The following is a 57,671-nucleotide window of genomic DNA, read 5'->3' as shown; positions in this document are numbered from 1 at the left end:
TAAAGCGGTCCAGTTCCACTTTGCTTTCTGATTCTGTCGGCTCCACCATCAGTGTTCCGGCAACCGGGAACGACATGGTCGGCGCGTGAAAACCGAAATCGATCAGGCGTTTAGCGATATCCATTTCACTGATACCGGTCGCCTCTTTTAGCGGACGAATATCCAGAATACACTCATGTGCCACACGGCCATCGTGACCGGTATACAACACCGGATAGGCGGCTTTCAGGCGGGTAGCGATGTAGTTGGCATTCAAAATAGCCACCTGACTGGCTTGCTTCAAGCCATCAGCGCCCATCATGCGAATATACATCCAACTGATAGGTAAAATTGATGCACTACCAAATGGCGCGGCTGAAACGGCACCTTGCTGAGTGGTCATACCGTCGATTTGCACCACACTGTGACCGGGCACAAAAGGTGCCAAATGGGCTTTGACGCCAATTGGCCCCATGCCTGGTCCGCCACCGCCATGTGGGATACAGAAAGTTTTGTGCAAGTTAAGATGCGATACATCAGCCCCGATATAACCCGGCGTAGTGATGCCAACCTGCGCATTCATGTTCGCGCCATCCAGATAAACTTGCCCGCCAAACTGATGAACGATTTGGCAAACTTCACGGATGGTTTCTTCATACACGCCGTGGGTTGACGGGTAGGTCACCATAATGCAAGACAACTCATCACCCGCGTCTTCTGCCTTTTGGCGCAAGTCATGTAAATCGATATTGCCTTGCTTATCACAGGCTACCACCACCACCGACATACCGGCCATTTGTGCTGACGCGGGGTTAGTGCCGTGGGCTGAGCTTGGTATTAAGCAGATATGGCGACTCGCCTGATTGCGACTTTCGTGGTAACGGCGGATAGCCAGCAAACCGGCATACTCTCCCTGCGCACCTGAGTTTGGTTGCATACACACTGCGTCATAACCCGTCAGTTGCACCAACCATTGTGACAGTTGACCAATCATCTGCTGATAACCGGCCGCTTGCTCCGGCGGGCAGAATGGGTGTAACTCAGCGAATTCCGGCCAGGTAATCGGGATCATCTCGGCGGCAGCGTTCAACTTCATGGTACAAGAACCCAACGGGATCATCGCCTGATTCAGCGCCAAATCTTTGCGCTCTAAACGATGCATATAACGCATCATTTCGGTTTCGCTGTGGTAACGATTGAATACCGGATGGGTCAGAATCGGCTCTTGGCGCAGCATCGTAGCCTGTATCGACTGGCTGCTCTGGCTGACTTTTGCGTCAAGCTGGTCAATATCCAGGCCGTGGCTATCACCGGCTAACAGGGCAAAAAGGGCCTGAATATCTTCGCGGGAGGTGGTTTCATCCAGCGTGATACCCACAGCGCCATGAATGTCAGTGCGCAGGTTAATACCAAAACTCAATGCACGAGCCAATACCGTAGCTTTGTCTTTGACTTCAACTGTCAGGGTATCGAACCAGTGCTGGAAACGGAGACTCAGGCCTACTTGTTGCAAACCCGCAGCCAGGATATCGGTCATCCGGTGAATACGGCCAGCGATACGCTGCAAGCCCTGCGGGCCATGATAAACCGCATACAGGCTGGCAATATTGGCCAGTAGCACCTGTGAGGTACAGATGTTGGAGTTAGCTTTCTCGCGGCGAATATGTTGCTCACGGGTCTGCATCGCCATACGCAACGCAGTATTACCGGCAGCGTCGCGTGATACCCCAATAATGCGGCCCGGCATCGAGCGTTTAAATTCGTCACGGCAGGCAAAGAATGCAGCATGTGGGCCGCCATACCCCATCGGCACACCAAAGCGCTGAGCGGAGCCAAATACCACATCGGCACCTTGTGTCCCCGGCGCAGTCAACAGCACCAGCGCCATAATATCGGCAGCCACGCTGGTAATGATTTTACGTTTTTTCAGTTCAGACAGCAGCGCGCTGTAGTCATGCAGTTCACCAGTGGTGCCTACTTGTTGCAGCAACACACCAAAAACACCATCCAGCTCCAGCACTTTTGCAGCGCGGTCGACAATCACTTCAAAACCAAAAGTTTCAGCGCGAGTTCGCACCACATCCAGCGTTTGTGGATGAACATCATCAGCCACAAAGAAGCGATTAGCGTCCTTCAGCTTACTGGCTCGCTTGGCTAATGCCATCGATTCTGCCGCAGCAGTAGCCTCATCCAGCAAAGAGGCAGAAGCCAGATCCAACCCCGTCAGGTCTTGTGTCAATTGCTGGAAATTCAACAGCGCTTCAAGGCGGCCCTGAGAAACTTCTGGCTGATAAGGTGTGTAAGCGGTGTACCAGCCTGGGTTCTCCAGCATATTACGCAGGATAACCGGCGGGGTCAGTACCGGGCTGTAGCCCATGCCGATGTAGGATTTATAGCGCTGATTCTGGCTGGCAATCCCTTTAAGTTCCGCCAGCGCCTGGTGTTCAGTGGCGGCATCACCCACTTGTGGTGGGCTTGGCAATTGGATATCTGCCGGAACAATCTGCTGGATCAATGTACTTAACGAGTTGGCACCAATGGCGGCCAACATCTGTTGCTGTTGTTCAGCAGAGGAGCCGATATGGCGCTGAATAAAAGCATCGTTATGTTCAAGCTGGCTGAGATTCTGAGTCATTTGCTACACATTCCTGAATAGGGCATGGGACGGGAGATATTTGAGATTAACCGCGCCTTGGAGAGGTATTAGAAATACTCACAAAGCCGAACTAAGGGGAAACACGTCGTTCGGGTCGTAGTGGCGTAAGCCACCGGAACGCCCGTAGACGTGGTCAACCCTTAGCTCATTGCACTTCACTCACCTCAGGCTTTTTTTCATTTATTCTTCAATGGTCGCCAAATACGCCTCGGCATCTAACAAACCTGCCAGCTCACCTTCATCAGAGGCTTTGATGCTGAACAGCCAACCATCGGTATAAGGTGCGCTGTTGACCAGTTCTGGTGAGCTTTCCAGCTCAGTATTAACCGCAACAATTTCGCCGCTGATCGGGGCATAAATGTCGGAAGCCGCTTTAACTGATTCGGCAACAGCACAATCACTACCAGCTGAAACTTCACTGCCCACTTCAGGCAAATCAACAAACACCATGTCGCCCAGTAGCTCTTGCGCATGCTCAGTGATACCGATGCTATAGATGCCATCGCCATCGGCACGAACCCACTCATGAGATGACGCATATTTTAACTCTGCTGGTACATTGCTCATTGCTGCTCCTTAAAAAGAGATAGAGCCAAAAGTTTAGGCTCTTATAATTCGGAAGACTTACAGCGCGACCGGCTTACCCGCCCGCACAAAACCGGGTTTTGTGACCCGCACTGGCATTTCACGGTTGCGGATTTGAACCACCGCACTCTCACCAATTCCCGCAGGCACACGGGCCAGCGCAATGCTGAAACCCAATGTAGGCGAGAATGAACCACTGGTTATCACACCGACATGTGAGTTACCCAGCGCATCAGAAAAATGCACGGGCAACTCATTACGTAATACGCCTTTTTCGGTCATGATCAAGCCGACCAGTTGCTCAGTTCCGTCCGCACGTTGCTTTTCCAGTGCTTCGCGGCCGATAAACTGACGGTCTTCTGGCAACCAGGCTACCGTCCAGCCCATATTGGCGGCTAACGGAGAAACACCTTCATCCATTTCCTGACCGTAAAGGTTCATACCCGCTTCCAGACGCAAAGTATCACGCGCACCAAGACCCGCAGGCTTCACCCCAGCGGCGAGCAATTGCTGCCAAAATTCAACAACTTGCTCTTTTGGCAGTGCGATTTCATACCCTGATTCACCGGTATAACCGGTAGTCGCGATAAAGAAATCACCCGTTTGAATACCAAAGAATGGTTTCATGCCCGCGATCGCCTGCTGCTGCTCAGGAGTCAGTAAAGTAGCCACTTTCTGTTGAGCCGTTGGGCCTTGTACCGCCACCAGGGCAAGATCGTCACGCACCGTCACTTCAACCTGGTAAGGTTCAGCATGCTGGATTATCCAGGCCAGATCTTTGTCACGGGTAGCGGAGTTAACCACTAAGCGGAAATAGTCTTCTTGCAGGAAATAGACAATCAAGTCATCGATAACACCGCCGGACGCATTCAGCATCCCGGTGTAAAGGGCTTTGCCCGGTTGGGTTAGTTTAGCAACGTCGTTGGCTAACAGGTAACGCAGGAACTCACGGGTACGGGCACCGTGCAGATCAACGATAGTCATATGAGAGACATCGAACATACCGGCATCTTGACGCACGATATGGTGCTCGTCGATTTGGGAACCATAATGCAATGGCATCATCCAGCCATGAAAATCTACCATGCGCGCACCGCACGCTACGTGCTGATCATACAGCGGGGTCTGCTTAGCCATCTACTCTCCCTCAATATACCCTTCGCACTTGAAGCCGTAGGGGCGTTGGCTACGTTCATTCACCCGAATCACTTACTGGTGTAAGCTCATCGGGAATTCATTCGCTTGCCGCCTACCTACAACTCCAATTGCTTTGGCTATAACATGTCATGAGTGTTTTATACCGGCTTCATCCCCCCTAATAAACAGGCATGAATACCGTTACGCAAACGATACCTTTTGCCCAACGTTATCACCGAACTCATCAGGTAACCATAAGCTAAAATAGGCAATAGCACGCCCTAAGAGGACAAAAGGCAGGGGTATTGTGCAGAGTTTTCCACTGAAAAAATGCGCACAGAGGCACATTATTAACAATTAATCAGTAAAAATTGCGATGTTATATAACCAAATAACCAAAACCCTGTCAGTTTCAACTTTTCAGGCTTTGGTTATCAGTGAGAAAAACTAATGCGAAAATAGGGCTGAAATTAGATTATTTCAACTGAGGGAGGTTTAGTGACTCACAAGACTACTCATCTAGCCAATCGGGTAAATCATGTAATCCCATGGCCTGCCGCACTAACGGTGGTTTTACCCCCGGCAAGTTATCAGCCAGCGTTAAGCCAATATCACGCAAGAGCTTTTTGGCAGGGTTACTGCCCGCAAACAGGGAGCGGAAACCCTGCATACTGGCAAGCATCACCGCAGCACTGTGCTTGCGGCGACGTTCATAACGCCGCAGATAGAGATGCTGACCGATATCTTTGCCTTGGCGCTGTAAACGGCGCAGCTCAGAGACTAACTCAGCGGCATCCATAAAGCCCAGATTGACGCCCTGCCCGGCCAACGGATGCACAGTATGGGCAGCATCCCCCACCAGCGCCAACCGGTGTGCCGCGAAGCTACGTGCATAGCGCCCCATCAGCGGGAAGGTCTGGCGCTCACTCTCAAGCTGGCATTGCCCCAAACGCATATCAAACGCCATGCCCAGTTCGCGGTTGAATTGCTCGGCAGGTAGCGCAGCTAACTCGGCAGCACGCTCAGGAGGAAGTGACCAGACTATCGAACTCAAGTGTGGGGAGCTAAACGGCAGGAAAGCCAGAATACCATCACCATGAAATACCTGACGCGCCGTTGCCTGATGTGCTTCTTCCGTGCGGATGGTCGCTACCAGCGCATGGTGGGCATAGTCCCAAAAAGTCAGTGGGATATCCGCATGCTGGCGCAACCATGAGTTAGCGCCATCGGCCCCAACCACCAGCCGCGCACTGAGCATACGGTCATCAGTTAGCGTGATAAAAGCTTCGCTTTCACCCCATGCCACCTGTTTGAGGCTGGCCGGTGCCAACAGCGTAACCTCAGCTAATTGGCTGGCACGCTGCCATAGCGCCTGCTGAATCACTCGGTTCTCAATGATATGACCGAGATGGCTGAAGCCATATTCATCAGCATGAAACGCTATTTTGCCAAAACTGTCTTGGTCCCACACTTCCATGCCGCCATAGGGGCTGGCCCGTAGCGCCAAAATGCTGTCCCATACCCCTATTTTTTTCAATAAGCGCTCACTGGCAGCATTGATCGCCGAGACACGTAGCGCCAACTCATCAGTCAGCGGTGCAGTGAGAGGTTCTGGTGCGGGCTGATGCTCCAGAATAGCGATGCGCAAGCCACTGCCCTGTAAGCCACAGGCCAGCGCCAGACCGACCATTCCGCCACCGGCGATTACCACGTCATATGATTGCATGCCAATATATTCCCATTAAATACTAACGCTCTACCCATCCCAATGTCTGCCGGGCGAAAGTATCACGTATTGCAGGCATCAGCTCCATTGACATCAGAGCAAGGTTACGCCCAACCACCAGTGGCCCATAGCGATTGGCAAACAGACGAATTAAACCATCAGTGACACCAATAGTCGCCTGTTGATCCCCTTGTCGCCGCTGCTGATATTGGCTGAGAACCGCATACTCACCGGGGTCGCCCTCCGCCTGCGCGATAGTTTCAGCCAGCGACATCACATCACGCAGCCCTAGATTGAAACCCTGCCCGGCAATGGGATGCAGTGTTTGCGCCGCATTACCCACTAACGCCAGACGGTGACTGATATGGCGCGAAGCCGTCAATAATTGCAGCGGGTAGCTGTAGCGCTTACCCGCATGGAGAATTTTACCCAACCGCCAACCAAAAACTTGCTGCAATTGCGCCACAAAACGGGCGTCATCCCAACTATCGACCTGCTGCTTTTCGTGTTTAGCGTGACACCAGACCAGCGAGCTACGCCCTTCAGACATCGGTAATAATGCCAGCGGCCCATTGCGGGTAAAACGCTCAAAAGCCCGACCTGCCGGTAGTTCGGAAGTCGTAATATTGGCAATCACGGCGATCTGTTGATAGTCCTGCTGCTGCCACTGAATATTACAAGCCCGCGCCAGTGCCGAATGAGATCCGTCGGCTGCCACTAGCAGCTTTGCACTCAGTTGTTGGCCGTTATCCAGCGTCACACCGGCTGATGCAACAGTACGAACCACATCTACCACTTTAGCCGGGCAATGCAGCGTCACTCCCGGCGCTTTCTGCAATAAGGCAAACAGCCTTTTACCGGCATCATGTAGCTCAATAACATTACCCAGTGCCGCAACACCATAATCAGCGGCGCGTAAGTTAACAAAACCCGAATGACCGCTATCACTAACATGAACATGTTCAATGGCGGTGGCACAATCAACCAGATGCGCCCAGATACCAATGCGCTCCAGTTGTTGGCAGGTGCCTTGTGCCAAGGCAATCGCTCTGGCATCAAAACCCGGATGCTGCCTGCTATCAGGAAGTTGTGCTTCAACCAAAGCAACCGGTACCCGCCCTTTGGTGAGGGATGAAATAGCCAGCGCCAGAGTTGCTCCGGCCATACCACCACCAACAATGATTACGCTCATCAGTTATCTCGCTGCCGCCATCAGGGCTTCAATGGCATCGGGATCTTTCACCACACCGGCGGTCAGATTTTCATTGCCGTCAGCAGTAATCACGATGTCATCTTCGATACGAATACCAATACCACGGTATTCTGGCGGTACATCAGCATCTGGGGCGATATAGAGACCCGGCTCAATGGTCAGCACCATTCCCGGTTCCAAAATGCGGCCACGGTCACTATTGGTATAATCACCGACATCATGCACATCCAATCCTAACCAGTGGCTTAAACCATGCATAAAGAAGGGGCGATGCGCTTTTTCAGCGATCAATTGCTCGATATCACCTTTTAGAATGCCCAAACCAACCAGACCCGTAATCATAATGCGCGCCACCTCCTCGGTGACTTCGCGGATACTGGTACCCGGGCGGAACAATTCTATTGATTTATTAATCGAGGCCAGAACGATGTCATAAATCTCACGTTGTGCTGGCGTGAATTTGCCGTTAACCGGGAAGGTGCGGGTGATATCACCGGCATAGCCACGGTATTCACAACCTGCATCAATCAGCACTAACTCACCATCCTGCAATTCACTCTCATTTTCGGTGTAATGCAAAATGCAGCCATTCTCACCACCGCCAACGATAGTGTTATATGCCGGGTAACGCGCGCCATGGCGGGTGAACTCATGCAGAATCTCCCCTTCCAACTGATACTCAAACATACCTGGGCGACATTTTTCCATCGCGCGAGTATGGGCTAGCGCACTGATTTCACCGGCGCGGCGCATCACAGTAATTTCTTCAACTGACTTAAACAGGCGCATTTCATGCAACCATGGACGCCAGTCAGTTAGCGTGGCCGGTGCACGTAAATTTTTACGAAAACCGTTACGTAATCTTTCCAGCGCGGCAAAAACAATTTTATCTGCATAAGCATATTGCCCCTGCGCGTGATAAATCACATCAAGGCGATTGAGCAACAAATAGAGCTGTTCGTCGATTTCATCGAAGGATAATGCGCGGTCAACACCTAACTTGAGGGGGGCCGCATCTTGCCCTAAACGGCGGCCAAACCAGATCTCGGCGGTTAAGTCCCGCACCCGGTTAAACAACACGCTGTGGTTATGGGTCTCATCGCTTTTTACCAGAATCAACACCGCCTCCGGTTCATTGAACCCCGTCAGGTAGCTAAAATCGCTATTCTGACGATAAGGGTATTCGGAATCCGCACTGCGCGTAGCCTCCGGTGCGGCGAAAAACAGTGCTGCACTGCCCGGGGCCATCTTCGCCAACAGCGCCTGACGGCGGTTCTGGTATTCTTGCTGAATCATCACACCCTCCTGGAACATCCGATTTAATCGACTTAATTCAACATATTACACCATATCATTTAATGTAGTGTTGGCTTACGCATCTCTGGTGCAGTCGGCTTCTGTTGAGTAAATTCGATATGGCACAAAATAGCCGCCACACGCACATACTCAATAACTTCTTCTAATGATTGAGCCAGCTCTTCTTGATCTTCATCTTCGTCGTAGCCTAATTGGGCAATATTACGTAAATCATCAATGGCTTCACCCACTTCATCTTTCACCTGCGCCAATTTCGGTTGCAACATACCCAAACCTAACAGGAAATGGTTGACCCAACCTGATAATGCGTCAGCACGGTCAAAAACCGAGATATCGTCCCCTTCAGGGATAAGCAACTGGAACATAAAACCTTCGTTCTCCAGCGCTTCTTGTGTTGCTTCATGTAACTGTTGTAACGGCAATCCCAACGCTTGTGAAAAGGCAACGCCCTCATTGGTCAGGTCATGTACCAGCGTGCGCCAGCCATTGTCTTTACTGCCACCACAGAGCATGCCGCTGATCAGGCCATGCATTTCTGCGGGGGTTAATGCTACCGCTTGCTGGCTTAACGCCAAGGCAAGTGATTGGTAAGTTGGTAATGTATTCTCTATAGACATGCGTATTGGTCATCGTTGGCAGGATAAGTTCGTGTTATGCTACCACCAAGAAAGGTCGCTATACCAGAAAACGCAACGCGCTAGACCCTAATACCCAACGGGTATTAGGGGTTGAATCTTGGTATCGAGATATATATAGTGACGCCCGCTTTGCAACTACGAGCATTTTGCCTCTGGTTTACAAGGTTGGCGCGAAAATTAGTCAGGAAGGTGGCATGTCTGCACAACCGGTAGATATTCAAATTTTTGGTCGCTCGTTAAGAGTCAATTGTCCGCCAGAACAACAAGACGCGTTGAACATGGCAGCAGAAGATCTTAACCAACGGTTGCAAGATCTCAAAGTTCGCACTAGAGTCACAAATACTGAGCAGTTAGTTTTTATCGCAGCATTGAATGTCTGTCACGAATTAGCTCAGGAAAGGTTGAAAACCCGTGACTATGCATCCAATATGGAGCAACGTATTCGGATGTTACAACAGACCATTGAACAGGCGTTGCTTGAACAAGGTCGCATCTCTGAACGTCAGGATGCACAGTTTGAATAAATCTCTGTTGAATGATAGATTCAGCAGTGAGTAAAAAATTTCTCTGAGGTGTTTGCCAGCGGGCCAGTCCCCTGAGCCGATATTTAATACCAACAGAATGTAGTGACTCCGTAACTGGTGCGCATGCTCGGTCCGCCGAGAAGCCTTAAGGTTGCGACGCTGCGTTCACCTTGAACCATGGGTTCAAGGGTTACAGCCTGCGGCGGCATCTCGGAGATCCCCTCTTTATCGATTAACCAGCATTTGGGGTTATCACGTTCGTTTTACATTGGCTGTCTACTGGCATCAGCAATATATCTTCCGAATCAATAAAATGTCTTTTTAATCAAAAAATTATCCTTTAAATTAACAACATATTTTTGAATAAATAATATGCCTTTGACTGCGCAATATGCCCTTGAGCGACAAAAGATTCGTAGTGAGATTCGTGAACGTCGGCGTCTGTTGACTGCGGAACAACAGCATCAGTCAGCGCATCTGGCGGCAAAGCATATCGCTGAGCATGACAGAATCCGTCAGGCTAACACCATTGCCGTGTTCCTCTCCTTCGATGGTGAACTCAATACCCGCCCCATTATTGAGCTGCTATGGCAGCAACAAAAACAGGTTTATCTGCCGGTTTTGCACCCTTTCAGCCCCGGTAATTTATTATTTCTGCGTTATCGCCCTGATAGCACGCTTATCCGTAATCGCCTGAAAATCCTTGAACCACAATTAGATGTGCGAGAAGTTCTGCCACTAAACCAATTGGATATAGTAATAACCCCGTTAGTGGCGTTTGATAGCCTCGGGCAACGTTTAGGTATGGGTGGTGGCTTTTATGACCGTACGCTGCAACACTGGCAGCAAGGGCGCCCTTATCCTATTGGCCTGGCCCATGATTGCCAATGGGTAGAGCACTTGCCCTGTGAGCTTTGGGATGTACCATTGCCAGAGATAGTGACACCAACAAAAGTGTGGCAGTGGTAAGAGATAATCCTGCAAAATAAAAAAACACCCGATATTTTATAGATAGCGGGTGTTTAGTCATTCAATACAAATAGTTATTAGTAAAGCAAACGAGCACGGATAGTTCCCGGGATCGCCTTCATCGCCTGCAATGCTTTTTCTGCATTTTCCGCATCATCAGTCTCAACATCAATGACGACATAACCGATTTCAGCACTGGTTTGCAGATACTGTGCCGCAATGTTGACATTCTGTTCGGCAAAGATTTTGTTAATGCTGGTCAGGATGCCTGGGCGGTTCTCATGGATATGCAACAGACGGCGAGTATTATCGCCGTGAGCAGGCAGAGAAACCTCAGGGAAGTTGACCGCAGACAGCGTTGAGCCGTTGTCGGAATACTTCGCCAGCTTACCTGCCACTTCATCACCGATATTTTCCTGCGCTTCCTGAGTGGAACCACCAATATGTGGTGTTAGCAACACATTATCAAACTCGCACAAGGGTGAATTGAACGGGTCCTTATTAGTTGCAGGCTCTTCAGGGAATACGTCGATTGCCGCGCCTGCCAAATGATTGCTGGCCAACGCATCACATAAGGCCGGGATATCGACCACGGTACCGCGTGAGGCGTTAATCAGCATCGCACCCGGCTTCATCAGAGCCAACTGTTCAGGGCCAATCATGTTTTTAGTGGAGTGGTTTTCCGGCACATGCAGGCTAATCACATCACTCATATTCAGTAGATCAGACAGGTGACGCACCTGCTGTGCATTCCCTAACGACAGTTTATTTTCGATATCGTAGAAAAATACTTTCATCCCGACACTCTCTGCCAGAATCCCGAGTTGGGTACCGATATGACCATAACCGATAATGCCCAGCTTCTTGCCACGGGCTTCATAGGAACCCACCGCCAGCTTGTTCCACTCACCACGGTGAGCTTTGGCGTTAGCCGATGGAATGCCTCGGAACATCAGCAGTAACTCGCCCAGTACCATTTCAGCTACCGAACGGGTATTGGAGAAAGGTGCATTGAATACCGGCACACCGCGTTTGGTAGCCGCTTTTAAATCAACCTGATTGGTACCGATACAGAAACAACCTACCGCGACTAATTTTTCTGCTGCCGCAAAAACTTCTTCAGACAGATGCGTACGCGATCGAATGCCGATGAAGTGAGCATCTTTGATCGATGCTTTCAGTGATTCGGTGTCTAAGGCACCTTTATGATATTCAATATTGCTATATCCGGCAGCACGCAGATTATCAACCGTGCTCTGGTGCACCCCTTCCACTAACAGAAACTTAATTCTGTCTTTCTCCAGTGATACTTTTGCCATGTCCCCGACCCTATTTTCAGACTTCAGATGTGGCTGCCGCTATCGAATGAATCCGGTCAGCACCCTGTCAACATAACAAATATTACGCGGGCAGCAATACAAACGATTGCCTGCCGGCTAGCATAACAATCAGTGTCAATGTTCATTTATGGAATAAAAAACTGGCGTGAAGAGGGTTAATGGCAGGTTAATAAAACGAAATGAAGAAATGTGATATATATCACCAAATTTAGCGATTTTAAGAAAAGATATTTAAAGGCAAAAAAACTTTCAGGATGAAGTAGCGAACCTCATCCTGAGAGCGAGTTAACCGATCACTTTAATTTTATGGTCTTAACGCCGTCGGCGGTGCCAATCAGTGCCACATCAGCCCCCCGATTAGCAAATAGGCCGACCGTAACGACACCGGCAATACCATTGATTTTATTTTCTAACGCAATGGCATCCAAAATACTCAGATTGTGGACATCCAAAATAACGTTGCCGTTATCAGTCAGGACGTTCTGACGATACTCCGGTAAGCCACCCAGCTTAACCAGTTCACGAGCCACATAAGAGCGGGCCATTGGGATAACTTCAACCGGCAGCGGGAACTTACCCAGTATAGCAACCTGCTTGGACGCATCCGCGATGCAGATAAACTGACGAGCAATAGCAGCAATGATTTTCTCGCGGGTCAGCGCAGCACCACCGCCTTTGATCATCTGCATCTGGTCGTTAATTTCATCAGCGCCATCAACATAGATATCCAATACATCCACTTCATTACAATCGAATACGTGGATGCCGTAACTTTTCAGTTTGGCAGTAGAGGCATCAGAGCTGGAAACCGCCCCCTCTATCTGGCCTTTGATGGAGCCAAGTGCGTCAATAAAATGTGCTGCGGTCGAGCCAGTGCCGACCCCAACGATGGTACCAGGTTTTACATAATCTAATGCTGCCCAGCCCACTGCTTTTTTAAGTTCATCCTGAGTCATGGTAAGTTCACGCCTTGATGTGAAAGAAAACCTGAGGTCATTATAGAGCATCCGCAGTGGTGATTGTGTGAATAAAGCCAACTCGCGTGGTAGTTAATTCTAGCCGGATCACAGTTATGCCGGTTTATTTGTGGCTGACACCTTGGCATCCTGTCATAACAAACTGGCTAAAATGTGGCATAGTGCTGTATCGACTTAATATTTGGAGAGATGACTCCGATGAAACGCCCAGACTACCGTACGCTACAAGCGCTGGACGCGGTGATCCGTGAACGCGGTTTTGAACGCGCTGCACAAAAACTTTGCATCACCCAATCGGCGGTATCTCAACGCATCAAGCAGTTGGAGAATCTGTTTGGACAACCGCTGCTGGTGCGCACCGTGCCACCACGGCCTACCGAACAAGGGCAGAAACTGCTCGCGTTACTGCATCAGGTTGAGTTACTGGAAGAAGAGTGGCTGGGCAATGATAATGGCGGAGATACACCACTGTTATTGTCGCTGGCAGTGAACGCCGACAGTTTGGCGACCTGGTTGCTACCGGCATTGAAACCGGTGCTGGCTGATTCCCCTATCCGGCTGAATTTACAAGTCGAGGATGAGACTCGAACTCAGGAACGGTTACGTCGCGGCGAGGTTGTGGGTGCTGTCAGTATCCAACCTCAACCGCTCCCCAGTTGTCTGGTTGATCAACTCGGTGCGTTGGATTACCTGTTTGTCGCCTCCAAACCTTTCGCTGAGCGTTATTTCCCTAATGGCGTAACCCGCTCGGCATTGTTGAAAGCGCCAGCGGTGGCGTTTGACCATCTGGATGATATGCATCAGGCGTTTTTACAGCAGAACTTTGATTTATCACCGGGCAGCGTGCCCTGCCATATTGTTAACTCTTCCGAAGCTTTTGTGCAGTTAGCGCGACAAGGAACCACCTGTTGTATGATCCCGCATCTGCAAATCGAGAAAGAGCTAGCTTCAGGCGAATTAATCAATCTGACGCCAGGATTACTGCAACGACGAATGCTGTTCTGGCACCGGTTTGCACCGGAAAGCAGAACCATGAGAAAGGTGACTGACGCCCTGTTGTCTTATGGGCGTCAGGTATTACGGCAGGATTGATTTATTTAGCGGTACTGGTCGCAGTTTGGAGTTCAAACACGACATCAACCTGATCATCAAAATGGATGGTCTGCTGTTCGTAAGTTTGTGCGGCATCGGTGGCTGGTGCCGCTTCAGCGCTTTTAAACATGCGTGCTACCGGCATAGGCTGGTAGTTAGCGACGTGGTAACGAATGCTGTAGACCGGCCCAAGTTTAACTTTGAATCCATCAGCCAATGATCCTGCCTGGCTGATAGCATTTTCAATGGCTTTTTTACGCGCCTGCTCACGGTATGTGTCCGGGTTTGCTACCCCGAGTTCCACCGCACGGATCTCGTTTAGACCAGACTTCAGCGCACCATCTAGCAGCTCATTCAACTTATCCAGTTGGCGTAATGTTACCTGAACCTGGCGCACGGCACGGTATCCCTTCAAGACCGCTTCACCGCTTTTCTGGTAATCGTATTCAGGTTGAGTACGAATATTGGCAGCATTGATATCTTTCTTTTCAATGCCACTTTTACGTAAGAAATCAAAATATTGCGCGACCCTGGTATCCGCCTGTTTTTTGGCATCTGCCGCATCTTTGGCAGATACACTGACTTCAATAGCGATAGTGGCAATATCCGGTGTCGCATCAACACTGGCGGTACCGGAGGTGACAACATGCGGCCCTTCTGGCACTTCGGCTGCCTGAACTTGTAGCGCCAAAGGTAACGTCCCTAATCCCATCATTGCGGCCAAAGCCAATGTCTTCAACTTCACAGTGCCTCCTAAGATATACATGGCAAATTATTTATGACAACTCAGTCGACCTCAGCTAGATAACCAGTGAATTCAATCAGCGACAAATACATTTGCAGTTAATTACACTCACTCGAATCTCATTGGCGGCGTGATTAATTTGCTGTCGGTAACCGGATTAACACATCAACCGTAGCATATCTTATGAATCATGGGATTCGGATTAATGATAAAAACTCACAGATTTAGTGCTTGTTGCGCTAGCTGAAAAGCAATAAACCACATTACCCCTCCGACCAACAGATTAATCACCCGCTGCGACGTTGGGCGGTTAAGCCACGGTGATAACCACGCAGCCAATAGCGCGAGGGCAAAAAACCAGGCAATAGAGGCACTCACGGCTCCCAAAGCGAACCAAGGCCGGGAGTCGGGTAATAACTGGCTGCCAAGGCTACCGAGCACCACAAAGGTATCGAGATAGACATGCGGATTGAGCCAGGTTACCGCCAGTAGGGTTATAACTATTGGCCAACGCCCTTGCGCGCCGGTTGCGGCTGCAGATGAGGAGCCCCCCCCACGCCAGGCTGCCATCAATGCGCCCCAACCGTACCACAGCAGGAAAGCCACGCCGCCCCATGTGACCAGTGCCAGTAACAATGGCGAACGACTCAGCAAGGCACTGCCGCCAAAGATCCCCGCACAAATCAAGATAATGTCACTCAGCGCACAAAGTGAGGCACTCATCAAATGGTGCTGACGCTTAATCCCCTGGTTCATCACAAAGGCATTTTGTGGCCCGAGGGGTAAAATCATCGCAGCACTGAGGGCGAAGCCCTGTAAATAGACAGCTAACATACTGTTACCTTTAAATAATACTCAAAACGGGCCGAGAGAATTGGAGAGGAACTAGCAGCATATTACGGGGAGAGCGGCATCAGAGGAAATTGATATTTCTTATCAATAATAAGTAAAACTAATAATGGCTAAGCAAGAGGGAAAACAAGGATGGAAAAAGGAAAAAACGGGCCGATAACGACCCGATTTGACATGGCTATAGCCAAATTGTAAACAACACTACAGCTTCAGGTACGCAGACTAATCTGCCTCAGTTTTTGCTACCTGATGCAAATGCACGTCCATCTGCGGGTAAGGAATGCCAATTTTGTTAGCATCCAACGCACGCTTAAAGTTTTCCATCAGATCCCAATACACATCCATCGCATCGCCATTGGTAGTCCAGACGCGCACCGTGAAGTTAAGGGAAGAGGCAGCCATCTCATTCAAACGCACGGTAACCCCTTTGTCATGCATGATACGTTTATCTGCGGCAATGATGTCACCCAGCACTTTCTTTACCACATCAATATCAGCATCATAGGCAACACCGATGACCATATCGGTACGGCGATTCGGTTCACGGCTGGTATTGATGATGTTATTAGCAATAATTTTGCCGTTGGGTACCACGATGATTTTGTCGTCGACCGTCCGTAGGGTCGTTGAGAAAATTTGCACCTGAACCACAGTACCGGCTACACCGCCCAGATCGACATATTCACCTGCCTTAAATGGACGGAAGGCCACCAGCAGCACTCCGGCGGCAAAGTTTGATAGCGAGCCTTGTAGCGCCAAACCAACAGCTAAACCCGCGGCACCGATAACGGCAATCACCGATGCAGTCTGCACACCCAAACGTCCCAGCACCGCAACGATAGTGAAAGCCAGAATGCTGTAACGCGCCATTGCTGCCAGGAAGTCTGCGACGGTGACATCAATGCCACGTAACTTCATGACCCGACCAAGCATCCGTGACGCAATTTTGGCGATGATTGAACCGACGGTTAAGATAAGTAATGCTGCGACCAGATTAACCGCGTATTGAATCAGCAAATCTTGGTTATTCACCAACCAGGTACTCGCTTCATTGATACCATCAACTACGTTTAATTCTTCCATTTGAATCATCCTACAAAAAGCTCCCTGCGGGAGAGATTACGCAAAAAATCACCGCAAAATGCTGACGGCTACAACTGACAGCCTGTTTAGGGTAACTAACAATGAGCCTGTTGCCAATTTTGGCAGAGAAATTTACGCTGAAATATCAGACTACTCAGTCAATCAAGGCGGCGGAAATGAGGTTAGATTCGTTTTTTGCAAAGAAAAAAGGCCCCAAGGGGCCTTTTAAGTCGGTCAAAGCAGTATCGAATTACAGAACGTCTTTGGCGTTCAGTTCTTCAAAGGCTTTTTCCAGACGAGCAACCATAGTCACCTGTGCAGCACGCAGCCACGCACGTGGGTCGTAGAATTTCTTGTTCGGCTTGTCAGCACCTTCTGGGTTACCCAGCTGGCCTTGCAGATAAGCTTCGTTCTTTTTGTAGTAGCCCAGAATACCTTCCCACGTTGCCCATTGGGTATCGGTGTCGATATTCATTTTAACTACGCCATAGCTAACCGCTTCTTTGATTTCAGCAGCAGTAGAACCTGAACCACCGTGGAATACGAAGTTCAAGCTGTTGTGCGGCAGATTGTGTTTCTTGGAAACATAATCCTGAGAATCACGCAGAATAGTTGGGGTCAGTTTCACGTTACCTGGCTTGTAAACACCGTGTACGTTACCGAAAGAGGCAGCGATGGTGAAACGTGGGCTGATAGCGTTCAGTTTTTCGTAAGCGTAATCAACATCTTGTGGCTGAGTATACAGAGAAGATGCGTCCATATGGCTGTTGTCCACGCCATCTTCTTCACCACCGGTGCAACCCAGTTCGATTTCCAGCGTCATACCCAGTTTCGCCATGCGAGTCAGGTATTTGCTACAAATTTCGATATTTTCTTCCAGGGACTCTTCAGACAGGTCGATCATGTGAGAAGAGAACAGTGGTTTGCCGGTAGCCGCAAAGTGTTTCTCACCTGCGTCCAACAAGCCGTCTAACCATGGCAGCAATTTCTTGGCGCAATGGTCGGTGTGCAGAATAACAGGAACACCATAGTGTTCAGCCATCTGATGGACATGATGTGCACCAGAGATAGCGCCCAGGATTGCAGCACCCTGACCTTCTGCTTTAACGCCTTTACCTGCGATAAATGCTGCACCACCGTTAGAGAACTGAACGATAACTGGCGCACGCACTTTGGCTGCTGTTTCCAGCACTGCGTTAATAGAGTCGGTGCCGACACAGTTAACTGCTGGCAGAGCAAAGTTGTTCTCTTTGGCTACTGCGAACACTTTCTGAACGTCATCACCTGTGATGACACCTGGTTTTACGAAATCAAAAATTTTAGACATGTACGTTGTCCTGTTTCGTCGACTGAAGATAGCAGCTATCCGGTGAGGATAGGCCCTAAATGTAAATCGCCTATACCCGTCATACTTCAAACTGCATGTGCGTTGGCTGCCATCATTCACTCAAGTCATTGAGTTATCTCAACTCCTTGAGTTCATTTCGTTGCCGCCTTCCTGCAACTCGAATTATTTAGGGTATAAAGCCCGCGAGCTTCATTAGCTAAAAGCGAAACGGGCGGCTTTCGCCCCCCGTTATCTAAATTACTGCTTAGCGCGCTCTTCCAGCATCACCACCGCTGGCAGTTTTTTCCCTTCTACGAACTCAAGGAATGCACCACCGCCGGTAGAAATGTAAGAGATTTGGTCAGCAATACCGAACAGATCGATTGCTGCCAGAGTGTCACCACCGCCCGCGATAGAGAATGCGTCACTCTCTGCGATGGCACGAGCGACTATCTCGGTCCCTTTACGGAAATTAGGGAACTCGAATACACCAACCGGGCCATTCCACAGAATGGTTTTGGCATTTTTCAGGATCTCAGCCAGACGTTGTGCAGACTCGTCGCCCAGATCAAGAATTTGTTCGTCATCTTTGATTTGGTTAGCTGGTTTCAGTGTCGCAACAGCAGTTTCAGAGAATTCGGTTGCAACACGCACATCGGTAGGAACCGGGATATCACAGGTTTCCAGCAGGCGCTTGGCTTCTGGAATCAGGTCTGCTTCGTACAGAGATTTACCCACATTGTTGCCTTGAGCTGCAACGAAGGTATTGGCGATACCACCACCAACAATCAGTTGATCGGCGATTTTAGACAGTGCGCCAAGCACGGTCAGTTTGGTTGATACTTTAGAACCACCCACAATGGCAACCATTGGGCGTGCTGGGTTACCCAGCGCTTTACCCAGTGCTTCCAGTTCTGCTGACAACAGCGGGCCGGCACAGGCGATAGGGGCAAATTTACCCACACCGTGAGTAGAAGCTTGTGCACGGTGAGCAGTACCAAACGCATCCATCACATAGACGTCACACAGTGCCGCATATTTCTTAGACAGCGTTTCGTCGTCTTTCTTCTCGCCTTTGTTAAAGCGAACGTTTTCCAGCACAACCAACTCGCCTGCTGCAATTTCAACGCCGTCCAGATAGTCTTTCGCCAGACGTACCGGAGAAGACAGTTTGTCTTTCAGGTAGTTAACTACTGGCAGCAAGGAGAACTCTTCGTTGTACTCGCCTTCGGTCGGGCGACCCAAGTGAGAGGTAACCATTACTTTAGCGCCTTGCTTCAGTGCCGCTTCAATCGTCGGCAGAGATGCACGGATACGCGCATCAGAAGTCACTTTGCCATCTTTTATCGGAACATTGAGGTCCGCACGGATCAGCACGCGTTTGCCAGCCAGATCCAGATCGGTCATCTTAATTACAGACATGGTGAATCCTCTTGTTGATTCTCTTTAAAGTTGCATAAGCTGCACATCAACGCTGATATAACCGCAGTAAAACTGCGGAAAAACAAGACGTTAGCATGCCATACTAGAAACCACTTCGGGCCATCGCCAATGTCGTATCCAACATTCTATTGGCGAAACCCCATTCGTTATCGCACCATACCAAGGTCTTAATCAGGTGCTGCCCACTGACCCGAGTCTGCGTGCAATCGACAATTGCACTGTGCGGATCATGGTTAAAATCGGTCGACACCAAGGGTAATTCCGTATAGTCAACTATACCACGAAATGAACCTCTTGCTGCCTTTTGAAAAAGCTGGTTAACCTCAGCGACACCAACCGGGTTTGTCACGCTAACGCTTAAATCGATAGCGGTTACGTTGATGGTTGGCACCCGTACCGAGATAGCTTCAAACCTGTCACAAAACTTCGGAAAAATACGGGTAATCCCTGCCGCCAGTTTAGTATCAACCGGGATAATTGACTGACTTGCTGCCCGGGTACGGCGTAAATCCTGATGATAAGCATCGATAACGGGTTGATCATTCATTGATGAATGAATGGTGGTCACAGTGCCAGACTCGATGCCATAAGCGATATCCAACAACTGAATAATAGGAATAATGCAGTTCGTGGTACAGGAAGCGTTGGAAACAATCCGGTGCTCCGCCAGTAAATCTTGATGGTTTACACCATAGACTACTGTTGCGTCTAAATCATTGCCGCCAGGATGGGCAAACAGTACCTTTTTGGCACCGGAGGCAATATGAGCCTCGCCATCGGCACGGCTGCCATACACGCCGCTACAATCTAGAACAACATCAATTCCTAACTCACCCCAAGGTAACTGCTCTATTTCTGGCTGATGTATCAGCCGGATGATATCGTCACCGACGTACAAATTGTCACATTCCTGACGAACATCCCAGGCAAACCGGCCATGGCTGGAGTCATACTTCAGTAAATGGGCCATCCCTTGTGCATTAGCCAACTCATTAATAGCAACTACTGAAATTTCTGCCCGGCGACCCGATTCATACAATGCGCGTAAAACGCTACGGCCAATACGGCCAAAGCCATTTATCGCTATGCGGATTGTCATGTTACTCCCTGTTTCTGGTTATTATCATGCAACCCCATAGCGTACTGCACCGTACCCTAAGATGTTAATCGTCTTATCACAATTCAGCCAGAATACTTCCGGCTTTTTCCTCAGCTAATTTTACTGAAACTGAAAATCAATCATGACTGAAACGCTTCAGCCAGAATAAACCAAACTAATCATAAAAGGAATATCTGCCTGATAAAGGGCACAATACATCCATCAATTGGCGAAAAAAAAGACCGCAGAAGCGGTCTTTTAACAGGTGTATTACCGGGATTGTCATCACCGTTTACACCCGGTATACCCTTTGGCTTGGAACTGCTGGAATGCTAGCGGCACCACCAAGTTTTTTGGGCATATTTCATAGTAACGCAGTCTCTTATTTCAATAGCGCCTGAGCTTTCGCTACCACGTTTTCAACAGTGAAACCAAATTCTTTAAACAGCAATTCTGCTGGTGCAGATTCACCGAAGGTGGTCATACCAACCACCGCGCCATTCAGGCCAACGTATTTGTACCAGTAATCGGCAATACCGGCTTCAACGGCAACGCGCGCGCTAACCGCTGCTGGCAATACAGATTCACGGTAAGCGGCGTCTTGTTTGTCGAATGCATCAGTTGATGGCATAGAAACAACACGCACTTTGTGGCCTGCGCCGGTCAGTTGATCTGCTGCTGCCACTGCCAGTTCAACTTCAGAACCGGTAGCAATGAAGATCAGTTCAGGCTGGCCTGCACAATCTTTCAGTACATATGCGCCTTTAGCGATATTGGCTAACTGCTCAGCAGTACGTGGCTGTTGTGCCAGATTCTGACGGGAGAAGATCAGTGCACTCGGGCCATCTTTGCGTTCCAGCGCATACTGCCATGCCACCGCAGACTCAACCTGGTCACAAGGACGCCAGGTGCTCATGTTTGGTGTTACACGCAGGCTGGCCATCTGCTCAACCGGCTGATGGGTTGGGCCATCTTCGCCCAGACCAATAGAGTCATGGGTGTATACGAATATGCTGCGGATTTTCATCAGAGCAGCCATACGCACCGCGTTACGGGCATATTCCACAAACATCAGGAAGGTTGCGCCGTAAGGAATGAAACCACCGTGCAGAGCAATACCGTTCATGATGGCAGACATACCAAATTCACGGACACCGTAGTGAATGTAGTTGCCCGCCAGATCATCGCTCAGTGATTTAGAACCAGACCAGATAGTCAGGTTACTCGGTGCCAGGTCAGCAGAGCCGCCCAAGAATTCAGGTAATACTTTACCGAAGGCTTCCAGCGCATTTTGTGATGCTTTGCGGCTGGCAATCTTGGCAGGATTAGCTTGCAATTGTTCGATGAAATTCTTGGATTCAGTCGCCCAGTTAGCAGGCAATTCACCGCTGACACGACGTTTGAATTCAGCAGCCAGTTCTGGATAAGCTTTGGCATAAGCTGCGAACTTCTCGTTCCAGGCAGCTTCTTTTGCCTGACCGGCTTCTTTAGCATCCCACGCAGCATAGATATTTTGTGGGATTTCAAATGCAGGGTATTTCCACCCCAATGCTTCACGGGTAGCAGCAACTTCATCAGCACCTAATGGTGCACCGTGTGAGTCATGCGTACCGGCTTTCTTCGGTGAGCCAAAACCGATAATGGTTTTGCACATCAGCAGTGAAGGTTTGTCGCTAACTTTGTGAGCTTCTTCGATAGCCGCTTTGATTGAATCAGCATTATGGCCATCAACACCACGAACCACATGCCAACCGTAAGCTTCGAAACGAGCCGCCGTGTCGTCAGTGAACCAGCCTTCAACGTGACCATCGATAGAGATACCGTTGTCGTCATAGAAAGCGGTCAGTTTGCCCAGCTTCATGGTGCCAGCCAGAGAGCACACCTCGTGGGAGATACCTTCCATCATGCAGCCATCACCCATAAATGCGTAGGTGTGATGATCAACAACGTCATGGCTTGGGCGGTTAAACTGTGCGGCCAGCGTGCGTTCTGCAATGGCGAAACCAACAGCATTCGCAATGCCCTGACCCAGCGGGCCAGTGGTAGTTTCTACGCCAGCGGTATAGCCATATTCAGGGTGACCAGGCGTTTTAGAGTGTAACTGACGGAAGTTTTTCAGCTCTTCCATCGGCAAATCATAGCCAGTGAGATGCAGCAAGCTATAGATCAACATGGAGCCGTGACCATTCGATAACACGAAACGGTCGCGATCAGCCCAGTGTGGGTTGGTTGGGTTATGGTTCAAATAGTCACGCCACAAAACTTCGGCGATATCTGCCATACCCATAGGGGCGCCGGGGTGGCCGGAATTCGCTTTCTGCACTGCGTCCATGCTTAGTGCGCGGATCGCGTTGGCAAGCTCTTTACGAGAGGACATGTTTTACTCCAGGTCGGATTAAAAAAAAGCGTTCAAGTTTACCATTTTCTCAGACTCAGCATTGAAACGGCAATCACTAAAACTAAATGAGCTAAAACTTCCATATTTTCAGAATAAAGCTATAGCTGTAACGATTGAGTCGCGTTACCCTCGCTGCGTTTTTAGCCACACAATGAGTGTATTAACCACTCTGTCGGCTGGCAGTGTTCGTTTTTGCAAACAAACCGATATAAACCATACGTTGCCACGAATATTTCGGGCAAGACCTATTGCCGACAGAGTAGAACAACCGTCGTCGATTCAACAGCGATTAATGCAATAGTTAATAAGAATGCAACAGTGACTGTTGGCGAATAATGATGGATAGATAACGCAACTGATACGTTATCATCACGAAGAGAACGGTCCTCTCCAATAATAAAATGGCATAACCACAGGAAGAAAGTGTTATGAAAATTCGTACCTCAATGATTGCACTGAGCCTTACAGCGCTGCTTAGCGGCTGCCAGAATATGAATACTGATGGCTTAATGCAGTCAGGCGCACAGGCATTTCAAGCGGCAACCTTGAATGATGCTGATGTAAAAATGCTCAGCGAAAAATCTTGCGCTGAAATGGATCAGAAAGCGCAGATAGCGCCAACAGACAGTACCTATGCCAAACGGTTGGTGAAAATTTCAGCCGCATTAGGCGATAACATTAATGGTACGCCAGCTAACTATAAGGTGTATGTCACAAAGGATGTGAATGCCTGGGCCATGGCAAATGGTTGTATTCGTGTCTATAGCGGCCTGATGGACATGATGACCGACAATGAAGTGGAAGGTGTACTCGGTCATGAGATGGGCCATGTGGCATTGGGGCATACCCGTAAAGCGATGCAAGTGGCCTATGGCACGACAGCCCTGCGTACCGCAGCCAGTTCCGCGGGCGGGATTGCCGGGCAGTTATCTCAGTCTCAGTTAGCAGATATTGGCGAGAAATTGGTTAACGCTCAATTTTCACAGAAACAAGAAAGCGAAGCGGATGATTACTCATTCGATTTGTTGAAAAAACGCGGTATCGATCCAAATGGTTTAGTCACTAGCTTTGAAAAATTGGCAACCATGGAAGCAGGCCGTACTAGCAGCATGTTTGACGATCATCCGTCATCACAAGCGCGGGCTGATCATATTCGCCAACGTATTGCTGCTGAGAAGTAAACCCCGTCAATTATCACTGTATAACGCCCGTGATTTTTGCGGGCGTTACTCTCTTATTACTAAATATTACCCGCCACTATCTACGTCCAGATTTACCTCAATCTGATCACCTTTAATGCGCACTGGATAGGTTGCTAAATCCCTATCGCCTGGCTCACGCAAGCACTGGCCGGTCCGCACATCAAACAATGCACCGTGTAATGGGCACTCAACGGTTTCTCCATCCATAAAGCCCTGACTTAACAATGCATTGGCATGAGGGCAAATGTCTTCCATCGCAAAATACTCACCATCAATGACATAGACGCCAATCCTTTTATCATCAATCTGCGCTGAGAAAGGAAAATCGGGCTTGACGTAATTTACCTTACAAACACTGACCCATCCCATTCAAGCACCTCTCAGATAAGCATCATAAATGACCAATATTAGTGTGGTTGATATTTGGACAATCACCAGTAACAGGGGCAAACAAAAAGGGCAAACCTGAGTTTGCCCTTAATATAGAGAGACTTCTTGCGTTGAAAAAGCAGCCGTTAGCCGTTATTCATCTTCGAGATAAGTATAACCGTACAGACCTGCTTCGAACTCTTCCATAAACTGCGCCTGCAACTCGGTATCCAGATCAGTTTCTTTCACCTGATCACGGAATTGGTTCAACAATTTCTCTGGGTTCAACTGAACATATTCCAGCATATCTGCGACGGTATCACCTTCGTCAGTCTGCTCAACTTCAACCGTGCCGTCTGGGAATACATACACATCAACCGCGGCAGTATCACCAAACAAGTTATGCATATTGCCCAGAATCTCTTGATAGGCACCAACCATAAAGAAGCCCAACAATGGCGGGTTTTCAGCATCATATGGCGGCATCGGCATGGTGGTTGCTACCCCATCGCCGTCAATATAATGGTCGATAGTACCGTCTGAGTCACAAGTAATATCCAGCAATACCGCGCGGCGTTCTGGTGGCTTATCTAACCCTTCCAGTGGCAACACTGGGAATAACTGATCGATACCCCAGGCATCCGGCATAGATTGGAACAGCGAGAAATTCACGTACAGCTTGTCGGCCATACGCTCTTGCAGCTCATCAATGATTGGCCGGTGTGCACGGTTGCTTGGGTCCAGTTGCTTCTGGATATCATTGCAGATACTCAGGTACATCTGTTCCGCCCAGGCACGTTGTGTCAGGTCCAGTATCCCATGGGCATATTGACTATGCACATCATGTAAATCCATTTGACTGTCGTGCAGCCATTCGCGCAGAGAGCGGCGGTTTTCCGGCTCTTGCATTTCCAGCCAGGTATCCCACAGGCTTATCAGCGCACGAGGTGCATCTTCTTCCGGTGGCTGTGGCTCATTAAATTCATTGCGTTCTACGCCGATCACATTGGAAACCAGCACGGTATGGTGCGCGGTGACTGCGCGGCCCGATTCCGTAATCACGGTAGGATGCGGCAGGCCATGTTCATTACAAGCATCACCAATACCCCAGATAACGTTGTTGGCATATTCATTCAGGCCATAGTTTACTGAGCAATCGGACTGAGAACGCGTCCCTTCGTAATCCACCCCCAAACCACCACCCACATCGAAGCACTGGATATTGACACCCAGCTTGTGTAATTCCACATAGAAACGTGCAGACTCACGAACCCCGGTGGAGATATCACGGATGTTGGATAGCTGAGATCCCAAATGAAAATGCAGTAATTGCAGGCTTTCGAGACTATTGGCGTCACGCAGCATATCAACCAATTGCAGCACTTGGGTGGCAGACAAACCAAATTTAGATTTCTCACCACCGCTGGCCTGCCATTTACCGGAACCTTGTGATGCCAGGCGCGCACGAACACCCAGGCGCGGAACCACATTCAAGCGTTCGGCTTCTTCCAATACCATTTTGATTTCTGACATCTTTTCGATGACCAGATAAACCTTATGGCCCAGTTTTTCGCCGATTAATGCCAGACGAATATATTCACGATCTTTATAGCCGTTACAAACGATAACCGAACGGGTCATACCTGCATGGGCCAAAACCGCCATCATTTCAGCTTTAGAGCCAGCTTCCAGCCCCAACGGCTCACCAGAATTGACTAAAGACTCAATAACCCGGCGATGCTGGTTTACTTTAATCGGGTAAACCAGGAAGTAGTCGCCTTCATAGCCAAATGAATCACGCGCACGTTTAAATGCACCGTTAATTGAGCGTAGGCGATGTTGTAAAATTTGTGGGAAACAGAATAATGCAGGCAGACGTTGCCCCTGCTCGAGCTGCATTCCTTTGACCAGTTGCGCCAGATCGACACGCGCCTCACGAACATCTGGATCAGGGCAAACGCTGATATGACCCAACTCGTTGACGTCATAATAGTTGCCACCCCAATAGGCGACGTTATACGTGCTCAGCATCTTGCTGGCATTACGGTCATTCATGGCAACCTCCTGCATAGAGCGTAAAGAAACATGTGCGCCCGCTGCTGACGGACGGCCAATCAAGTTATCATCAGACATAATTCGCCTCTATTGCGATACTGACGATAAAGTCAGCCACTATCGCAGCTACAACCAGCAAGGACAACCCACGTGGACGCCGAATCGGCAGAATATTACGCTGCAAAGCGCTATCCACAAGTGGTTTATCACTCAGCTATTCATTACCCAAAAGGGTAAAACACGTTTAAATGGAAAATACGTTCGACTGTAAATACGTATTGAGATTTTGTGAATCGGATTAGCCGCAAAGTGGTCAGGCTAGCCGAATTCAGTGCTTCAGGCGGCTGTTAACCTGCCCGCGAATCCTGAGACGCACCCATGTGGGTGTAACATCGCCTTGATGGAGTACAAGAAAGGAAGGTTGCAAAGGGGGATTGAACGTCAGAACGACGTAGCTGTTGATGTGCAGCAACCAGTTGACAACGGATCATTAATCCAACCACCTCCACGCATGCCGCTCAGATTGAACGGACAAGACTTTAAATAAACCCGTCATCTTTCAAGTTACAGGGGAAATAGCTGCATATTGAAATCTATTGGGTATAGACAGATTAAGTAACAGTTTGATGACGCCGCTATTTTCATGCCCATTCACGGTTAAACACCTGAGTGCAAAACTCTGAAAATGTAACAATGAGCTAATGTCATCCTCTGCCATCTTCATCATTGCATATCAAATAAGCTGCGCGCGCAGTTTATACCTATAACGCGAGCAAAATGCAAAATGAAAATAGCGTGTATACCCTAAATAATTCGAGTTGCAGGAAGGCGGCAAGCGAGATAATCCCGATGAACTTACTGTCGCAAGTGATTCGGGTTATTGAGTGTAGCCAACGCACATGCAGCTTGAAGTATGACGGGTATAACTGTATCAAGCGGTAAATAAACACCATGACAACCAAAGCAAGAAATATCTTGATGCAAAAAGGGCTGGCATTAAGAGTAAAAGCTGACCTAAAATAGACGTCCAGATGTTAATACATCCAAACATTTTAATTGCTAGAATGCTACGTGTGCGACAAATCATGCAAGGCTTCTAAATTTATACGCCCAAAAAACTTGGCGTTGCGGGTGGGCAGCAGACGAACCAGCCCGATGAGCTTACTCAAATGAGTGGTTCGGAGGACTGCGTGCAGCTAACAACCAGGCAGCTTCAAGTACGAATGGGATCGACTGCTAAAGGCTTTGCCTAAAGAGGCGTTGTAAAACGTCAACGTATCAGAAGACCTAACCAAACGTAGGCTTCTGTTGCCTGGCACCCAACGCTATGCAGTGACTTTTCACTTGTATTCAAGGTAAAGAAAATAATGGCTAAACACTTATTTACGTCGGAATCTGTTTCTGAAGGGCATCCAGACAAAATTGCTGATCAGATTTCAGATGCGGTACTGGACGCAATTCTTGAGCAAGACCCAAAAGCGCGTGTTGCCTGCGAGACCTATGTCAAAACGGGTATGGTATTAGTTGGCGGTGAAGTTACCACTAACGCATGGGTAGATATCGAAGAGATCACCCGTAAAACCGTGCGCGAAATCGGTTATGTTAATTCTGAGATGGGTTTTGATGCTAACTCTTGCGCCGTTTTAAGTGCGATTGGGAAGCAGTCACCTGATATTAATCAGGGTGTTGACCGTTCAGACCCCTTAGAACAAGGCGCGGGTGATCAGGGCCTGATGTTCGGCTATGCCACTAACGAAACCGACGTTTTAATGCCTGCACCTATTACCTATGCACACCGTTTGGTAAAGCGTCAGGCTGAAGTGCGTAAAAATGGCACCTTGCCATGGCTGCGCCCGGATGCAAAAAGCCAGATTACCTTCCAGTATGATAACGGCAAGATTGTCGGTATTGATGCGGTTGTTCTGTCGACGCAGCATTCAGAAGATATCAGTCTGAAAGATTTACAAGAAGCGGTGATGGAAGAGATTATCAAGCCGGTTCTACCTGTTGAGTGGCTCACCGCAGCTACCAAATATCATATCAACCCGACAGGCCGTTTCGTTATCGGTGGCCCAATGGGCGACTGTGGTCTGACTGGGCGTAAAATCATTGTTGATACCTACGGCGGCATGGCTCGTCATGGGGGCGGTGCATTCTCCGGTAAAGATCCATCCAAAGTTGACCGCTCAGCAGCATATGCTGCCCGTTATGTAGCGAAAAATATTGTTGCGGCTGGCCTGGCTGACCGTTGCGAGATTCAGGTTTCATACGCCATTGGTGTGGCAGAACCTACCTCCATCATGGTGGAAACATTCGGCACGGGTAAGGTCTCTGAGGATCAATTGATTACCTTGGTACGTGAATTCTTCGAACTGCGCCCTTATGGCTTGATTCAGATGCTGGATCTGTTGCATCCGATCTATCAAGCAACCGCAGCTTATGGTCACTTTGGTCGTGAAGAATTCCCTTGGGAAAAAACCGACAAAGCCGCCTTGCTGCGTGAGGCTGCTGGCTTGAAATAAGTTTCAACCGTTAAGCGCTGAACAGCAAAAACCCCGCCTGGCGGGGTTTTTTATATCTAACGAGCACGCTCTAGTAGGCTAAATATTGCCATTCCCGCCACCATCGCGGCGACAAAGATAACCCCTTTGAACATCCCTGCGCCCAGCAATACCAGTGCCGGCCCAGGGCATATCCCCGCCAATCCCCAACCGACGCCAAACAACAGGCTACCGCCAATTAACCGCCGATCAATACGATTAGAGGTTGGCAATTGCAAGGGTTGCCCCAGCAAACTGACTTTACGTTTTTTGGCCCAGGTAAAACCGAGTAGCGCGATAGCCACTGCGGCTGCCATCACCAATGCCAATGACGGGTCCCATAAACCTCTAATGTCGAGAAAACCTAAGACCTTGGCAGGGTTGGCCATACCTGCAACTATCAGGCCCAAACCAAATATCAGCCCGGCCAACAGCGAGAAAAATAGATTCATATTCTGTTCCTAAGCAAATAGATGGCGAACCAGCCCCACAGTGATAAAGCCGGTAAACATAAAGCTCAATGTCGCCACCAGTGAACGTGGCGAGAAACGAGCTAGCCCACAGACGCCATGCCCACTGGTACATCCGGCACCATAGCGCGTCCCAATTCCTACCAGCAATCCGGCTAAAATCAGAGTGGGCAAAGCTGCATCAATTTGGATAACCGGTAACACGGTAAACAGCGAATAAACCAAAGGTGAAATAACCAAACCAATGATGAATGCCATACGCCAGCCGCGATCCCCTGCTTTTGGCGAAAGTAAGCCCCCCAAAATGCCACTAATACCAGCAATCCGGCCAGTGGCTAACAATAGAAACGTTACTGCAACGCCCAATACTGCCCCTCCGGCCAGTGCACTGTAAGGGGTAAAGTTAATCCAATCGATAGTCATATTGCCTCCTTCTCTTGTGGGCAATAAAGCTGATAGAGCAGCTCCAACAGTGCCAAAACTTTACTATCGGCGATTGAGTAAAATATCCGCTTACCGTCGCGGCGAGTGTTCACTAGCCCATCACTACGCAGCACACCAAGCTGTTGTGATAACGTTGGTTGATGAATCCCCAATGCGGCTTCTAATTCACCTACTGCTTTTTCTCCCTGGCTCAATTGACACAGTAAGAGCAAACGATCCTCATTTGACAGCACCCGTAATACATCACCAGCCGCTGCTGCCGCTTGCCTCATAAGATCCATGCTGATCATTTGATGGTTATTCATAAGCCCTTCGGATAACTAGATTTCATTATATATTTTTATATTATATGTTTTTATATAATAATCTACTCAAAATAGTCCTGCCTACTGGCTTGCATCTGCTTATCGACCGTTTTATTCTTCGGCGATATGAGTACACAACGAATCCCAATCGCGTTACAGCAAGCCGTTATGCGCTGCCTGCGCCACAAATTGCAGTTAGCGAATCAACATCTTGGCACCGCCTACTCGGAGCCGAAAATCAATTATCATCAACGCGGCACTAGCGCGGGTAGTGCCTATCTGCAATCCTTCGAGATTCGTCTTAACCCTGTATTGTTACTGGAAAATCAGCAGGACTTTATCGAGGAAGTGGTGCCGCACGAACTGGCTCACTTGCTGGTTTATCGCCAATTTGGCCGAGTTGCTCCCCATGGTAAAGAGTGGCGCTGGATGATGGAGCAGGTATTGCAAGTCCCCGCCAGCCGCACCCACCAGTTTGAAGTCGCCTCGGTGCGCAGTAAGACCTTCAATTATCAGTGCAAATGCCAGCAACATGCATTAACCATTCGTCGCCACAATAAAGTACAGCGCGGCGAGAGCGAATATCGCTGCCGCCACTGTGGTGAAAAGCTGCAATTTAACGCGCTAAAAAGCTGTTAGGAATTGGTGTTACTTGTTATAAAACAGCATGTTAATTTGCTATCCATCAGTATTATCTATAACCTGCCTGCTTTTCATCATCGGGCTGTTTTGAGATATGTTACGCAATATTCTATTCTTGCTGGTTTTATCCTCCTCGTTGCTTCCTCTGGTCAGTCACAGTCAAAGCATTAATAACTTTTCTCAGGCCAAAGCGGTCGCTGTAAAAATTAATCAGGATGCCCCCGGCAGTTTTTACTGCGGATGCAAAATTGATTGGCAAGGTAAGAAAGGTATTCCTGACCTGAAAAGTTGTGGCTATCAACCAAGAAAAAACGCCCAGCGAGCAGCAAGGATCGAGTGGGAGCATGTGGTTCCGGCTTGGCAATTTGGCCACCAGCGCCAATGCTGGCAACAAGGTGGCCGCAAAAACTGCACTAAAGATCCCATCTATCGCCAAATAGAAACTGATCTGCATAATCTGCAACCGGCTATTGGCGAAGTGAATGGTGACCGCAATAACTTCATGTATTCCCAATGGAATGGCGGCCAGGGCCAATACGGTCAATGTGATATGAAAATTGATTTTAAAAATAAACTGGCAGAGCCGCCAGCGCGTGCTCGCGGAGCAATTGCCCGCACCTATTTTTATATGCGCGATCAATATCAACTGCGACTTTCCAGCCAACAAAGCAAGCTGTTTGAGGTCTGGAACCGCCAGTACCCTGTCACCAACTGGGAATGCCAACGTGATGAGCGGATAGCGAAAGCTCAGGGTAATCATAACCCTTATGTACAACGGGCTTGCCAGCAGCAAAAAGGCTAATCTAGTATATGGGTTGATACTTCCCTGCCTCTGGTCTCCTTAGGCACTTATTTATTTCGCGTGGCACCACTCGCTGCGCGGTATGTTTTCGTTTCAGGACTTAGAGCAACCCATGCGCATACCCCGCATTTATCATCCACAGCCTTTGCAGGCGAATACCGAACTGGCGTTGAGCGATGAGGCAGCCAATCATGTAGGCCGCGTGCTCCGTATGGTTGAGGGGCAAAGCCTGCAACTATTTGATGGTAGCAATCAGGTCTTCGCTGCCGAAATTGTCCGCTCAGATAAAAAAAATCTGCGGGTTCGGCTTGGTGAAGGGCAATTGGAAGACCGTGAATCACCACTGAGCTTACATTTGGGTCAGGTGATCTCCCGGGGCGAGAAAATGGAATTTACCGTGCAGAAATCGATTGAGCTGGGTGTCAATGTGATTACTCCGCTGTTTTCTGAACGTTGTGGGGTTAAGCTCGATGGCGAGCGTTTAGTGAAGAAACTCCAGCAGTGGCAGAAAATTGCTATCGCTGCCTGCGAGCAGTGTGGCCGCAATAGGATCCCGGAAATCCGCAACGCCATGCAACTATCAGACTGGTGTGCTGAGCAGGATGATAGCCTGAAACTGAATCTGCATCCGCGCGCCAGCAACAGCATCAATACCCTTCCCCCTACACTCAACAACGTGCGTTTGTTGATTGGCCCGGAGGGCGGCCTCTCTGCCGATGAAATTGCCATGACCTCGCGCCTTGGATTTACTGATATCCTGCTAGGTCCACGAGTTCTACGTACCGAAACTACAGCTCTTACCGCAATCACTGCTTTACAGGTGCGGTTTGGTGATCTGGGATAAAATTCGTTCCCATTAGGAGAGAAGAATGATCAAGCTCGGCATCGTAATGGACCCAATCTCGTCCATTAATATCAAGAAAGACTCCAGCTTCGCCATGCTGTTGGAAGCACAGCGCCGCGGTTGGGAACTGCATTACATGGAGATGGGTGACCTGTACTTACAGGGTGGTGAAGGCCGAGCCAGTACCCGTCTACTCAGCGTAAAACAGGATAAAGAGAGTTGGTTCAGTTTCGGCGCTGAACAGGATATTCCCCTGCACGACCTTGATGTCATCCTGATGCGCAAAGATCCGCCGTTTGATACTGAATTCATCTACGCCACCTATATTCTGGAGCGCGCAGAAGATAAGGGCACACTGGTAGTGAACAAGCCGCAGAGCCTGCGTGACTGTAATGAGAAGCTGTTTACCGCCTGGTTCCCTGAATTAACGCCGGATACTCTGGTCAGCCGCAATAAAGACCGCATTCGTAAATTCCATCAAAAACACGGTGATATCATTCTGAAACCGCTGGATGGTATGGGGGGGACCTCAATCTTCCGTGTGAAACAAGATGACCCTAACTTGTCGGTGATTATTGAAACTCTGACCGAATTGGGCAACCGATTCTGCATGGCACAGAACTTCCTGCCAGCCATCAAAGAAGGCGATAAACGGGTCTTGGTGGTTGACGGCGAGCCGGTGCCTTACTGCCTGGCACGTATCCCGGCGCAAGGTGAAACTCGGGGTAATCTGGCAGCTGGCGGCCGAGGCGAAGCCCGTCCACTCAGTGAGAGCGACTGGGCGATTGCCCGCGCTGTCGCGCCGGTACTGAAGCAAAAAGGCTTAATTTTCGTCGGGTTAGATATTATCGGCGATCGCCTGACTGAAATTAACGTCACCAGTCCGACCTGCATCCGTGAAATTGAAGCTGCCTTCCCGGATGTGTCCATTACCAAAATGCTGATGGATGCAATCGAAGCGCGGTTAGCTAATAAATAAACCAGATACCCTCCCCAAAGTCATGGGTGTTGCAGGCAGGCGGCAAGAGAGTAACAAATCGGTCAGGAACCGATTTGAACAGCATTTATGCTAGCCCGCAGGGTGAGCCTCAAGGATGAGGCTCATTAATCCCGATGAGCTTACGCAGTCAAGTGATTCGGGTGCGTGAACGCAGCCAACACCCCTGCGGCTTCAAGGACGAAGGATCCCCCCCAAAGTCATTGGAGTTGCAGGTAGGCTGCAAGAGAGTAAATCCCGATGAGCTTACTCAAGTAAGTGATTCGGGTGCGTGAACGCAGCCAACACCCCTGCGGCTTCAAGGACGAAGGATCCCCCCAAAGTCATTGGAGTTGCAGGTAGGCGGCAAGAGAGTAAATCCCGATGAGCTTACTCAAGTAAGTGATTCGGGTGCGTGAACGCAGCCAACACCCCTGCGGCTTCAAGGACGAAGGGGATCCGTGACTTTATTGGCATTTATCCGCATACTGACAAAAGTTCACCCCTTAACTCAGCGAATCCCCTATATAACATAATGAATTTACAGCATCATTTTCTTATCGCTATGCCTTCACTCCAAGACCCCCTATTTATGCGCTCGGTTATTTACATCTGCGAGCATAACCAAGAGGGCGCAATGGGCTTAGTGATAAACAAACCTATGGAACAGTTCACGGTAGAAACTGTGCTGGAAAAACTGAAAATCAGCCCTTCACCGCGAGACCCGGCGATACGTCTGGATAAACCGGTATTAACCGGTGGGCCACTGGCAGAGGATCGGGGGTTTATCCTGCATTCACCACGGGAGGGATTCGGCTCCAGTATTCCTATCTCAGCCGATACGATGATAACCACCTCCAAAGATGTATTGGAGACCCTAGGGACGCCAGAACAACCTAAAAATCTACTGGTGGCATTGGGTTATGCAGGCTGGCAAAAGGGGCAACTAGAGCAGGAATTGCTGGATAACACCTGGTTGACGATTGAGGCTGATACCAACATTCTGTTCCACACGCCAATTGCAGAACGTTGGCAAGCTGCGGCCAACAAGTTGGGTATCAATATCTTTAATATTGCTCCGCAAGCAGGACACGCCTAATGGCTAATCGCACGATTGTTGCCTTTGATTTTGGGACTAAAAGTATCGGCGTAGCTATTGGCCAAGAAGTGACCGGCACTGCCCGCGCACTAACGTCATTTAAAGCGCAGGATGGCACGCCAGACTGGCAGAAAGTCGAAAAACTGCTGAAAGAGTGGCAACCTGATTTAGTCGTTGTCGGACTGCCGCTGAATATGGATGGCACCGAGCAACCCCTAACTACCCGCGCGCGCAGGTTTGCCAACCGCTTACATGGCCGCTTTGGTGTACAAATAGCCTTACAGGATGAACGCCTCAGCACCGTAGAAGCCCGCGCCAACTTATTTGACAGTGGCGGCTACCGTGCTTTGGATAAAGGCAGTGTCGATGCTGCATCTGCGGTCATTATTCTGGAAAGTTGGTTTGATGAACAGGCTGGCTGAATAGGTTTTTATTCAGCTTCAGATACGGTTACCCAGATTATGTTTCCACCGTCTGGTTTGGCAATCCCCCGCATATCGTGACACCTGTACCCACAGGATTGTATACTGAACCTATGCCAATCAGCGGCTCAAATATTGCACACCCCATGCGGGTGTTTTTTACATTTATTGAGGTTTTCTCATGACAAAAGTGACTGTTGCTGCGACCCAAATGGCTTGCTCTTGGGACCTACCTAAGAACATTGAAAATGCCGAGAAACTGGTACGTCAAGCGCATGCCAAAGGTGCACAGATCATCCTGATTCAGGAGCTGTTTGCCGCACCTTATTTCTGTATTGATCAAAGCCCGGAACACTATGCACTGGCCCAAGAGCTGGATAGTAGCCCGTTAATTAAGCACTTCGCCAAGTTGGCAGCCGAGCTGGAAGTAGTGTTACCGCTGAGCTTCTTTGAGAAAGCCAACAATGCTTATTATAACTCGCTGGTTATGATTGATGCTGATGGCTCGGTGTTAGATGTATACCGTAAGACCCATATTCCTAACGGCCCGGCTTATCAGGAAAAACAATTCTTTATTCCGGGCGATACCGGTTTTAAAGTCTGGCAAACTCGTTATGCCAAAGTAGGCGTTGGCATCTGTTGGGATCAGTGGTTCCCGGAAACGGCCCGTAGCCTGGCACTGCTTGGTGCGGAAATCATCTTCTACCCGACCGCGATTGGTTCTGAACCTGCCTATCCTGAAATCGATAGCCAACCACACTGGACCCGCGTACAGCAGGGCCACGCCGCTGCAAACCTGGTGCCCGTAATTGCATCTAACCGTATCGGTACCGAGAAAAGTAAATTTATAGCGGGCCTGGAAATGACCTTCTACGGATCTTCGTTCATTGCTGACCAGACTGGCGCTCTGCTGGCTCAGGCCAACAAAACGGATGAGGCTGTTTTGGTACATGAATTTGATTTACAAGAAATCGCTGCCCAGCGCGCTTCATGGGGCTTGTTCCGCGATCGCCGCCCAGAAATGTATCAAGCTTTAGCCACTTCTGACGGCAAGACCCGGAGATAATTTATGTCTGCACAAGATGCGATTTTACAAGCTTCAGCTTCACAAGCCCTACCCGGCACACCACAGCAGGATGGCTTCTTTATGCCTGCCGAGTGGGCAAAGCAGGATGCGGTCTGGATGCTGTGGCCATACCGTCAAGATAACTGGCGTGGCAAGGGGGCTCCCGCTCAGCAGACGTTTGCCAAAGTTGCTGAGGCCATCAGCGGTACAACCCCCGTATTTATGGGCGTGCCAGCTGAATTTATGGCTCAGGCTAAAGCAACCCTGCCTGCTAACGTAACATTGGTCGAAATGGCCAGTGATGATGCCTGGATGCGTGACACCGGCCCGACGATGGTGATTAACGGTAGCGGTGAACGCCGCGCTGTGGATTGGCAGTTCAACGCATGGGGCGGCCTTAACGGTGGCCTGTATGCCAACTGGCAACAAGATGAGAAAGTTGCCGTTCAAGTGAGTGACTTCCTGCATAACGCCTATTACAGCGCCCCACTGGTATTAGAAGGTGGTTCGATTCATACCGATGGTGAAGGCACTTTGCTAACCACCGCTGAATGTTTGCTGAATCCAAACCGCAATCCGCATCTGAATCAAGCACAGATTGAACAGTTATTGCGTGAATACCTGGGTGTTACACACTTCATCTGGTTGCAAGATGGCGTCTATAACGATGAAACTGATGGTCATATCGACAATATGTGCTGTTTTGTTCGCCCGGGTGAAGTTGCCCTACATTGGACCGACGATCAACAAGATCCACAGTACGCACGATCAGTTGCTGCTTTTGATGTGTTATCCAATGCGGTTGATGCCAAAGGCCGCAAGCTAAAAATCTGGAAACTACCGGCTCCCGGCCCACTGTATAACACCGAAGAAGAGACTTTCGATGTGCTATCCAGCGATGCGGTTCCCCGTACCGCTGGTGAACGACTGGCTGGCTCTTACGTCAACTTTTTGATCAGTAACCAACAAATCATTTACCCGTTGTTAGATTACCGTACCGATGGCGTGGCGCAAGATCTGTTGCAGCAGATGTTCCCAGACTTTGTGATTACCGGTGTTCCCGCCCGAGAGATCCTGCTCGGTGGGGGGAATATTCACTGTATTACTCAGCAGATCCCGTCAGCATAATTACCCTTCTTACTTGGAGCCGTGGCAGTGTTAGCGGCTCTCATTCACCCGAATCACTTACAGATCGTAAGCTCATCGGGGTTTATTCGTTTGCTGCCTTGCCACAACCCCAATTACTTTGGGTAACTTCTTCCTACCTGGAGCCGTGGCAGTGTTAGCGGCTCTCATTCACCCGAATCACTTACTGTTGGTTAGCGGCGCTATGTTAATTGGCTAACATTATTCTCTGCCAATATCCCCTGCCTCTCCCGCCGCACCATCCCTTGCTCAAAGGTTTGCATCCCCCATTGCGCGCCAGCTTGTATCACATTCGGGAGCTGATAGGATTTACCTTCACGAATCAAATGGCTGACGGCAGTGGTTTGTATCAGAATTTCAAAAACGGCAATGCGCCCACCGGCTGTTTTATTACATAACTTTTGTGCGATAACCGCACGTAAGCTCGCTGCCAATTGTGCCTGAATAGTGGCTTTCTCTGCCGCAGGGAAAACATCTACCAGCCGATCAATTGCCTGTGTTGCTGTACGAGTATGTAGCGTAGCCAGCACCAAATGCCCCGTTTCAGCGGCAGTCAGAGCTAAACGAATCGTATCCAGATCACGTAACTCACCCAACAAAATGATATCGGGATCCTGACGCAATGCTCCAGTTAAGGCATGACTAAAAGATTGGGTATGGCTCCCCAGCTCCCGTTGCTGGATCAAACATGAAAGACTGCTATGAACAAACTCAATCGGATCTTCAAGCGTAATGATATGACGAGCCTGATGCTGATTGATGGCACTGATCATCGCGCTTAATGTCGTGGACTTACCACTGCCTGTCGCACCAGTAACCAGAATCAACCCATTATCTTGCTCAACGAGTTGGTGAATAATCGGTGGGACATCCAACTCTTCCAGTGATGGGCATGCCGCAGAGATAATACGAAAAGCTACCGATTGCCCCTGCTGTTGCTGAAAAATATTAGCCCGTAGCCGTTGTCCACTAATTGTCGTATAAGCACAATCCACCTGCCCCATTTCCCGCAATCGGCGATACTGCGCCTCGCTTAATAAGTGCCGACTGAGCTTATTGAGCCAGTTGACACTCACCCGTGGCCAGTGAGTGAAGGTTTTCAGTACGCCATCAATACGTAATACCGGGTGATAACCGGTACAAAGGTGCAGATCCGATGCGTTATGATTTACACTAGCCGCCACCTTATTCGCGAAGTCCTGTTCATCAAAGCCATCATCGGTATGTTCGGGGCTTTCTAAGTCAATGCATTTAGCTGTGCCATCGCTAAATACAGGGTTATCCTGGTCTGTGTTTTTATCATCCAGACTGGTGAAATCCATATCAAACTCCTGGGTCCATATGAGCACAATTGAGCAGAATCTACAGGATGTCAGAGCGCGGATCGCAACAGTTGCACACAATTGCGCACGCTCTCCAGAAGAAGTGACATTGCTTGCAGTTAGTAAAACCAAACCTGTGAGCGCTATCGAAGAGGCCATCGTGGCAGGGCAATATGCTTTTGGCGAAAACTATGTGCAGGAAGGGGTAGATAAAATCCACTACTTTGCCAATAGCGCCGATCTTGAATGGCACTTTATTGGCCCGCTGCAATCCAATAAAAGCCGGTTAGTGGCAGAAAATTTTGCCTGGTGTCATACCGTTGATCGGCTGAAGATAGCGCAGCGCCTAAGCACTCAGCGCCCAGCAGCAATGCCCGCACTGAACGTACTGATTCAGGTCAATATCAGTGATGAGCAAAGTAAATCTGGGGTTGCCTTAACAGAGCTACCCGCATTAGCAGCCAGTATTAGTGAGCTGCCTAACCTGAATTTACGCGGATTGATGGCTATTCCGGCACCGGAAAGCGATTACCCGCGACAACTGGCGGTATTTGAGCAAATGCATCAGGCTTTCTTGACTTTAAAAGCCAGCTACCCTCAGATGGATACGCTTTCTATGGGCATGACAGATGATATGGCAGCCGCTATTAGTGCCGGAAGTACATTAGTGCGTATTGGTACCGCCATTTTTGGTACCCGCGCTTAACCCCCAAAGTCAGTAGCGTCAGAGCCGCTAATGTTAATTAACACCTTCGGGCTGCGGCTTTAAGTACCAAGGGCATAGGAGAAATTGATGCAACATCGCAACATAACATTCATTGGCGCTGGCAATATGGCTCGCGCAATTATTGCAGGGTTGGTTGCCGGTGGTTATCCCGCTAAAATGATCAGCGTTTGCGCACCTTCAGCTAAAAATCGTGATGCTCTGGCCGCTGAATTTGGTGTCATCAGTAGTGATGATAATAACACTCAAGCACAAAAGGCTGGGGTGATCGTCTTAGCGGTTAAACCTCAATTAATGGCCGATGTATGTCAGGCATTGCGAGATAATGTCGATTTCACCGGCAAACTAGTGCTTTCCATTGCTGCAGGTGTTCAGGTTGCACGTTTCTATGCGCTATTGGGGGATAAACTCAATTTGGTGCGTATTATGCCTAATACCCCATCTCTGGTGGGTAAAGGGATGAGCGGCCTATATGCACCAGAGCAGGTTTCACAGGACGATCGTAACTTTACCGCCTCGCTGATGAGCTCGGTAGGAAAAGTCTGTTGGGTGAATGATGAAAACGGCATCAACAACGTTATTGCCGCAGCAGGCAGTGCACCGGCCTATTTCTTCCTGTTTATGGAAGCAATGCAACAAGAAGCCGAACGGTTAGGTTTTGATAGTGAAACCGCACGCCTACTGGTGCAACAAGCCGCCTCTGGAGCGACTGCACTCGTGGAAGCTAACCCGCAATTGCCACTTTCGACACTACGTAAACAGGTGACCTCGAAAGGAGGGACGACGGCCGAGGCAATTAGGGTATTTAACGAGCAGCATTTACCAGAAACTGTTGCCAGCGCCATGCAAGCCGCTATCAAACGGGCGAAAGAAATGGAAAAGCTGTTCTAACTACGACAAAATTTACAAAATCCGACACTACCCTTATTGCTTTCTCGTTAAGATAGGGGCTTATAAAGTACGCTGATAGATTCTCTATTTGTGTATATCCAATATTAAGGATAAGGACTAAAGCAACTCATGCTAACGCTGACTTTTTTGGCCAAAACGGTCATTGACCTGTATGTGATGGTACTGCTGTTGCGTATCTGGATGCAGTGGGTTCACAGCGATTTCTACAACCCATTCTCACAATTTGTGGTGAAAATTACCCAGCCGATTATTGGTCCATTGCGTCGGATCATTCCTTCCATGGGGCCAATCGACAGCGCATCACTGCTGCTGGCATACCTGCTGATGACCATTAAGTTCCCACTGTTGCTGCTGATTGGTAGCGGTGCTATCTCACTCAACCCTTATAATCTGCTGTTTGGTGTTATTGCACTGTTTAAAGCTGCCGGTTACCTGATTTTCTGGGTAATGATTATCCGTGCATTGATGAGTTGGGTAAGCCAAGGCCGTAGTCCGATGGACTATCTGCTGTATCAGTTGACTGAGCCTTTAATGGCTCCGATTCGCCGCATCTTGCCTGCCATGGGCGGTATCGATTTTTCGGCGATGATCGTTATTCTTATCCTGTATCTGATCAACTTCTTAGGTATGGATATGTTAGGCGAGCTTTGGGTTATGCTGTGAGTGCAGTAACACCCTTGCTGGACGGGCTGGTTCTGAGGCTATATATTCAGCCCAAAGCCAGCCGTGATCAGATAGTCGGTTTACATGGCGATGAACTGAAAATCGCCATTACCGCCCCACCGGTAGATGGCCAAGCTAATACCCACTTGATCAAGTTTATCGCTAAACAATTTCGGGTAGCGAAAAGCCAGGTAGTTATCGAAAAAGGTGAACAGGGGCGGCACAAACAGATCAAAATTGTTAATCCGCAACAGATCCCGCCAGAAGTTGCGGCACTGCTCGAGTGATAGAGACTTCCGCAAGAATAACTGTCAGCTCTAATAAAATTCAGGATCCCTCCATGCAAAAAATAGTATTAGCCACCGGTAACCCCGGCAAAGTGCGTGAGTTGGCAAATTTGCTGGCCGATTTTGGTTTGGATGTGGTCGCACAAACCGAACTAGGCGTAGAATCCGCCGATGAAACTGGCTTAACTTTTATCGAAAATGCCATATTAAAAGCGCGCCATGCCGCACAAATTACCGGTTTGCCTGCTATCGCCGATGACTCGGGCCTTGCTGTTGATGCGCTAGGTGGCGCACCAGGGATTTACTCCGCACGCTTCGCGGGTACTGATGCCAGTGATCAAGATAACCTCGAAAAACTGCTAGTGGCGTTGAAAGATACCCCTGATGTACAACGTGGTGCCCAATTCCACTGCGTGCTGGTTTACATGCGCCATGCAGAAGACCCAACACCTTTAGTATTTCACGGCCAATGGCCGGGTGTGATTGCCCATCAACCTGCTGGTGCGGCTGGATTTGGTTATGATCCTATTTTCTACATCCCGGCGTTGGGTAAAACCGCCGCAGAATTAACTCGTGAAGAGAAGCATGCAGTATCACACCGTGGTCAGGCGCTGAAACTGATGTTGGATGCGCTGCGTAATGCTTAAGTTACCGCCGCTCAGTCTCTATATTCATATTCCCTGGTGTGTGCAGAAGTGCCCTTACTGTGACTTTAACTCTCATGCACTGAAAGGTGATGTTCCTCATCAGGAATATGTAGAGCACTTATTAGCGGATCTTGATGCCGACGTACCACTGGCCAGTGGTCGTGAAATTAGCACTATTTTTATTGGTGGTGGCACCCCGAGTTTACTCAGTGCCGCAGCGATGCAACAACTGCTTGATGGTGTGCGTGGCAGATTACCCCTTACAGCCGGTGCTGAAATCACCATGGAAGCAAACCCAGGCGCTGTCGAAGCTGACCGCTTCAGCGGCTATCAACGCGCCGGTATTAACCGTATCTCCATCGGCGTACAAAGCTTTAGCGCACAGAAATTAACGCGTCTTGGGCGGATTCATGGGCCAGATGAAGCTAAACGAGCCGCAGAGCTGGCAACCTCACTGAACTTACGTAGCTTTAATCTGGATTTAATGCACGGCTTGCCTGATCAAACACTGGAAGAGGCGCTGGATGATTTGCGCCAAGCTATCGCACTGGATCCGCCACATTTATCTTGGTATCAACTGACGATTGAGCCTAATACTGGTTTCAGTTCACGCCCGCCGGTTTTGCCAGATGACGATGCACTGTGGGATATTTTCCAGCAAGGACATCAATTACTTAGTGATGCCGGATATCAGCAGTATGAAACCTCGGCCTATGCCAAACCGGGCTACCAATGCCAACATAACCTCAATTACTGGCGCTTTGGTGATTATCTGGGAATTGGCTGCGGGGCGCACGGTAAAGTCACGTTTAGCGATGGCCGCATCCTACGGACGATAAAGACCAAACATCCCCGTGGCTTCATGCAGGGTAAATATCTGGATAAACAGTATGAAGTGGAAACGGCTGACCGGCCTTTTGAGTTCTTTATGAACCGTTTCCGGTTATTAGAAGCCGCACCACGGGCAGATTTCTACCACTTCACTGGTCTGGCTGAAAGCACTATTCGCCCACAGTTAGACGAGGCATTGGCCAAAGGGTATTTAATCGAAACAGAGGAGTACTGGCAAATTACCGAGAAAGGAAAATTATTCCTTAATTCACTGCTAGAACTGTTTTTGTAAATCTATGCGTAAAAAAGCAGGTTCAGGCGAAGCCTACAACCTAAACCTGCTTTAGCTAACCCACAATGGATTGAATATCAAGGGGATTTAGTTCAGCGCCTTAAGTAAATCCTTACGCTGCTGCTCCAGTGTCGTCACCCGCCCACAGACTTCATGGCCAAACTGCTGGAACTCCTGTTCCTGATTATTCCATTCGTTCTGAATAGCCTGTTGTAACCCACCCAGATTGCCCATAATGGCTTGCAACGGATTATTACCACCACTACCACTAGTCGCCTGCTTAACCCCCATCTCGTTCAAGCTATCTTGCAACACACCGCCCATACTTTGCTGCACCAACTGGCGACCATCTTTTTCTACCTGATCGATGGCCTGATGATGGAAGGTTAAACCATCGCTACGTTTCTCAATGATACGGTTCATCTGTTGCTTTAGTTGATCATTCAATGTGGTGAGTCGGTTGCGCACATTACTGCTGCTCCCCAGTTGTTGAATAATCACTTTATCCAAAGAAACTCGTGCTTTTTCAAGATGCTGTTGCGCGCCCTGATCTATCCACGGCAAATCTTTGCGCAACGCAGTCTGGTAGCGGAACGCCTGTTGGCGCTGCGCATCGGTCAGCGTCAGTGTTTTACCATTACGGGTAACATCGCCATCAGGCGAAATCTGCAAATTACCGCTGGCTCCCACTATCTGCACAGATTGCGGGCTGATAATCACATCATCCTGCGGTTTTACACTGCACTGATATTCAGCTTGCACCTGTCCGGCAGTCAGCATCAATACCGTCAGGGCTGCCGTTCGTAATGCTTTCATTTTATGTAACATAAGACTCCTGAAGCGCTGTTTTAAAAAATGGAGCGGCCAATCCGCTGTGCCAATAGCTCTAAGGCAGCAGTTCCGGCAAGAGAGTTCCCCGCATGGTCCAATTCTGGTGACCACACCGCAATACACAACTCATCCGGCACAATGGCGATAATGCCACCACCTACCCCGGATTTGCCCGGCATACCAACGCGGAAGGCAAATTCACCCGCCCCATCGTACATGCCACTGGTAATCATCAAGGCATTAATTTGCCGCGCCTGTATCGGCGTAATCAGCGGGCTATGCCTACCAATACTGCGCCCCTGATTCGCCAGATAGACAAAACAGCGAGCCAGTTCGACACAGCTCATGCGCAGGGCGCAGTAGTGGAAATAGGTCTGCAGTACCGTCAGCACATCGTTATCAAAATTATCAAAAGACTTCATCAGATATGCGATAGCCGCGTTACGATCTGAATGTTCAAACTCAGAACGAGCCACTCGAGGATCGTAGCTGATGCTATCATCGCTCACGAGCTGGCGCACCACTTCCAACATCCGCTGTTTCGGCGCACTCAAGCGGCTTTGTAACATATCGCATACCACTAGCGCCCCTGGATTAATAAAAGGATTGCGTGGTTTACCTTTCTCTAATTCTAGCTGAACCAGTGAGTTAAAGGGCTGGCCGGAGGGCTCTTTGCCTACCCGCTGCCACACCTCTTGCTCGCCGTAACGGGATAATGCCAGAGTCAGACTTAACACTTTCGAAATCGATTGGATAGAGAAGCGTTCATCAGCATCTCCGGCTTGAAAAATCTCGCCATCCAGAGTACACACAGCAATGCCCAGCTTATCTGCCGAGACCTCCGCTAATGCGGGAATATAATCAGCAACCTTCCCCTGACCAATCAGCGGGCGAACCTGCTGTAAGATATCTGCCAGTAAGGCATTATTTAAGATTGTTGCTACCTCTAAAATTTTTGCCAAAAAAATGCTCCCAATAGAACTTAGTAACAGCTTCCACTAGCCATGCCTGATAAAAACAAAGGCGCCTGCTTAGGCGCCCTTATTAATTATCTGCCGTTAAACCGGAAGATCAATCCCACCAGATATCAAATAACTCACTGGTTTCTACATTTTTCAACTTGCGAGCTTCCAGCCATTTAGTAACCAATGCACGGTGCTCATCAGTGCAATGACCGATCTCTTGCAGGCAAATCAAACCTTCCCACTGCAAGTAGCCACTACCATCAAATGCCAGACCATTGGCTTCAATGACTTCATCGATAAAAGCATCGACACTTTTATCAATTACATCAACACCAGTCCCTTCAGGGAAGGTCCACTGTACGGAAAAACCCAATTCCTGAAACTCGTCGATATGCATCTTCTTGCGTAAACGACGACTACGATTGTTAGCCATTATTCTTTCCTATTTGATTTTAATGGTATTTTTAAGCGCGTAGAGTAAAATCTTAATTTCAACCTACACTTTAATAACCATCTGATTTTCAGTAGCTTATCAATATCACGAGTTTAGCAGATACTAGCAGCATGCGCCTAGCTTACCCTCACTCACTTGAGGTTGCCACTGTCACCAAGCCTTGATTCCATTGGAATCAATTTTAATCGACCTCTAAGGCTTTATGGCAACACCACCTGTTAATATCTACCCAAGGACCTCACTCACCCCGATTTCTGCGTGCTCATCGCGTTACACACTGCAGTTCAGGATAAATTTGTCACATCCCCAATGGCGGAACACCCTTTTCACATCCACTGGTTGGTTGACGGGGGATTTCGAGCATGAAGGAACCCATATCACTCATAGAGAGCGGCATCTATTCCAAGGGACAGGTCAGTCATATTTGGAGCGATGCATCGCACTCATCAGTTTTGTGATCATAACTACTAATAAATTTTCTTTTTATGCATAATTGAGCGGTTTTAGTTAAGAACTCTCACTAAAATTAAATAGGCAATATTAAATATAGTGTTTTTGTTAAGAATTAAAAGGAGAATATCTCTATTAAAAAGAGACATATATTATTTATCCTTGCCGATAAATGCCTATAATTGATTACGTTTTAAAATAAAAAACAAGACTAATTTACATAAGACTTTCATATCATTATGAGATTATTCCTATCCAAGAAATTAAATTAATCTATTGATATATAAACCTTAATTGTTAGCTCCTCGTCCGCCGCGGGATTATTCCTACAAGAGTAGTCTTTCTCTCCTATATATATGTATAACCCCGTACGTTTACTATAAGTACCAATAATGCAACATCAGATTTAAAGCATTCACCAGTGGCAGTTCACCAACACACTTACTTTTTGGTTAAGTGAAAAATGTTGCTCGTTAATTATAACCCAAAATAAATAGAGAAAATTGAGCGTTTTATGAATCGAGTATTTAAAGTCATTTGGAATAGTGCCTTAGGTCGCTACGATGTTGCATCTGAGTTTTCTAAATCAGGAAAAAAGATTAAGTCATTTTGCTCAGGTGCAGAAACTGTCGATACAACTTTAGGTTTAACGACACCCTCTCGCCTGAACCAGATTGCCATTACCTTGATGTTTACATTAGGGACGAACTCTGCTTTTGCTGCAGATATAAGTGTTCCCGGATTTACACCTGAAGTTCAATTTGAACAGATCTCCACAGGTTCAGGTAATACCTTGTCGGGGAGCTTTGCGAACATAGCTAAAGGCCAAAACGGTTATATAAGCACGACCTTAGGGGCACTTGATCGGTCTCTGATTACATCTGGTGCGGAATTGATCGATTTCAATCGACTCATTATTGGTGCGCAAACAACAGCTATTGAATATGTTGACCCGATCACCGGCAAAAAAGTGAGTGTCAATGTTTACGATAGCAGTAAAATGCAAAGTGCCCCTGCTTCAGCGATTAATGTTACTACTTCACTTCCAGTCGGTGTTGATGGGCAATATGTCGATCGCCGATTCTTCGTGCTGCAACCTAATAGTGATATGACTGTAAATGTGGGTAGCACCGGCTCTAACTGGACATCAGACACTGCCAACTATTTTAATGCTATCTTAAAAGGTACGCAGAAGAAAACTGACACACAACAAGCAGCAACAACAACGTCAGTGTTCCATGTTGTCTCTGATAATACTTCGGTAAGTGATACGGTTCTTAACTATGATGGGAAAACTATTGTTAGCTTAGGCAATCGTAATAACAATATTTCCGATAGTTCAAGCTATGCGGCTTCATTTGTCATTGACGATTACACAGGCGAATTCACGAGTGTTATCGGTCAGCAAAACGTCACTAATTTTGCAGAATTAAAAGCCTATAATGAAGCGCTTATTCAGGCGATTAAAGATAACAAAGTAACATTGACTGACAAAGAGTATGCAGCTCAGTTGGCACTTGCTTTAAAAAATAATAATACCGCACAAAAAGTTATCTTAGATCCTAAAATCAGTGTTGATGACGCAGTTAATTATTTAGTTAATAAAGACCAGGTTGCCTTTATTCATGGCGAGGGTAAGCACTCTATTGTTAACGTAGGCACTGACGCAAATATTCAGGCATTCTACACTGATGCATCGTTAATCCGTTTAACCAACGGCGCAACATTGAACAATAATGGGACTATTGGCTCTGCTGCAGCTACCATTTCAGGTACCTATATTGTTTTCGCAACAAACAGCACGGTCAATAATAGTGTGACCGGGATTATAGATGCGGGTACCAATGACGAAATCAAAGACTTCGCTGCAACTCAAAAACGTGATGTGACAATCGGTGATCATACTGCGATTTTAGCCAATGGTAGCTCTGTGGTCACCAATGACGGCATTATTAACGTAGCCTCCCGTACCAGCAGTGCGAGCACTGCAGTGGCACTATTAAGTGATACCACCCAATTTACCAACAACGGTACTATTAATATGGCTTCCACAGCTGAGATTGGTGATGCGGCTGGTGGCTATTATAATCGTGGTATCGTTACTCAAGGTACTTCAACGTCTAATAATAATGGCCTGATTTATATTGGTCGTGAAGCACAGCGTCAAATTGGTCAGGTGGCAGATGATCTACTGATTAAAATGCGTTCCTATGCAGTATATCTTTCTGGCAACGGTACATTTAATAATAATGCCAGCGGACATATTATTATTGGAAGCAAGACAAGTAACAGCGTTGGTATCGATGCTCGCGGTGCTAATACTACTGTAAATCAGGCTGGTACTATTACTATCAATGGTGCAAGCAGCGATCCGACTGGTATTAACATTGGTATTTCCTCTACCGAGAAGACCCGTAACGTCAATAATACCGGTAAAATTATCCTCAATGGCACCAACTCAGTCGGTATCAAGGTATTTTCTGATGCCACAAAAGTGAATGATAGTGCTTCTGCCTCAAGCTCTGGTGAGATTGATATCAATGGTGGTGTCGATGCTTCAGGTCGGGCTAATTACGGTATCTGGGCCGAAGGTAATAATGCTGTAGCGAATCTGACAGGTAACGTTAACCTATATGGCGACGGCACCATCGGCGTCCATGCCCGTAATAATGGAACAATCAATGTCAGTGCTAATGGGCAGGTAGAATTTAAAAGTGGTAAAAACCAGATTGGTTACTATGCATTTGGCGCTGGTTCAACCATTAATAATAGCGCCGTGGGTAATGAAAAAGTCTCCACTGAAGGTTCGATATTATATCGTATTGATACCGGAGCCAGTTTCGCGGGGAGCAATGCTTCTACATTAGATGCTGACGGTATCAATTCAACACTTATCCAGGTTACCGGGGAGAACAGTACTTTTAATTCGGGTGCTTTGACAATGAACATCCTGGGCGAGGGCTCTACTGGGGTAAAAGTCGAGGGTGGCGCCAGCGGCACCATCACGGCAGATGCCAGCCTGGAATTGAGCGGTGATGGGGCTACTGCCGGTATCGTCGATGGCAACTACTACGGCCTGGATGGTATTGCCACCGGTGCTACCGGAAAATCTGTCTTAACCAGTTCGGCGGTATTGACCACCGGTAACACCGCGTCTGGTGCCTATGGCTATATCGCCCGTAATGGCGGTGAGCTTATCCACAATGGCTCCATTGATTTTACACAAGCAGGCAGTACTGGCGTGCTGGTAGACGGCGGGATTCTGACCAACCAAAACCTCATCACAGTCAATGGGACTGCGGTCAATATTCAGGGTGCTAACTCTACCGTGAATAACAGCGGTACCGTCAACGCAACCGACGGCACCGCCGCTTATCTGCTGGGTGCGGGGGCGAGCCTGACCTTATCCGGTAACGGTGAAACCAAAGCGGGCGGCACTGCCCATGGCGTACTGCTTGATACCGGTGCCACAGCACTGACCGTGGATGGCGCAACCATCACCATGACCGCGGGCGGCACAGGTAATGCGATTGAAAACAAAGCGGAAATTACCGGTATTCAGTTAAAAGACACCACGCTGACGGTGGGTAATGGTGCAGGTATTCGTACCGGTGCCTCCCTGGCGGCAACCAACTCTGGCACGATCAATGTCAACGGCAGCGGTACCGGTATTCTGTTTGCCAACACCGGCGACACCATCACCGATAATACGCTGGACATGTCCGACTCGGCCGGTCTGGTGATTAACGTCAATTCAGCCGCGGGCAAAGGGATTGTCACCAACTCCCGTCAGGATCTGAAAACCGGTGCCAGCGTAAACGTCAATGATGCCGCAGGCGGTGCAGCCCTGATTGTCAAAGGCACTACCGGCCGTGTCGAGCAGTCCGGTAACCTGATATCAACATCACTCACCAGCCCGGTGGTGGACATCAATAACGGTTATGTCACCAGCTTCGTCAACAGCGGTACCATTCAAGCCAACAGCGCCACGCAGCAGGCTGTCGTAACCAATACTGGGACGGGTCTGGCATTTACCAACGCCACGGGTGGCACAATTGTTGGCAAGGTGGATCTGTTAGCGGGCAACAACACCGTGACCCTGATGCAAGGCAGTAAAGGCACTGACTTCACCACCGGCAGCGGCGATGATGCCTTCATTCTGAAAGGGCTGACATTAGCCGATACCGGCGTGTTTAGCTCACTGAACGGCGGTACCGGCAGCGATACGCTGACGCTGGACAGTTCGCTGTATACCCTGAGTGATGCTGATGCTATCCAGAATATGGAATACATCAACCTGATCAATAACTCAACGCTGACACTGGACAATGTGCTGCTGGCGCTGGGTGACAGTCAGGATGACAATGCCAACACCGGTTTTAATCTGGGTGACGGCAGTCTGTTGCAGGTTAATAACCTGAATGCCGTGAGCTTTAACAGCAAGTTGAACGGCCTCGGCACGATGGCCGTTAATACCGCCGGTAATGCCTTTGATTTTACGGCTAATGCGGCACAGAACGCCTTTAACGGGGTACTGGCATTAGGTCACGCCACCTTTGAGCTGGCGGCGGATAACACGGCAGCATTAGTGAATGCCACTCTGAAACTGGGCGCGGACAGTATCACCACCGTCGGTGACGGTGTGCAAACTATCGGTGGGTTGGCCTTTGACGGCGGTACGGTGAAATTTGACACCGGCACCCCGGGTGAGACGGTGGCGAAAAGCACTATCCATACCACCAAAGAGATGAACCTGCTGGGCACCGGGACGGTGGTGGTGGACATCGACAGCGTCGACAACAGCCAGACGCCGGTCAATCCTGCGCTGCCCATCATGGAGCAGGATGATGCCAACACCGTGCTGCAACTGGCGGTGAGTGATGTGGCCGTGCAAGGCGATGGCGGCAATCTGGTGCTGAAAGACCAGGATGGCAATGTCATTACCGATGCCACCACGGCCGATATTGCACAAAATGGCACCACGGTCGCCAAAGGCACTTACGATTATCGCCTGAGCAGCGGTACGGGTAACGACGGTTTGTATATCGGTTACGGCCTGACCGAAGTTGAACTGCTGGGCAGCGGTGCAGATGCACTGGCGCTGTATGCCACCAATAAAACCGGTCCTGCGGCGGATTTGAGTGCCAAAGTGACGGGCAGTGGTGAGTTGGCGATTGATACCGGTGCAGGAAATACGGTAACACTGTCCAATCTGGACAATGATTACACCGGTTCTACCGATGTACGCAGCGGCACCTTGCAGATGCTGAATGATAATGTGTTGGGGAATACCTCGCTGTTATCACTGGCAGCAGATACCGCCTTTGACATGAAGGGTCACAGCCAAACCGTGGGCGAACTGAACAGTACTGCGGGCTCAACGGTTGATCTCAATGGTGGCAGCTTAACCTTGAGCCAGGGCGGTGTGTCTGAGGGTGAACTGACCGGCAGTGGCGCGCTGACAATTGCCGCCAATGTGCTGAGCGTTAAGGGTGCCAATACTGGCCTGAGCGCGGTGACCACCCTTGCCAGTGGCGCACAAGCGTTACTGAACAATGCAGCGGGTCTGGGCGATGGCAATATCGTTAACGCCGGTCTGCTGACACTGAAAGGGGCTGCGGGCCAGTTAGCAAATGCTATCAGTGATGCCGGCAGTGTGGTGCTGGAAGATAACAGCGATATCACATTGAGCGGTGATAACCGCCTGTTCAGCGGCCTGTTTGCTATCACGAACGGCAGCCAGTTAACCGCTTCTCAGGCAGAACATCTGGGGACGGCAGCGGTCACTAACGACGGTTCATTGGTGCTCAATAGCGATAATAACTGGTTGCTGGCAAACAGCATTAGCGGCAGTGGTAGTCTGACTAAAAACGGTGACGGTACCCTGTCATTGACTCAAACGGCGGCCTATACCGGCCAGACAGATATCAATGCGGGTGGCCTGATGTTAGGCAGCAGTGCTGACCCCATGACGCTGGCAAGCCAGCAGGTGAATATAGCCAGCGGTGCCTTTATGGGCGGTTTTGGTGGTGTAGCGGGCGCGGTTGATAACCAGGGCGTGCTGTTTGTGGGCAACCCAACGGCACCGGTGGTACCGGCGATGGGCCGTCTGGCTCGCCTGGCGCCGGCCAGTAATATCTTTACCGTTGGCACTGACTTAACCAACAGCGGCACGGTATTTATCGGTAACAAGACCAGTGACGGTACGGGCACCACCGGTAACCAATTAGTGGTCAACGGCAACTATATTGGCAACAACGGTCTGCTGCACTTCAACACCGCGCTGGGCGACGACAGCTCTGCCACCGACAGCATGATTGTGAACGGTAACACCAGCGGCACCACTAACGTAAGCGTAGATAATGCGGGCGGTACGGGCGCTAAAACCTTAAACGGTATTGAGCTCATTCAGGTGAATGGTCAATCCGACGGTGAGTTTGTGAACCCTGGCCGTATCGTAGCGGGTGCATATGATTACTCACTCGTACGTGGGGTGGGTTCAAACGCCAGTAACTGGTATTTGACCAGCCTGAGTAATTTGCCGATTGATCCAGAGAACCCGGTCGACCCGGAAAACCCGGCGAGTCCAGGCGAGGAAACTAAACGTCCTGAAGCCGGCAGCTACACCGCGAACCTGGCCGCAGCCAACACTATGTTTGTGACGCGTCTGCACGATCGTTTGGGCGAAACACAGTATATCGACGCCCTGACTGGCGAGCAGAAAGTGACCAGCATGTGGCTGCGTAACGAAGGCGGACATAACCGTTCACGTGACACCAGTGGTCAGTTGAAAACCCAAAGCAACCGCTATGTGATGCAATTGGGTGGCGATATTGCCCAGTGGAGCAACGATGGTCTGGACCGTTTACACCTGGGTGTAATGGCCGGTTACGGTAATAGCAAGAGCGACACCCACGCGAAATCGGGCTATAAGTCGAGTGGTTCGGTTGATGGATACACCGCCGGGGTGTACAGCACCTGGTATGCCAACGACGAAGACAAGTCGGGCTTGTATGTTGACGGTTGGGCGCAGTACAGCTGGTTTAACAATAGCGTGCAGGGCGACGGTCTGGCGACGGAAGAGTATAAATCGAAAGGGATCACCGCGTCGGTCGAGAGCGGCTACACCTTTAAGATCGGTGAAAATCAGTCTAAAAACGAAACGTACTTTATCCAGCCGAAAGCCCAAATCACCTGGATGGGTGTGAAAGCTGACGAGCACCGTGAAGCAAACGGTACTCAGGTGAGTGGTCAAGGCGACGGTAATATCCAGACCCGTCTGGGGCTGCGTTCTTATATGAAAGGCCACCACGAAAGTGATAATGGCAAGGATCGCGAGTTCCAACCGTTTGTGGAAGCCAACTGGATCCACAACACCAAAGATTTTGGCACCAATATGAACGCGGTTGAAGTGAAACAAGCTGGCGCGAAGAATATCGGTGAACTGAAAGTGGGTGTTGAGGGGCAATTGAACAAGCAACTGAATGTCTGGGGTAACGTTGGCCAGCAATTGGGCGACAAAGGTTACAGCGATACTGCAGTGATGTTAGGGGTGAAATACAACTTCTAATAAGAGTGACACAAGCTGAATAGTGGCACTTCGGTGCCACTATTCATCCACCGAAAATAAGTTATAGTCCATTTTTAATATAGATAGAATAGTAGAGAAAGGATGCGTCGTATTATGCGGGTTATTATTTCAGGCTATTGTAGTTTGACACGCTTTTCACTAGAGATAATCCTTAAAGAAATAATGTCAATCCAAAAAAAACAAATAAGTATTAATGCAGATAAATATGTATTGATAGATAACAAATATATAAAAAAAGATGAGAGAGATATATATATCCTGGATGTAGATAATAGCTCTCTTTTTGATTCATTTAAAACCATTGAAAAAATAAGGAAGTCAAGTCCCCTTTCTTTTATTATAGTGCTTGGTAGAAAAAATGAAAAGATGGGAGGCTATAGCTATTTGTCCGTTGTGGCTGATTGTATACTTTGTAAGACAGCATCTATAAAAACATGTTAATTGTTTTTTTAACTTCAAGTGAACCTCCTAAAAAATTTCATCGAACAAAATTAGTCAAAAAGTTAATTAGTTACTAAATCCAATACGGCACTATTGCAAAAATAAGATGATGGTAAGATAAATCTCCATTTTGGCCGAAGGAGTAAAGCACGACCCCATTCACAGGTCGGCATTTTCAGAGTGCTATTATTCTCTGGTCTGTACGCTGGTACTAAAACTGTGCTTAGTTGTTAATTCTGATTTGGGAGTCATGACAATTAAATGAGCATTACAAAGCCATGCGAAGTAAATAAGTTAAGTTCTCGCTGGATTTGAAAGTTATCTTTTAAATTTACAGGGAATGTTTTGCGCGGGTATAGAAAATATAAATAATAAAAACAATGCATTTTTAATAAATATATTGTTTGAGGCGAGGTCAATGAAACCTAATAATCTACGTAAAGAAGAAGTCATGGGCATATTGGAAGAAACTTGTAATGTTCTGAAAGAACAGTTTGGTGGATCTGTCCCCCCAGTGGGCAGTTGGCCAAAAACCAGAGAGTTGGCTGATAAAGCGCATTTGGATATTTATACTGCAAGATTAGTATTAATGAAGTTGGTTGATGAGAACAGAGCCAAGATGTCTGAAACTAAAGTGTTGAATTCATTACGCTGGTTTATTACTCAGACAGCAGAAGAATAGAGGCGACGATCCCATGGGCTTGTTGCAAATAATGAGAGCCGGTGACTCTCCTCATCGATGGGTGGGATAATTGGCCCTGTCGCATTAACAGATCGAGGTCGGCAAAATAGCACTGCCTATTTTTTTATAGCGGCCAACAGATAAAATTGTTCTGCCGGTGACAATCCGTCGCCAGCAGGATGATGAAGTTGTCCTTTGCGTATCATCTGTACCAGCTCAATACCCGCCAACAAGGTCTGTGCCCGTCGAAAGGAGTTGAATCCCAGCATCGTGCGTATCCGACGTTTGATATTCCGGTGATCTTGCTCGACAAGGTTGTTCAGGATCTTACTTTGCCTGACGGTAATCGCTTCCTCATCGGGTTTGTCGGCATTGAGCGTGGGCAAAGCTGCGGTGTTAGCACCACTTTTATCGATAGTGACTACCTAGGGTTTATCCTGGTGACGAATGGCCTTGCCGAAGAAACGCAGGGCTGCGGGGGCATCACGTTTGGCGGTCAATAGAGCGTCGATAGTCTGGCCATTGGAGTCCACAGCATGACACAGGTATTTCCACTGGCCGTAAACACCGACGTCCCACGCTGCGCTTGTGCCGACTGAAAGCCTTATATAGCAAAGGGGTTCCCAGCGATACAGGGTAGAATGGCCAACGATAATACCGCGTTCTGCCATCATCTCTTCTAGGTTGCGTAGACTCAGGGCGTAAGCGAGATACCAGCGAACACATTGGGCGATGATATCAACGGGTAGTGCAGACGTTTGAAGGCTTTTCTTATCAGAGACATTTCAAATAACACCTTAAAACTGTATGTTAACCGACGACAGCTTCATGCAACAGAGCCACTTAGCTTCCACTGGGCTAACCAGCAGAGCCAAAACAGTTTAAAAACATAACTTCACTTAGTCATTCATCCACAGTTCGTGGGGAAAATAAGAATACGTCGATCTTAAATATAGCTATTTATACGGGACGTATAAAAGTTTAACTAGTGCTTAGTGCAGAGATTGGAATTGTCTGAATTATTATCTAATAGCCATTATACTATCAATAAGTGAAATTATTTCATGTTGAGTGTAGTGCTTAACTTTCCAATGGAGGGTAATATACGACTGAAATTTAGCTTTGTAATTTAAACTCTAGTTTTAAATTAGTCGCGTTCTTTTTGGTTTTTATATTTTACAATTTAATTGGATGAAAAAGAGGCAAGGATGAGAGGGTTTTTATTATCACTTTTAGTATCTGGTGTAATTATGGGGACAATGGCTCCAGTTTTTGCTCAGAACGTTCCTTTTGATAGTAGCGGGAAAATGGGGAAAACTGGCTGGACGTCCTGGAAAAGAGTGGTTTTATCGAAAAACATGCCACTTATGAGATATTGTAGTCGCGACTATTACAAAAATGGCCGTTACGTTACGTCACAAAATAAAATAGTACGCATGTATCAATTTTGTTGAGCAACGAACAGTTGAACGAAGTTAACCATTATTTATTATGGCATCATAAGTAGATATATTAATTAAGGATGATTTTTAATGAAAAATAAACTGTTATCCATTTTAATTTCTGGGATGATTTTTGGCATCGCTGCATCTGGCCCTGCCTACGCACAAAATGTTCCGTTCAATGCTGGAGGCGGTGGTAAAACCATCTATGGTCCTTGGAAAAAGGTCCAGAATGGGTTTATATCAATTACGTGCTATCGAACAGTATATTATAAAAATGGTAATACTGCTCAGCAAAGTAAATGGATTCCATTTGGTACAAAATGCTAATCAAATTTAGTATTCACTGATGTTTTATAGAAAAATTTAATTTCAGGCCATCGTTCAATGACGAAGGCCTTTACTCCATTGAATTTTGGTACTTTTATATAAAGTCCCCAATCACGGTATTTCAAATAGCTTTCCAGTATCACATCTCTTTTTATCTGCTTTCAGATTGTCAGAATTTGCTTACCTGAGCGGCTGTTGTGTCGTTGAAGGGGTCCGCTTGATGGTTAGGAAGTTGGATCCATTTTTTTCCCTTAGGTCAGAATCAAAAGAGGGGGACTGGGCCATGAGTTTCATCAGATCAGGTAGCGTGAGGTTGACGATTGATTTAAATAAACACCATTTTGATAACCAATCCAAATTTCAGGCAGATCTTCCCTATGCTGCCTATCGTAATCATCGCTCTGTTTTGAACTCCAGCCGACGTCGGGGCAACAACTCTTCTGCCCGGATACCGGCCCACGCACTGTTAAAAACCATCCGGCTATCACACAGTACACACTGGTACGGATCTACATTCGTAAATTGTTTCATCAGCGACACAAAGCCCAGCTTCTGCGGTTTTTCCCTTCATTTCAATCCCCAGTGCAGTATAGGGTTGTGCCGTATTAACGTAGGCTAGTCAGCAAAAGTTGCGCTGCCGTGTTGGTGCCACTTTTATCAATGGTCACTACTTCCGGTTCGCCGTGATGTCTAATGGCCTTGCGAAAGAAACGTAATGCGGCTGCGGCGTCTCGCCTGGCGGTCAGCAGGAAGTCAATGGTTTGACCCGCAGTATCGACCGCACGGTACATATATTTCCACTGACCTTTGATTTTTATGTAGGTTTCGTCCATGCGCCACCGACGGTCCACTGTGCGCTTATGCCGACGAAACGCCTTATCCAACAACGGCACCAGGCGGATAACCCAGCTAACCCAGCGGTGAAATGTGGAAATGGTCAACGATAATGCCGCGCTCTGCCATCATCTCTTCGAGATTGCGCAGGATCAGGGTATAAGCGAGATACCAGCGAACACACTGAGCGATAACATCAGCGGGGTAATGCAGTCGACGGAAGGCGTTTCGGATTAGAGACATGGGCAGGTAACATCACAAAAAAAAACAGCATGTTACCGGACTGCACCTTAATGCGACACAATCGTTTATCACCACTGGATATTTGCAACAGTGCCCAATGGTTCAACAACTAGAATAGGTAGCCATAAAAGTAATGGCTACCTATTCTAATTAGGTTAAATCACTTTAAGTTAAATGAATAGCTAATTTTTATCACTAAGTAAGTTACGATAAATAAGGCCGCCTATAATGCCGCCTAATATAGGCAT

At 48.5% G+C, this 57,671-nt stretch carries 51 protein-coding genes, 1 other RNA gene and 2 pseudogenes (2 of these 54 cut by a window edge); 24 read left to right on the top strand and 30 right to left on the bottom strand.

Going from position 1 to position 57,671, the window contains the following annotated elements; genetic code table 11:
* The 7 genes from gcvP to V2A84_RS23035 form a co-directional block, all read right to left on the bottom strand.
* Positions 1 to 2,614 carry the 5' portion of an aminomethyl-transferring glycine dehydrogenase gene (gene gcvP, locus V2A84_RS23065; protein WP_083162749.1) on the bottom strand. The gene continues 266 nt to the left of window position 1, outside the view, so the window shows 2,614 of its 2,880 coding nt (coding positions 1-2,614); its start codon is at positions 2,612 to 2,614; its stop codon lies off the left edge, out of view.
* A gap of 201 nt (positions 2,615 to 2,815) precedes the next feature.
* The gene (gcvH, locus tag V2A84_RS23060) at positions 2,816 to 3,202 is read right to left on the bottom strand and encodes a glycine cleavage system protein GcvH (RefSeq protein WP_005193111.1); all 387 of its coding nucleotides are present in this window, start codon (positions 3,200 to 3,202) and stop codon (positions 2,816 to 2,818) included.
* A gap of 57 nt (positions 3,203 to 3,259) precedes the next feature.
* Complete coding sequence (gcvT, locus tag V2A84_RS23055; protein WP_083162747.1) at positions 3,260 to 4,357, bottom strand: glycine cleavage system aminomethyltransferase GcvT; 1,098 nt, start codon at positions 4,355 to 4,357, stop codon at positions 3,260 to 3,262.
* A gap of 511 nt (positions 4,358 to 4,868) precedes the next feature.
* A complete protein-coding gene (gene ubiI, locus V2A84_RS23050; protein ID WP_083162745.1) occupies positions 4,869 to 6,083 on the bottom strand; it encodes an FAD-dependent 2-octaprenylphenol hydroxylase in 1,215 nt (404 codons plus the stop codon).
* 22 nt (positions 6,084 to 6,105) lie between these two features.
* Positions 6,106 to 7,275: a 2-octaprenyl-6-methoxyphenyl hydroxylase gene (gene ubiH / locus V2A84_RS23045; protein ID WP_442849086.1), complete on the bottom strand. Its 1,170-nt coding sequence runs from the start codon at positions 7,273 to 7,275 to the stop codon at positions 6,106 to 6,108.
* 3 nt (positions 7,276 to 7,278) lie between these two features.
* A complete protein-coding gene (gene pepP, locus V2A84_RS23040; RefSeq protein ID WP_442849085.1) occupies positions 7,279 to 8,592 on the bottom strand; it encodes a Xaa-Pro aminopeptidase in 1,314 nt (437 codons plus the stop codon).
* Positions 8,593 to 8,651: 59 nt separating this feature from the next.
* Positions 8,652 to 9,230 (bottom strand): YecA/YgfB family protein, encoded by a 579-nt coding sequence (locus V2A84_RS23035; RefSeq protein WP_083162739.1) that lies wholly within the window; start codon positions 9,228 to 9,230, stop codon positions 8,652 to 8,654.
* A gap of 215 nt (positions 9,231 to 9,445) precedes the next feature.
* On the opposite strand from V2A84_RS23035, the gene zapA reads away from it, so the two are divergent.
* The 3 genes from zapA to V2A84_RS23020 all read left to right on the top strand — a co-directional run bounded on the left by zapA (position 9,446) and on the right by V2A84_RS23020 (position 10,744).
* Complete coding sequence (gene zapA, locus V2A84_RS23030) at positions 9,446 to 9,775, top strand: cell division protein ZapA (protein WP_004706812.1); 330 nt, start codon at positions 9,446 to 9,448, stop codon at positions 9,773 to 9,775.
* A 37-nt stretch (positions 9,776 to 9,812) separates the two neighbouring features.
* Positions 9,813 to 9,996: non-coding RNA, 6S RNA (gene ssrS / locus V2A84_RS23025), on the top strand.
* A gap of 151 nt (positions 9,997 to 10,147) precedes the next feature.
* Positions 10,148 to 10,744 (top strand): 5-formyltetrahydrofolate cyclo-ligase, encoded by a 597-nt coding sequence (locus tag V2A84_RS23020; protein ID WP_083162737.1) that lies wholly within the window; start codon positions 10,148 to 10,150, stop codon positions 10,742 to 10,744.
* 77 nt (positions 10,745 to 10,821) lie between these two features.
* Here V2A84_RS23020 and serA read toward each other — a convergent pair whose 3' ends face one another.
* Together serA and rpiA are read right to left on the bottom strand one after the other, a co-directional pair.
* A complete protein-coding gene (gene serA / locus V2A84_RS23015; protein ID WP_083162735.1) occupies positions 10,822 to 12,063 on the bottom strand; it encodes a phosphoglycerate dehydrogenase in 1,242 nt (413 codons plus the stop codon).
* Between the two features lie 314 nt (positions 12,064 to 12,377).
* Positions 12,378 to 13,040, bottom strand: a complete 663-nt coding sequence (rpiA, locus tag V2A84_RS23010) for a ribose-5-phosphate isomerase RpiA (RefSeq protein ID WP_083162733.1) — start codon at positions 13,038 to 13,040, stop codon at positions 12,378 to 12,380.
* Between the two features lie 219 nt (positions 13,041 to 13,259).
* Between rpiA and V2A84_RS23005 the strand changes: the two genes are divergently transcribed.
* Complete coding sequence (locus tag V2A84_RS23005; protein WP_005163344.1) at positions 13,260 to 14,153, top strand: LysR family transcriptional regulator ArgP; 894 nt, start codon at positions 13,260 to 13,262, stop codon at positions 14,151 to 14,153.
* 1 nt (position 14,154) lies between these two features.
* Here V2A84_RS23005 and V2A84_RS23000 read toward each other — a convergent pair whose 3' ends face one another.
* The 7 genes from V2A84_RS23000 to tkt form a co-directional block, all read right to left on the bottom strand.
* Positions 14,155 to 14,898: an oxidative stress defense protein gene (locus tag V2A84_RS23000; protein WP_083162731.1), complete on the bottom strand. Its 744-nt coding sequence runs from the start codon at positions 14,896 to 14,898 to the stop codon at positions 14,155 to 14,157.
* Positions 14,899 to 15,114: 216 nt separating this feature from the next.
* Positions 15,115 to 15,732, bottom strand: coding sequence for an arginine exporter ArgO (argO, locus tag V2A84_RS22995; protein ID WP_372569594.1), 618 nt, complete (start codon positions 15,730 to 15,732; stop codon positions 15,115 to 15,117).
* Positions 15,733 to 15,972: 240 nt separating this feature from the next.
* Entirely contained in the window at positions 15,973 to 16,833 is an 861-nt protein-coding gene (gene mscS / locus V2A84_RS22990) for a small-conductance mechanosensitive channel MscS (RefSeq protein ID WP_083162727.1), read from the bottom strand.
* 250 nt (positions 16,834 to 17,083) lie between these two features.
* Positions 17,084 to 18,160 carry a class II fructose-bisphosphate aldolase gene (gene fbaA, locus V2A84_RS22985; protein ID WP_005192802.1) on the bottom strand — a complete coding sequence of 359 codons (1,077 nt, stop codon included), beginning with the start codon at positions 18,158 to 18,160 and terminating at the stop codon, positions 17,084 to 17,086.
* Between the two features lie 258 nt (positions 18,161 to 18,418).
* Positions 18,419 to 19,582: a phosphoglycerate kinase gene (gene pgk / locus V2A84_RS22980; RefSeq protein ID WP_050086390.1), complete on the bottom strand. Its 1,164-nt coding sequence runs from the start codon at positions 19,580 to 19,582 to the stop codon at positions 18,419 to 18,421.
* A gap of 103 nt (positions 19,583 to 19,685) precedes the next feature.
* Positions 19,686 to 20,702, bottom strand: a complete 1,017-nt coding sequence (gene epd / locus V2A84_RS22975; protein WP_083162725.1) for an erythrose-4-phosphate dehydrogenase — start codon at positions 20,700 to 20,702, stop codon at positions 19,686 to 19,688.
* Positions 20,703 to 21,084: 382 nt separating this feature from the next.
* Complete coding sequence (tkt, locus tag V2A84_RS22970) at positions 21,085 to 23,079, bottom strand: transketolase (RefSeq protein WP_083162723.1); 1,995 nt, start codon at positions 23,077 to 23,079, stop codon at positions 21,085 to 21,087.
* A gap of 449 nt (positions 23,080 to 23,528) precedes the next feature.
* Between tkt and V2A84_RS22965 the strand changes: the two genes are divergently transcribed.
* Positions 23,529 to 24,281: a M48 family metallopeptidase gene (locus V2A84_RS22965; protein WP_083162721.1), complete on the top strand. Its 753-nt coding sequence runs from the start codon at positions 23,529 to 23,531 to the stop codon at positions 24,279 to 24,281.
* Positions 24,282 to 24,347: 66 nt separating this feature from the next.
* Here the strand turns inward: V2A84_RS22965 and V2A84_RS22960 are convergent, their stop codons facing one another.
* The 3 genes from V2A84_RS22960 to V2A84_RS22950 form a co-directional block, all read right to left on the bottom strand.
* Positions 24,348 to 24,671 (bottom strand): non-heme iron oxygenase ferredoxin subunit, encoded by a 324-nt coding sequence (locus V2A84_RS22960; RefSeq protein ID WP_083162719.1) that lies wholly within the window; start codon positions 24,669 to 24,671, stop codon positions 24,348 to 24,350.
* A gap of 153 nt (positions 24,672 to 24,824) precedes the next feature.
* Positions 24,825 to 26,804 (bottom strand): biosynthetic arginine decarboxylase, encoded by a 1,980-nt coding sequence (gene speA, locus V2A84_RS22955; RefSeq protein ID WP_442849084.1) that lies wholly within the window; start codon positions 26,802 to 26,804, stop codon positions 24,825 to 24,827.
* A gap of 269 nt (positions 26,805 to 27,073) precedes the next feature.
* Positions 27,074 to 27,217 (bottom strand): hypothetical protein, encoded by a 144-nt coding sequence (locus V2A84_RS22950; RefSeq protein ID WP_420070940.1) that lies wholly within the window; start codon positions 27,215 to 27,217, stop codon positions 27,074 to 27,076.
* A gap of 876 nt (positions 27,218 to 28,093) precedes the next feature.
* Between V2A84_RS22950 and metK the strand changes: the two genes are divergently transcribed.
* Positions 28,094 to 29,248 carry a methionine adenosyltransferase gene (metK, locus tag V2A84_RS22945; protein WP_083162713.1) on the top strand — a complete coding sequence of 385 codons (1,155 nt, stop codon included), beginning with the start codon at positions 28,094 to 28,096 and terminating at the stop codon, positions 29,246 to 29,248.
* A 56-nt stretch (positions 29,249 to 29,304) separates the two neighbouring features.
* Here the strand turns inward: metK and V2A84_RS22940 are convergent, their stop codons facing one another.
* Genes V2A84_RS22940 through V2A84_RS22930 form a run of 3 tightly spaced genes read right to left on the bottom strand, consistent with a single transcriptional unit; the run spans position 29,305 to position 30,485 of the window.
* Entirely contained in the window at positions 29,305 to 29,718 is a 414-nt protein-coding gene (locus tag V2A84_RS22940; RefSeq protein ID WP_083162711.1) for a DUF6691 family protein, read from the bottom strand.
* Between the two features lie 9 nt (positions 29,719 to 29,727).
* Positions 29,728 to 30,159 carry a YeeE/YedE family protein gene (locus V2A84_RS22935; RefSeq protein ID WP_083162709.1) on the bottom strand — a complete coding sequence of 144 codons (432 nt, stop codon included), beginning with the start codon at positions 30,157 to 30,159 and terminating at the stop codon, positions 29,728 to 29,730.
* Complete coding sequence (locus V2A84_RS22930; RefSeq protein ID WP_193784784.1) at positions 30,156 to 30,485, bottom strand: metalloregulator ArsR/SmtB family transcription factor; 330 nt, start codon at positions 30,483 to 30,485, stop codon at positions 30,156 to 30,158. Before V2A84_RS22930 ends, V2A84_RS22935 begins: the two co-directional genes overlap by 4 nt.
* Before the next feature lie 126 nt (positions 30,486 to 30,611).
* Between V2A84_RS22930 and V2A84_RS22925 the strand changes: the two genes are divergently transcribed.
* The 8 genes from V2A84_RS22925 (at position 30,612) to aguA (ending at position 37,464) form a co-directional block, all read left to right on the top strand.
* Positions 30,612 to 31,124 carry a SprT family zinc-dependent metalloprotease gene (locus tag V2A84_RS22925; RefSeq protein WP_083162707.1) on the top strand — a complete coding sequence of 171 codons (513 nt, stop codon included), beginning with the start codon at positions 30,612 to 30,614 and terminating at the stop codon, positions 31,122 to 31,124.
* Positions 31,125 to 31,221: 97 nt separating this feature from the next.
* The gene (endA, locus tag V2A84_RS22920) at positions 31,222 to 31,929 is read left to right on the top strand and encodes a deoxyribonuclease I (protein WP_083162705.1); all 708 of its coding nucleotides are present in this window, start codon (positions 31,222 to 31,224) and stop codon (positions 31,927 to 31,929) included.
* Between the two features lie 112 nt (positions 31,930 to 32,041).
* On the top strand, positions 32,042 to 32,773 hold the full coding sequence (rsmE, locus tag V2A84_RS22915; RefSeq protein WP_083162699.1) for a 16S rRNA (uracil(1498)-N(3))-methyltransferase: 732 nt from the start codon (positions 32,042 to 32,044) through the stop codon (positions 32,771 to 32,773).
* Positions 32,774 to 32,798: 25 nt separating this feature from the next.
* A complete protein-coding gene (gene gshB, locus V2A84_RS22910) occupies positions 32,799 to 33,752 on the top strand; it encodes a glutathione synthase (RefSeq protein ID WP_083162697.1) in 954 nt (317 codons plus the stop codon).
* Positions 33,753 to 34,284: 532 nt separating this feature from the next.
* On the top strand, positions 34,285 to 34,848 hold the full coding sequence (locus tag V2A84_RS22905; RefSeq protein WP_083162695.1) for a YqgE/AlgH family protein: 564 nt from the start codon (positions 34,285 to 34,287) through the stop codon (positions 34,846 to 34,848).
* Positions 34,848 to 35,270 (top strand): Holliday junction resolvase RuvX, encoded by a 423-nt coding sequence (ruvX, locus tag V2A84_RS22900; protein ID WP_083162693.1) that lies wholly within the window; start codon positions 34,848 to 34,850, stop codon positions 35,268 to 35,270. Before V2A84_RS22905 ends, ruvX begins: the two co-directional genes overlap by 1 nt.
* A 181-nt stretch (positions 35,271 to 35,451) precedes the next feature.
* The gene (aguB, locus tag V2A84_RS22895; protein WP_083162691.1) at positions 35,452 to 36,336 is read left to right on the top strand and encodes an N-carbamoylputrescine amidase; all 885 of its coding nucleotides are present in this window, start codon (positions 35,452 to 35,454) and stop codon (positions 36,334 to 36,336) included.
* 3 nt (positions 36,337 to 36,339) lie between these two features.
* A complete protein-coding gene (gene aguA / locus V2A84_RS22890; RefSeq protein ID WP_083162689.1) occupies positions 36,340 to 37,464 on the top strand; it encodes an agmatine deiminase in 1,125 nt (374 codons plus the stop codon).
* A 200-nt stretch (positions 37,465 to 37,664) separates the two neighbouring features.
* Here aguA and V2A84_RS22885 read toward each other — a convergent pair whose 3' ends face one another.
* The gene (locus tag V2A84_RS22885) at positions 37,665 to 38,804 is read right to left on the bottom strand and encodes a type IV pilus twitching motility protein PilT (RefSeq protein ID WP_193784783.1); all 1,140 of its coding nucleotides are present in this window, start codon (positions 38,802 to 38,804) and stop codon (positions 37,665 to 37,667) included.
* A gap of 19 nt (positions 38,805 to 38,823) precedes the next feature.
* Here V2A84_RS22885 and V2A84_RS22880 point away from each other — a divergent pair, with 19 nt between their 5' ends.
* The 6 genes from V2A84_RS22880 (at position 38,824) to hemW (ending at position 43,160) form a co-directional block, all read left to right on the top strand.
* Positions 38,824 to 39,510 (top strand): YggS family pyridoxal phosphate-dependent enzyme, encoded by a 687-nt coding sequence (locus V2A84_RS22880; RefSeq protein ID WP_083162687.1) that lies wholly within the window; start codon positions 38,824 to 38,826, stop codon positions 39,508 to 39,510.
* An 87-nt stretch (positions 39,511 to 39,597) separates the two neighbouring features.
* Positions 39,598 to 40,419, top strand: coding sequence for a pyrroline-5-carboxylate reductase (gene proC, locus V2A84_RS22875; RefSeq protein WP_083162685.1), 822 nt, complete (start codon positions 39,598 to 39,600; stop codon positions 40,417 to 40,419).
* A gap of 129 nt (positions 40,420 to 40,548) precedes the next feature.
* Positions 40,549 to 41,103, top strand: coding sequence for a YggT family protein (locus V2A84_RS22870; RefSeq protein WP_083162683.1), 555 nt, complete (start codon positions 40,549 to 40,551; stop codon positions 41,101 to 41,103).
* Complete coding sequence (gene yggU, locus V2A84_RS22865; RefSeq protein WP_083164094.1) at positions 41,100 to 41,390, top strand: DUF167 family protein YggU; 291 nt, start codon at positions 41,100 to 41,102, stop codon at positions 41,388 to 41,390. Before V2A84_RS22870 ends, yggU begins: the two co-directional genes overlap by 4 nt.
* 53 nt (positions 41,391 to 41,443) lie before the next feature.
* The gene (gene rdgB / locus V2A84_RS22860) at positions 41,444 to 42,037 is read left to right on the top strand and encodes an RdgB/HAM1 family non-canonical purine NTP pyrophosphatase (RefSeq protein ID WP_083162681.1); all 594 of its coding nucleotides are present in this window, start codon (positions 41,444 to 41,446) and stop codon (positions 42,035 to 42,037) included.
* Positions 42,030 to 43,160, top strand: coding sequence for a radical SAM family heme chaperone HemW (hemW, locus tag V2A84_RS22855; RefSeq protein ID WP_442849083.1), 1,131 nt, complete (start codon positions 42,030 to 42,032; stop codon positions 43,158 to 43,160). Before rdgB ends, hemW begins: the two co-directional genes overlap by 8 nt.
* A gap of 87 nt (positions 43,161 to 43,247) precedes the next feature.
* On the opposite strand, the gene V2A84_RS22850 is transcribed toward hemW, so the two are convergent.
* The 3 genes from V2A84_RS22850 to V2A84_RS22840 form a co-directional block, all read right to left on the bottom strand.
* Positions 43,248 to 43,988, bottom strand: a complete 741-nt coding sequence (locus tag V2A84_RS22850; protein WP_083162677.1) for a DUF2884 domain-containing protein — start codon at positions 43,986 to 43,988, stop codon at positions 43,248 to 43,250.
* A 20-nt stretch (positions 43,989 to 44,008) separates the two neighbouring features.
* The gene (gene glsB / locus V2A84_RS22845; protein WP_193784782.1) at positions 44,009 to 44,953 is read right to left on the bottom strand and encodes a glutaminase B; all 945 of its coding nucleotides are present in this window, start codon (positions 44,951 to 44,953) and stop codon (positions 44,009 to 44,011) included.
* Between the two features lie 109 nt (positions 44,954 to 45,062).
* Positions 45,063 to 45,389 carry a YggL family protein gene (locus tag V2A84_RS22840; protein ID WP_442849082.1) on the bottom strand — a complete coding sequence of 109 codons (327 nt, stop codon included), beginning with the start codon at positions 45,387 to 45,389 and terminating at the stop codon, positions 45,063 to 45,065.
* A 985-nt stretch (positions 45,390 to 46,374) separates the two neighbouring features.
* On the opposite strand from V2A84_RS22840, the gene V2A84_RS22835 reads away from it, so the two are divergent.
* The 3 genes from V2A84_RS22835 (at position 46,375) to V2A84_RS22825 (ending at position 54,574) form a co-directional block, all read left to right on the top strand.
* Entirely contained in the window at positions 46,375 to 53,430 is a 7,056-nt protein-coding gene (locus V2A84_RS22835) for an autotransporter outer membrane beta-barrel domain-containing protein (protein ID WP_442849081.1), read from the top strand.
* A 102-nt stretch (positions 53,431 to 53,532) separates the two neighbouring features.
* Complete coding sequence (locus tag V2A84_RS22830) at positions 53,533 to 53,892, top strand: hypothetical protein (RefSeq protein WP_442849080.1); 360 nt, start codon at positions 53,533 to 53,535, stop codon at positions 53,890 to 53,892.
* 418 nt (positions 53,893 to 54,310) lie between these two features.
* Positions 54,311 to 54,574 (top strand): faeA-like family protein, encoded by a 264-nt coding sequence (locus tag V2A84_RS22825; RefSeq protein ID WP_083162648.1) that lies wholly within the window; start codon positions 54,311 to 54,313, stop codon positions 54,572 to 54,574.
* A gap of 116 nt (positions 54,575 to 54,690) precedes the next feature.
* Here the strand turns inward: V2A84_RS22825 and V2A84_RS22820 are convergent.
* Positions 54,691 to 55,358 (bottom strand): annotated as a pseudogene (locus V2A84_RS22820) (IS6 family transposase).
* Between the two features lie 748 nt (positions 55,359 to 56,106).
* Here V2A84_RS22820 and V2A84_RS22815 point away from each other — a divergent pair.
* Positions 56,107 to 56,346, top strand: coding sequence for a hypothetical protein (locus V2A84_RS22815; protein ID WP_083162650.1), 240 nt, complete (start codon positions 56,107 to 56,109; stop codon positions 56,344 to 56,346).
* Positions 56,347 to 56,739: 393 nt separating this feature from the next.
* Here the strand turns inward: V2A84_RS22815 and V2A84_RS22810 are convergent, their stop codons facing one another.
* From V2A84_RS22810 to aqpZ, 3 genes and pseudogenes are all read right to left on the bottom strand, one after another.
* Positions 56,740 to 56,877 carry a hypothetical protein gene (locus tag V2A84_RS22810; protein WP_193784780.1) on the bottom strand — a complete coding sequence of 46 codons (138 nt, stop codon included), beginning with the start codon at positions 56,875 to 56,877 and terminating at the stop codon, positions 56,740 to 56,742.
* Positions 56,878 to 56,960: 83 nt separating this feature from the next.
* A pseudogene (locus V2A84_RS22805) lies at positions 56,961 to 57,423 on the bottom strand (IS6 family transposase); the annotation flags it as partial.
* Between the two features lie 182 nt (positions 57,424 to 57,605).
* Positions 57,606 to 57,671, bottom strand: partial view of an aquaporin Z gene (gene aqpZ, locus V2A84_RS22800; RefSeq protein ID WP_083162652.1) — the end only. The gene runs 630 nt beyond the window's last position; only the last 66 of its 696 coding nucleotides appear in the window; its start codon lies off the right edge, out of view; it ends in the stop codon at positions 57,606 to 57,608.

This window comes from Yersinia sp. 2553 StPb PI (assembly GCF_052217105.1).
Classification (GTDB): Bacteria; Pseudomonadota; Gammaproteobacteria; order Enterobacterales; family Enterobacteriaceae; genus Yersinia; species Yersinia enterocolitica_E.
This window is presented reverse-complemented; position numbering and strand designations above follow the sequence as displayed.

Excerpts from the sequence above, each read along its gene's own strand:
- gcvH (WP_005193111.1), bottom strand. The coding sequence starts at position 3,202 with ATGAGCAATGTACCAGCAGAGTTAAAATATGCGTCATCTCATGAGTGG.
- gcvT (WP_083162747.1), bottom strand. The coding sequence starts at position 4,357 with ATGGCTAAGCAGACCCCGCTGTATGATCAGCACGTAGCGTGCGGTGCG.
- ubiI (WP_083162745.1), bottom strand. The coding sequence starts at position 6,083 with ATGCAATCATATGACGTGGTAATCGCCGGTGGCGGAATGGTCGGTCTG.
- ubiH (WP_442849086.1), bottom strand. The coding sequence starts at position 7,275 with ATGAGCGTAATCATTGTTGGTGGTGGTATGGCCGGAGCAACTCTGGCG.
- pepP (WP_442849085.1), bottom strand. The coding sequence starts at position 8,592 with ATGATTCAGCAAGAATACCAGAACCGCCGTCAGGCGCTGTTGGCGAAG.
- V2A84_RS23035 (WP_083162739.1), bottom strand. The coding sequence starts at position 9,230 with ATGTCTATAGAGAATACATTACCAACTTACCAATCACTTGCCTTGGCG.
- zapA (WP_004706812.1), top strand. The coding sequence starts at position 9,446 with ATGTCTGCACAACCGGTAGATATTCAAATTTTTGGTCGCTCGTTAAGA.
- V2A84_RS23020 (WP_083162737.1), top strand. The coding sequence starts at position 10,148 with ATGCCTTTGACTGCGCAATATGCCCTTGAGCGACAAAAGATTCGTAGT.
- serA (WP_083162735.1), bottom strand. The coding sequence starts at position 12,063 with ATGGCAAAAGTATCACTGGAGAAAGACAGAATTAAGTTTCTGTTAGTG.
- rpiA (WP_083162733.1), bottom strand. The coding sequence starts at position 13,040 with ATGACTCAGGATGAACTTAAAAAAGCAGTGGGCTGGGCAGCATTAGAT.
- V2A84_RS23005 (WP_005163344.1), top strand. The coding sequence starts at position 13,260 with ATGAAACGCCCAGACTACCGTACGCTACAAGCGCTGGACGCGGTGATC.
- argO (WP_372569594.1), bottom strand. The coding sequence starts at position 15,732 with ATGTTAGCTGTCTATTTACAGGGCTTCGCCCTCAGTGCTGCGATGATT.
- mscS (WP_083162727.1), bottom strand. The coding sequence starts at position 16,833 with ATGGAAGAATTAAACGTAGTTGATGGTATCAATGAAGCGAGTACCTGG.
- fbaA (WP_005192802.1), bottom strand. The coding sequence starts at position 18,160 with ATGTCTAAAATTTTTGATTTCGTAAAACCAGGTGTCATCACAGGTGAT.
- pgk (WP_050086390.1), bottom strand. The coding sequence starts at position 19,582 with ATGTCTGTAATTAAGATGACCGATCTGGATCTGGCTGGCAAACGCGTG.
- epd (WP_083162725.1), bottom strand. The coding sequence starts at position 20,702 with ATGACAATCCGCATAGCGATAAATGGCTTTGGCCGTATTGGCCGTAGC.
- tkt (WP_083162723.1), bottom strand. The coding sequence starts at position 23,079 with ATGTCCTCTCGTAAAGAGCTTGCCAACGCGATCCGCGCACTAAGCATG.
- V2A84_RS22965 (WP_083162721.1), top strand. The coding sequence starts at position 23,529 with ATGAAAATTCGTACCTCAATGATTGCACTGAGCCTTACAGCGCTGCTT.
- V2A84_RS22960 (WP_083162719.1), bottom strand. The coding sequence starts at position 24,671 with ATGGGATGGGTCAGTGTTTGTAAGGTAAATTACGTCAAGCCCGATTTT.
- speA (WP_442849084.1), bottom strand. The coding sequence starts at position 26,804 with ATGTCTGATGATAACTTGATTGGCCGTCCGTCAGCAGCGGGCGCACAT.
- V2A84_RS22950 (WP_420070940.1), bottom strand. The coding sequence starts at position 27,217 with ATGATCCGTTGTCAACTGGTTGCTGCACATCAACAGCTACGTCGTTCT.
- metK (WP_083162713.1), top strand. The coding sequence starts at position 28,094 with ATGGCTAAACACTTATTTACGTCGGAATCTGTTTCTGAAGGGCATCCA.
- V2A84_RS22940 (WP_083162711.1), bottom strand. The coding sequence starts at position 29,718 with ATGAATCTATTTTTCTCGCTGTTGGCCGGGCTGATATTTGGTTTGGGC.
- V2A84_RS22935 (WP_083162709.1), bottom strand. The coding sequence starts at position 30,159 with ATGACTATCGATTGGATTAACTTTACCCCTTACAGTGCACTGGCCGGA.
- V2A84_RS22930 (WP_193784784.1), bottom strand. The coding sequence starts at position 30,485 with ATGAATAACCATCAAATGATCAGCATGGATCTTATGAGGCAAGCGGCA.
- V2A84_RS22925 (WP_083162707.1), top strand. The coding sequence starts at position 30,612 with ATGAGTACACAACGAATCCCAATCGCGTTACAGCAAGCCGTTATGCGC.
- endA (WP_083162705.1), top strand. The coding sequence starts at position 31,222 with ATGTTACGCAATATTCTATTCTTGCTGGTTTTATCCTCCTCGTTGCTT.
- rsmE (WP_083162699.1), top strand. The coding sequence starts at position 32,042 with ATGCGCATACCCCGCATTTATCATCCACAGCCTTTGCAGGCGAATACC.
- gshB (WP_083162697.1), top strand. The coding sequence starts at position 32,799 with ATGATCAAGCTCGGCATCGTAATGGACCCAATCTCGTCCATTAATATC.
- V2A84_RS22905 (WP_083162695.1), top strand. The coding sequence starts at position 34,285 with ATGAATTTACAGCATCATTTTCTTATCGCTATGCCTTCACTCCAAGAC.
- ruvX (WP_083162693.1), top strand. The coding sequence starts at position 34,848 with ATGGCTAATCGCACGATTGTTGCCTTTGATTTTGGGACTAAAAGTATC.
- aguB (WP_083162691.1), top strand. The coding sequence starts at position 35,452 with ATGACAAAAGTGACTGTTGCTGCGACCCAAATGGCTTGCTCTTGGGAC.
- aguA (WP_083162689.1), top strand. The coding sequence starts at position 36,340 with ATGTCTGCACAAGATGCGATTTTACAAGCTTCAGCTTCACAAGCCCTA.
- V2A84_RS22885 (WP_193784783.1), bottom strand. The coding sequence starts at position 38,804 with ATGGATTTCACCAGTCTGGATGATAAAAACACAGACCAGGATAACCCT.
- V2A84_RS22880 (WP_083162687.1), top strand. The coding sequence starts at position 38,824 with ATGAGCACAATTGAGCAGAATCTACAGGATGTCAGAGCGCGGATCGCA.
- proC (WP_083162685.1), top strand. The coding sequence starts at position 39,598 with ATGCAACATCGCAACATAACATTCATTGGCGCTGGCAATATGGCTCGC.
- V2A84_RS22870 (WP_083162683.1), top strand. The coding sequence starts at position 40,549 with ATGCTAACGCTGACTTTTTTGGCCAAAACGGTCATTGACCTGTATGTG.
- rdgB (WP_083162681.1), top strand. The coding sequence starts at position 41,444 with ATGCAAAAAATAGTATTAGCCACCGGTAACCCCGGCAAAGTGCGTGAG.
- hemW (WP_442849083.1), top strand. The coding sequence starts at position 42,030 with ATGCTTAAGTTACCGCCGCTCAGTCTCTATATTCATATTCCCTGGTGT.
- V2A84_RS22850 (WP_083162677.1), bottom strand. The coding sequence starts at position 43,988 with ATGTTACATAAAATGAAAGCATTACGAACGGCAGCCCTGACGGTATTG.
- V2A84_RS22840 (WP_442849082.1), bottom strand. The coding sequence starts at position 45,389 with ATGGCTAACAATCGTAGTCGTCGTTTACGCAAGAAGATGCATATCGAC.
- V2A84_RS22835 (WP_442849081.1), top strand. The coding sequence starts at position 46,375 with ATGAATCGAGTATTTAAAGTCATTTGGAATAGTGCCTTAGGTCGCTAC.
- V2A84_RS22830 (WP_442849080.1), top strand. The coding sequence starts at position 53,533 with ATGCGTCGTATTATGCGGGTTATTATTTCAGGCTATTGTAGTTTGACA.
- V2A84_RS22825 (WP_083162648.1), top strand. The coding sequence starts at position 54,311 with ATGAAACCTAATAATCTACGTAAAGAAGAAGTCATGGGCATATTGGAA.
- V2A84_RS22815 (WP_083162650.1), top strand. The coding sequence starts at position 56,107 with ATGAAAAATAAACTGTTATCCATTTTAATTTCTGGGATGATTTTTGGC.
- V2A84_RS22810 (WP_193784780.1), bottom strand. The coding sequence starts at position 56,877 with ATGAAACAATTTACGAATGTAGATCCGTACCAGTGTGTACTGTGTGAT.